A 54,865-nucleotide genomic window follows, 5' to 3' on the forward strand; every position below is an offset into this window, starting at 1 on the left:
CAGGGAAGACCGGGTGCTGGCTGCACCCGCGGTCTCGTGTGCGATTTGCGCAAAAGAAAATGCACACGAGCATACAGGTACAGCGGGAGCATCCCGGCCTTCCCTGCGCAATGGCTTTACGGCTTACTTCGTACTCTTCCCGGAGAACGGCTCTTTTGCCTCCGTCGCTGCGCAAATAGTTTCACGCAGCTTAACGCCAGCACCGCGGCGCCCGAACCACACGACTTCGCCGTACGCTTCCTGCGCCTACGTCTTGCGCCTTCCGCGTCCATCGCATCTCACCGCACGTTCGTGACGTGGCCAACGCCCCTCATCTGCCATGAGACGGGCAGAGTTATGCGACTGATTTGCCCTTCGTGTTAAGCGGAATATTTTTGATTCTTTCCGATTCCTGGACTTGACATGATTTCTGAAAATCAGAAATGATTTGCCCATGGCGCATTCGCGCCTTTGTCCACTCTTGCATGCACAGGCCAAGTATGGCTCAGCGGCCTCACGACGTCGTGCCTGTGTTGGTTTCGAGTACGCTTGGAACGTGCCCCGTAGCCTCACGTTGTACCGCGCCAGCACTAGCTGGTACCGAGGTCGCGCCATGAGCGCCCTCAATAGCGCTGAACAGTGAGTGGCGCGGCCCCTCAATCCAGAAACGGAGGAGGTTACGCCATGGATGCATTGCGCATTTCCCGCCGGCAATCGATCGCCGGCCTATCCGTCGCAGGACTCGCGGGACTGCTTATTCCATCTGCCTATGCCCAGCAGAAGCGCGAGACCACGGGCGTTGGGATCGGCAAGAAGGGAGCAGCGATCGACGACGAGGACATTTTCACCTTCGCGCTGAACCTCGAATATATGGAAGCCGAATTCTATCTGCGTGCAACGACCGGCAAGGGCATCAGCGAGACCGATGCCGGTATGGATGCCGGCAGGGTCGTGGGCGGCCACGAGGCCCAATTCAAGGAGAAAGCGATCCGCGAATTCATTGAAGAGACGGCAGAGAACGAACTGGCCCACGTTCGCTTCTATCGCAAGACGCTTGGCCGAAGCGCCATTTCAAGACCTGCGATCGACTTCGATGCCGGCTTCAAGGCTGCTGCTGAGGCTGCCGGACTGCCAGCCGATTTCGATCCCTTTGCCGACGACATGTCGGTGCTGCTCGGCGGCATGCTGTTCGAGGACGTCGGCGTGACCGCCTATGCAGGTGCGGCTCCCCTGCTCAAGAAAAAGGAATTCGTGGAGGCGGCAGCGGGGATACTTGCTGTTGAGGCCTACCACATGGGAATGGCGCGCTCCCAGCTCTACATGATGGGCGAGAAGGCATGGGATGCCGCCAACGCCATCTCGGATGCACGGGATAAGATTGACGGGACGCCTGAAAAAGAAGACGAAGGCATCAGGGTCAATGGCAAAGCCAACTTCGTGCCTTCAACGCCCGACGCGATCGCGTTCACGCGTACGCCGCAAGAGGTGCTGCGTATCGTCTATCTGACCGACAAGGCCGGCGTCAGCAAAGGCGGGTTCTACCCGAACGGAATGAACGGAGAGCTCAGGAGCACCTGACTGCAATACGCACTCCGCCGCATGAAACGGCATCCGCCGCGCTGGCTGTTCGGACGGGCATACAAGCTAGCGTGGCGCCTCCGTACTGCCATCAGGCTTGCCTGTACGGTTCTCAGGCCCTGTGTAAGCGATGCGCCAGATGGTGCCGCCGGTGTCGTCGGCAACGAGCAACGAACCGTCCTTGGCGATCGCAAGCGCGGCAGGTCGGCCCCAGATCTCCGCCCGATGCATGCCGGAGACCCAGAAGCCGACGGCGAAATTCTGGTACCAGCCTTGCGGACGGCCATCCTTGAACGGCACGAACACGATCTTGTAACCGGTCGGTTCGGATCGATTCCACGATCCTTTGAGGGCAACAAAGGCGCCGCCGCGGAATTCGGGCGGAAACTGTTCGCCATTGTAGAACACCAGATCCATCGCCGAGGAATGCGCTTCGAACAGAAGGTCGGGCTTGATTGAAGCCTTGACCTTGTCTGGTTTCAAATTGGCAAAACCCGGCTGCGGGTGCTGACCGATATATGCGTAAGGCCAGCCGTAGAAGGCGCCCTTCTCGACACGCGTCAGATAATCGGGCGGAAGCCGGTCGCCGAGACCGTCGCGCTCCTGAACCACTGCATAGAGATCGCCCGTTCCAGGTTCGAAGGCGAGCGCCGTCGGATTGCGCAATCCCGAAGCGAACGTGACTTGGTTCGCGCCGTTGGGATCGAAGCGCTGGATCGTCGCCTTGACCTCCGGTTCAACACCAATGTTTCCGGACGAGCCGACGCCGACGAAAAGTTCGCCAGTCTTGGGGTCGATCGCGAGGTGCCGGTTCATATGGCCCTGAACGACGCCGAACACGCCCTTCTTGGTGATCATTTCCTCGCCAACCATGGCGGGCGAAGGTTTGCGCTGATCCGGCGGCACATCGGCAGCCTTCGGCTGCTCGCCACCACGGCCTGCACGCAACGCGCCAAGCCGGTGCGGTACCTTCCAGATCCCATCCTGATCCGCGACCAGGACGTGATCGTCCCGCCAAGCAAGTCCGAACGGTTGGTTGAATCCCTCCGCGTGGCGCTGAATCCAGTCGGCCTTGCCGTCCCCGTCCTCATCGCGCAGCAATGTGAGATGGCCCGCCCTCTGTTCGGCCACGAGCACGTCGCCGTTCGGCAGTACAAGCAGACGCCTCGGATGCTCAAGGCCGGTCATGAAAGCTGTCGTGCTGAAGCCTTCAAGGACGCGGGGCGTTTGGCCCTGGTGGGGAATGACAAGGGAGCGGCTGCTGACGATCGGGCCGGTCTTCGGCGGCGGCAGGTCCTCCGCCTTGACCGTGAACCGGCGTCCAAGTTCCTGGTCAGGCAACAGCGCCGGGTCCGCCGGCTTTTCCGCCGTGGCCTGAGCGGCGGGCGCGCTTTTACGCTGAGCCCAGGCTGGTGCAAGCGCGAAGCCAATAGCAACGAGAGCTGCCGTGGGGGTCACGAGGCGGGAAGAAGGGAATTTCATTGCGAGCCTCCCATCGAAGTCGAGTCAGGCTTTTCGAGTTCAATACATGTGAGTGCGCCGCCTTCGGGCCGATCGTTGGCCTGCCCTTATCGGTGGTCTGCCCTTAATCGTCTCGCCCAGACGTTCGTTGTCTGCACCGCTATGGTCACAGCACAGCCAATATACCCCTCTGCTAAACGGGCCGTCAGCGCAGACACCGCTTACGGTGCCGTACGCATTGGGCGGTTCTAGTAACTGCTGCCTCCACGCGCACCTCCGCCACCGGGTGCACCCGGCGCTCGGCCTCTGCCAGCGGCTTGGTAGTGGCGACACCAGCCGTTGGCGCTGATGCGTCCCTCGACGATCGCGCAGGTCCCTCCGCGGAAATTGACGCAGCCGGCGCAGCGCTGCGGTCCATTTGGACTATCGCGATACTGGGCCGAGGCTTTGCTGACTTTTGGCCGGCCGCGTATCTCTCGCAGCAGCCCGTCATCGAATGGCAGAGGCGTAATCGACGGAGCTGCCAATGCCGGCAGTGCCGTCCCGGCAAGTGCCGCTCCACAAAGTGTCTTTCCAATAAAATTGCGACGCGAAATGGATTCCCTTTTCGAATGCTCGCTCATGGATGACCTCCGGGTTGTGGAGGGACCATTCGCGGTCTCCCAGACGATCAAAACAATTTACCGAGGAGCGCGTTGTTCCTCGCGTTGCCGGGTTTTCCTTTGTAGCGAGGTCACGCAGATCGCTGCTTAAGGCCGGACAGCGCCAAGCGAGTTGCCTCCCACAAAATCAGGGCAGCCATATTACCTCTTCTTCCCATGTACGCTGTTCGAGGAACGCGCGCGCAATGGCAGGCTTCGCGCGCCCACCATCAGGACATGCGCTCGGGAATGGCGGTGGGCGCGGGATCGGTGATGCCGCGCTCAGGCCGGCACTGTTGTTTCAGGGCAATTGGTCAACCGCGCGGGAACGCCGACGGCGGTGCAGCCGGCCGGCACGTCGTGCTCGATGACCGCGCCTGCGCCGATCTTGGCGAAATCGCCGATGCTGACGTCGCCGAGAATCGTGGCACCGGTGCTGAGCAGGACTCCCCTGCCAATCCTCGGAGCGCGTTCCGGCTGCGAATACTCGCGCCCGACAGTCACGTTTTGTAAAATCGTCACCTCGTCGCCGATCGCCGCAAAGGCGCCGATGATGATGCCGGTGGCGTGATCGAGAAACACCGACGCGCCGATCGAGGCCGAGGGGTGAATGCTGACCTGAAGCTGATCGGACGACAGGCTTTGCAGCAACAGCGCGAGATCGTTGCGGCCTTGATGCCAGAGCCAGTTGGAGACGCGCCAAACCTGCAGCGCGACGTAGCCCTTGAAGTTCAGCAGCGGCGGCAGCAGCGTCATCGTCGCGGGATCGTGAACGGCGATGCTCTGCAGATCGCGGCTCGCCGTGTCGATCAGATCAGGCGAAGACGCGAAGGCGTCACGGGCAAGCTGCGCAAAGAGCGCGCGATCCGCGTGCGTCTTGCCGAGCCGCGCGCCGATCTGGTGCGCCAGTGCATGAGCGAAGTCGGGATGATCGAGAATGGATGAGGAGAGCGCGGCGCCGAATACCGGGTCGCGCGCCACGGCGCTTTCCGCTTCACGCCGGATCGATCGCCAGAGTTGATCGACAGATGCAATTCCGTTCATGGCAGCCGCCTGGGATTAGCGCGTCCGCACAATATAGACCGGCCGCGAAACCGCGCCACCAAACGGTGATGCCTTCATGAACTAACTTTCGCCGATTGCTCCACCTCTCCCGCTTGCGGGGAGGTCGGATCGCATCGAAGATGCGATCCGGTGGGGCTCTCTCCATGCGGGGAGCGTGACTCGTGGAGACACCCCCACCCGGGCTGACCGTCAGGCAGCAGCTTTGTTCTTGATTGCACCGACGAGCGCCGTGAGTATGGCCCCGCCAGCACCACCGGCGATCGCGTGTGAGACAATGCCGCCAATACTCAGATCGCCCGACTGGGCTGCGGCCATGATTGATGGCATCAACAATGTTACGAGCTGGCCGAGCACCCCGCCTCCGACCAAGCCGGCAACAATGTTACCAATCGTACCGAGATCGAAAGTCGGCGATGACTTGCCCGCACCCACGCCGCCAAGCGCTCCTGCAACGAGGTTAGTCAGAATCTGTTCCATGCTGATCTCCGTATGACTCGCGACAAACGGGGTTGATCTCGCGCAGACTATCACTGCACGAGAAGCCGATCCATGAATAAATCTCAGGTTGAGGCGGGCTGGCGGGTCGAGCGGCCTGACTCCGGTTCCTTCTAGTAGACTTCGCCGATTGCTCCACCTCTCCCGCTTGCAGGAGATCGGATCGCATCGTTGGATGCGATCTGGTGGGCGCTCTCTCCATACAACCCGGCCCTCCCCCGCAAGCGGGAGAGGGTGAGCAGTCGCTCCGCGGTCGCAGTTTGGCCGCCTTGTCACTCACGGTACAAAAACAAACCGCCCACCTGCGGGTCGCAGATGGGCGGCTGTATCGCCGTCGGGCGTCATGGGGGCATCACGCCCGCGGCTGAACTCCACTCACTGTTGACGATCAGCCCTGCTGCGGCTGGTCGTTCGGCGGAGTCGGACGCTGGCGGTGCTGCGCCATGAACTGATCGAACTCTTCCTTGTCCTTGGCTTGGCGCAGACGCTCGAGGAAATTCTTGAACTCAACCTGCTCTTCCTCGAGCCGGCGCAGGGTTTCCATGCGGTACTCGTCGAAGGCGCGGTTGCCGCTGGACGGCGGGCCGAAGCCGAAGCCGCCAAAGCCGCGGCGCTCCATGCGGTCGCGCATCCGGTCCATCTTGTACTGCATCCGCTCCATCTTGTTCTGCCAGCGGTCTCCGTTGCTCCAGCAAGCCATTTTTCTGCTCCCTAGTGTGAAAAAGAGAAGGGCAAGCCCGATCGGCCACCAGATGATGAAGCCGAGGATAGTCACCACGATCCAGCCGGGGTGCCAGGGACTTTCAAGCATATGCGGTCGATAGGTCTGTTCCGTCTGACCGCGCCATCGATTGACATCTGCGGTGTAGGCCATTTCCCTCTCCATGACGGCGATCACGCCGTTGTGAATGTAAATAACATTTACATACCTAAACCATCCCGCGTTTTTGTCAAGCGCGCGGCTCGACGCAGCCCGCAAAATTATTTGCGGCCTCCCCAGGGGCCTGAGGGCGCGCCACCTTCCGGCGGCACCGGCGGCGGGCCGGACGGTTTCTGGTCTGACGGCCGGCGGTCGGTCGGGAAGCCGAGGCCGCGCAGATAAATCAGCACTTCCGCTTCCAACAGTTCTTCCGGCGACATCGGCAGTTTGCGTCGCGCGGCGTCGCCGCGGCCGAACAGCGAGGCTATGCCGTGCGACATCGACCAGATGTGCAGCGCCATCATCATCGCGGGAGGCCGCGGCATGCCGGGCGGCGCCAGCGCGGCGAGCCGCTCGGCGGCGGCGCGAATGATCGCGAACGCGCGCTCGCTAGCTGCCATCAATGTCGGGCTCGAATCGACAGGCACCCCGGATTCGAACATCGCCGAATAGAACGCCGGCTCGTTGCGCGCGAAGGCGAGATAGGCCTTGCCGACCCGCTCGAACGCGGTGACGGTGTCGGGGCGGCCGTCGTCCCAGGCCTGCACGAGCATGGCCTCGAACTGCTCGAAGCCACGTTGCGCGATCGAGGACAGCAATTCATCGCGGTCGCGAAAATGGCGGTAGGGCGCGGCCGGACTGACCCCGGCCATGCGTGCGGCGTCCGCAAAGGTGAAGCCGGCCGGGCCCTTTTGCGAAATCAGGTCGAGCGCCGCCTGTAGCAATGCCTCTTTCAGATTGCCGTGATGGTAGCCACGCTCGCCGCGGCGGTCCTTTTGCCAGCTCATGTTAAAGGCTTTTACATGAGCTGGCCGTAAAGGTCACTTAATTTGAACGTTAAAGAAGATTAACGGGGCGGTGCTGCACTCCCTCGCCCCGCTTTTGCGGGGAGAGGGTTGGGGTGAGGGGCTGCTTCCGCGACCCAGCTGCCGGTTGAAAGAGCGACGACCTCTGTCAGAAAGTCCGCATATCTAGGGCGGGCGGGTTCTCTCGGCAAAGTTCACTCGCGGAGAAAGCCCCTCACCCCGACCCTCTCCCCGTGAAAGGACGGGGAGAGGGAGCGGAAACACTCACCGCGCCTTGTGCGCGCTTCCCTTCTGCAGCTCGTCGAAGCCTTTGGCGGCCTGCTGCACTTCCTCCGAGAAATCGCCGATTTCCTGCACCTGGCGGATTTCGATGATCTCGTTCTCGGAGGCCGGGCACTTCTTCGCCCACTCGATCGCCTCCTCGCGCGACTTCACGTTGATCATCCAGTAGCCGCCGAGCACTTCCTTGGCTTCCGTGAAGGGACCGTCGGTCACGATGGGCTTGCCGGTGGCGAAGGAAACCCGCGCGCCCATCGAGGGCGGATGCAACCCGTCGAGCGCGATCAGCACGCCGGCCTCCTTCAGCGCCTCATTGTATTTCATCATCGCCTTGACGCGCTCGGGATCGAGCTGGACGTCCGGCGGCGCGGTCTCATAGCCCAGGGGGATCATCAGCATCATGAATCGCATGGGGTGTCCTTTTTCTTTGGATGGCGTCATTCCGGGATGGTCCGAAGGACCAGACCCGGAATCTCGAGATTCCGGGTTCGCGCTTTGCGCGCCCCGGAATGACGGGGAGAGTCACTTCTTCGCAGTCTGCGCCCGCAGCCGCTCTTCCTGCTCGCGCAGTTCGGGCGTGAGCGCTTCGCCGAAATCTTCCGCAGAAAACACCTGGCGGATTTCGACCTCGTCGCCATCGCTGAACGGCGCGCGCTTCATCCAGTCGATCGCTTCATCGAGCGATTTGGCGTTGATCAGCCAGAAGCCCGCGACGAGATCACCCGAGAGCGGGAACGGACCGCGGCTGGCACTGCCCTGCCCGCCTGCATACTTGATCCGCGCGCCATTCGAGGTCGGGTGCAGGCCTTCGCCCGCTTCCATCATGCCTGCCTGGACCAACTCCTCGTTGAATTTGCCCATCGCCGCCAATTGTTCCGTAGTCGGCATCACGCCGGCTTCCGAATCCTTGTTTGCCTTCACAATCACCATGAATCGCATCGTTATTCTCCGTATTGATCTTCTTCAGCCAGCCACTGCCGCATCGGCCTTCGTCAACAGGACGAGCGGGCTTTTACGCCGCCGACATGTCCTGCAAAATTATTTCGGAAGTAATTTGACCAGCCGGCCGGTCAATCGTCGATCGCCTGATAGGCCGAGGTCCAGAAGTCGGTCATCACCCGCGGCGACTGCGGCGATTCCAGCATCCGCTGGGTCAGCGCGATCCCGGTGAGGCCTTCGCTGGGGTCGGAATACCAGGAGGTGCCGTAGCCGCCGTACCAGCCGAAGCGGCCGGGCGTATGGGCAAGATCGTCACGCCGGGTGAAGACCGAGACGCCAAAACCCCAGCCGCTATTGTCGCCGAAAAACAGTTCGGAGCCCTGCTTTTGCTCGGAGGTGAGCTGGTCGCTCGTCATCAGTTCGACGGACGGACGCGAGAGAATGCGTTCGCTGCCGAGCCGGCCGCCATTCAGCAGCATCTGGGCAAACGCGTTGAAATCGTCCGCAGTCGACACCAGTCCGGCGGCGCCATTCTCGAACACCGGCGGGCTTGCATATTTGCCGGTGGCAGGATCATCGAAGACTTTCAATTCGCCGCTTGCTTGATCGCGCGCATAAGTGGTCGTGAGCCGGGCGCGCTTTTCCGCGGGCACGTGGAAGCCAGTGTCTTTCATGCCGAGCGGCGCGAAGATGCGATCGCCCAGGAATTTTGCAAGGCTCATGCCCGCGACGCGCGCGATCAGCACAGAGAGAATTTCGCTGCCGCTGTTATAGAGCCAGCGCTCGCCGGGCTGATAGATCAGCGGCAGCGTGCCGTAGCGGCGCATCAATTCGTCCGGTGGAAACGAGGGAAATACCGGCCCGGGCGCAAAGCCCGCTTCCGCAATCGCCTTCTGGATCGGATAGCGATCGGGAAATATCGGGATCATGCCAAGGCCGAGCCGGAAGGTCAGAAGATCGCGCAGCGTGATGGCGCGCTTCGCCGGCACCGTATCGTCGATGGCCGCGTCGATCGCACGCAGCACCTTGCGGTCGGCCAGTTCCGGCAGAAAGCCGTCGACGGGATCATCGAGCCGCAGTCTGCATTCCTCGACCAGGATCATCGCGGCCACCGCCGTCACCGGCTTGGTCATGGAAGCGATGCGAAAGATGCTGTCGCGCTGCATCGGCGTGCCGCCGATTGCCATGCTTCCCATGGCATCGACATGAATTTCGCCGCGGCGGCTGACCAGCGCCACCAGGCCGGGAACACCGCCGTGCTCGACATGCCCCGAGAGAATCTCATGCATGCGGCCGAGCCGCGATCTCGACAGTCCACCGGCATTTGAATTTGTCGGCATGGCTTGTTCCCCTCTCGAAATTGCAACTGCCTCTCCACCACGACGATCCGGCCTGCTTCTTGCCGACGTGGCAGATGACGCGCCGCGTGATTTCTATGACTGCTGCCTGACGAACTTGCCGTCCTGGTAGTTCGCGCCGAAATAGACGTCGATGCGCTTCACCTTGTCGCCATCGAAGACAACGAACTCGGTATTGCGAAAGCTCTTTCCGTCCTTGGCCGTGCAGCGGTAGGTCACAAAGGCTTGATCGCCGTCGACGAGAATCCGCTCCAGCTCGTGCCGTTCGATCCAGTCGCTGGACTGCCAGCAGCGCGCGAAATAGGTCGCTTTATCGATGTTGTCATCGAACGGACTGGTGAAGCGGAAATCCTCGCTGAAGGCATTTTCGACGAATTGGCGATCGTTGGACAGATAAGCTGCGAAGATCTTGCGGATCGTCTCCGCCTTGCTTGCTTCGGCCATTCAGCGCTCCTTTAGGGCTCCTTGGGCACCATCTGGAAATACGGTTCGGCTTCCTTCAACACGCGCGCGACGGAGGGACGCGCCTTGAGCCGTTCGAGATAGGCGCTGAGGTTTTTCTGCGCTTCACCGAACGGCACCGCCATGTTGCCGTAGAACAATGACGGCACTGCCGCGCAATCGGCGAGGCTGAAATCCTCGCCCATCGCCCAGCCGCCGTTTTTCATTTGCTGGTCGGCCATGGCATAGGAAGTGTGCAACTGCGCCCGCGCCTCCTCGACGCCGTACGGATCCCGCTTGCCCTCGGGCCGCAACCGGTCCGTTACGATCTTCTGCATCGGCAGATGCACATAGAGATCGTAGAAGCGGTCGCGCAGCCGGGTCTGCAAGGCGCGGGCGGGATCCTCGGGAATAAGTCGGACGCGGCCGCGATAGTATGAATCGAGATATTCGACGATGATGCTGGATTCCGGCACGGTCTGATCCCGTGCATCGTCGCGCAGCACCGGGAACTTACCGATCCCCCACAGCTTCAGCAGCGCGGCGCGCTCGGCCGGATTGCCGAGATCGACGAGATTCGGCCGGAACGGAATGTCGTTCTCGTAGAGCGCGATCAGCGCCTTCCAGCAGAACGAGGCCAGCGGGTGGAAGTGCAGCGTCAGAGACATGGAAACTCCCGGTTTGCCGTTTGCAAGACGATCTGCGTCTGGTGATGCCGACATTTATGGCGCCGGCACGTAGCGCAGGATCATGATGCCGGTCGACAACGGCCGGCTGTCGAGCAGCTTCAGCTTGCGCTTTTCGCCCGGCTTGAACAGCGGCGTGCCGCCGCCGAGGATGACGGGGCTTACCGCGATACGAAACTCGTCGATCAGCCCGTGCGGGATCAGGCTGCTGGCGAGATCGGCGCTGCCGAACAGAAAGATGTCCTTGGCGCTGTCGCGCTTCAGCCGCGCGACGGTCTCCGGCACATCGGCGCTGAACATCTGGGTGTTGTTCCAATCCGATTTCTTCACCGTGCGCGAGAAAACGTATTTCGGCGCGGCATTCATGAAGTCGGCGACCTCGCCGGTCGCGCTTGGCCAGTGGCCCGCCATCAGGTCATAGGTGACGCGGCCGAACAGCAATCCGCCGGCAGCGGTCATCTGCTCGATCGACAATTGCTCCAGCTCCTCGCCCCAGACGTCGGAATGCCAGGAAATGTCGCGGTTGGGGCCTTCAACGAAGCCGTCCAGCGTCATCAGGTTCCACATTATCAATTTCGCCATGGCGATCTCCCTAAACTGATTGCGAATTGCAACCGGTTGCAGGATGATCGAACTGGTGCGATATTGCAAGCAGTTTTTTGAGGGCGCCTTGACGCCCGCCCTGGAGACGACCATGACCGATGCCCAGCGCTCCGGCTGCCCGATCAACCTTTCGCTGGAAGTGCTCGGCGACAAATGGAGCCTTTTGATCATCCGCGACATGATGTTCGGCAATCGGCGGCATTTTCGCGAGCTATTGACCAAATCGGAGGAAGGCATCTCCTCCAACATCCTCGCCGACCGGCTAAAGACCCTGCTCGAGCAGGGCGTCATCACCCGCGAGGACGATCCCACGCACAAGCAGAAGGGAATCTATTCGCTGACAGAGCAAGGCATCGAGCTCTTGCCCGTTCTCGCGCAGATGGCGGCCTGGGGTTACAAATATCTACCCGTCACCGAGGAACTCGGCATCCGGGCGCGGCTGCTCAGCGAGGGCGGACCGAAGATGTGGGCCGAATTCATGGACGAGCTGCGCGAGAGCCATCTTGGCGCAAAGCGGCGCAGGCGTAGCGGTCCATCGGTCGGTGAGCGACTGCAAGCAGCGTATGAAAGCGTCGTGAACGGAAGATAGCCCCCGAGTCCGCGGCCGCATGCTCGTTTGGCGGGCGTCGCGCGCGGGGACATCCTTAAGATCAGCATTACGTCGCGATGCTATCCGTCATCTTACGGAGAATATCGTTAACGCATTCTTTTTTCATTTGATCAAACCTGCCTCGGAAGGGGGCTCGGCGGCGTTAACCAGCAGCCTCGTCATTTACCCGCGCAATGAGGCCTACGGTGTTTCAATTTCTCAAGAGCTCCTCGACAGATAAAGCGCTTGCCGACGCTCTCGGCCGCTCGCAGGCCGTTATCGAGTTCGGCATGGACGGCACGATTCTCACCGCGAACAACAATTTCCTTAAAGCCCTCGGCTACTCGCTCGGCGAAATCAAGGGCAAGCATCACAGCATGTTCGTCGATCCGTCGCAGCGCGACAGCCAAGCGTATCGCGACTTCTGGACGGCGCTCAAGCGCGGCGAATACCAGGCTGCCGAATACAGGCGGATCGGCAAGGGCGGCAAGGAAGTCTGGATCCAGGCGACCTACAACCCCGTGCTCGACGGCAGCGGCAAACCCTGCAAGGTCGTGAAATTCGCGACCGACATCACCGCCCGCAAGATCAAGAGCATGGAGGATGCCAGCCAGATCGCCGCGATCAACCGTACGCAGGCGGTCATTGCGTTCGAGATGGACGGCACCGTCATCACCGCCAATGACAACTTCCTGAAAGCGATGGGCTACACGCTCGCCGAAATCCAGGGCAAACATCACAGCATGTTCGTCGCTCCGTCGGAGCGCGACAGCGCCGCCTACCGGCAGCTCTGGGCGAGCCTCAACCGCGGCGAAAGCCAACAGGCCGAGTACAAGCGGATCGGCAAGGGCGGGAAGGAAGTCTGGATTCTCGCCTCCTACAACCCCGTGCTCGACGAGAAGGGCAGGCCGTTCCGGGTGGTGAAATTCGCCACCGATATCACCAGCCAGAAACTTTCGACCGCCGATCTCGCCGGCCAGATTGCCGCCATCGGCAAGTCACAGGCCGTGATCGAGTTCAAGATGGACGGCACCATCATCGGTGCCAACCAGAACTTCCTCCGCACGGTCGGTTACGCGCTGGACGAGATCCGCGGCCGGCACCACAGCATGTTCGTCGAACAGACGGAGCGCGACAGCGCGGCCTATCGTGAATTCTGGGCGGCGCTCAACCGCGGGGAATATCAGGCGGCCGAATACAAGCGAATCGGCAAGAACGGCAAGGAGGTCTGGATCCAGGCGTCCTACAATCCGATCCTCGACCTCAACGGCAAGCCATTGAAGGTGGTGAAATACGCCACCGACACCACCGCGCAAGCGCTGGTCCGCATGGGTAACGAGCGCGTCCGCGGCATGATGGAATCGGTGGCGGCAGGCGCTGAGGAACTGAACGCTTCGGTCCGGGAAATCTCCGAAGCCATGACCAAGTCGCGCGAGACGGCGGCGACCGCGGTCGGGCGGGTCGAGGCGGCCGACGCCCAGGCGCAGCGGCTGAACGAAGCGGCGCAGGCGATGAGCGGCATCGTGGAGCTGATCGGCAATATCACCGGCCAGATCAACCTCCTGGCGCTCAATGCGACGATCGAATCAGCGCGCGCCGGCGAGGCCGGACGCGGCTTTGCCGTGGTGGCTTCCGAGGTCAAGAACCTCGCCACCCAGGCCAAACAGGCGACGGACAAGATCGGCCAGGAGATCGGCAACCTCAACGGCATCTCCGGCGACGTCGTCGGCGCGCTCGACAGCATCAAGAGTGCGATCCAGAGCGTCAGCGAATATGTCACCGCCACCGCGGCCGCGGTCGAGGAGCAGAGCACAGTGACGGGCGAGATGTCCTCCAACATGCAGCGCGCCGCCGCGGAGGCGAAGGCGATCGCGCAGCGCGCGAGCGGTTAGTTCTTCAGCGTCATCGCTGCGCAACCCCCTCATCTCAGGAATAAGCGCACTTGCGCTTATTCCGAAGGAGCCCGCGAGAAGCGGGCGTCTCGAAGGATGTAGGCCACAGACGGGGCCTCATGGTTCTCCCGGCGATGCGAAGCATCGTCCGGAGACGCGCAGAGCCTGCCATCGGGCCGAGCTACTCGCGTTCCGCGCTCCTCACCATGAGGGGCTTATGCCGGGACATGCGACGGGGCCTGGGCTATAGGGGCGGGAAATCTTCTCTCTCGCAAACGGACCCGCCCATGCCCCCTTCCCCGCAAAAGATCGCTCTCATCACCGGCGCCGCGCGCGGCATCGGGCTTGCGACGGCCAAACGCTTTCTCGCCGAGGGCTGGCAGGTGGCGCTGCTCGACATCGAAGGCGAATTGCTGCGCGGCGCGGTCACCGGCCTCGCCGACCCCGACAATACGCTGGCGCTGCATTGCGACGTCTCCGACACCCAGGCGGTGACGAACGCCGTGGCGGCCGTGAGCGAGCGTTTCGGCCGGCTCGACGCGCTGGTCAACAATGCCGGGATCGCGGTGTTCGCGCCGCTGCTCGACACCTCGGATGACGACTGGAACCGCATCCTGCAGGTCAACCTCACCGGCCCGTTTCTGTGCGTCAAGGCGGCGGCGCCATTGATGCGGGAACATGGCGGTGGCGCGATCGTCAACGTCACGTCGATCTCGGCGGTACGCGCCTCCACGCTGCGTTCGGCCTACGGCACCAGCAAGGCCGGGCTCGCGCATCTGACCAAACAGCTCGCGGTCGAATTGGCCTCGCTCGGCATTCGCGTCAACGCCGTGGCGCCCGGCCCGGTCGAGACCGCGATGGCAAAACAGGTCCACACGCCGGAAATCCGCGCCGACTATCACGACGCCATTCCGCTCAACCGCTATGGCCTCGAGGAGGAACTGGCGGAAGCGATCTTCTTCTTGTGCAGCGATCGCGCGAGCTACATCACCGGCCAGATCCTCGCCGTCGACGGCGGTTTTGATGCTGCCGGCATCGGTCTACCGACGCTGCGCGGCCAGCGGCGGAACGGGTAGTTCCTCCGTGGCTGTGTTGCTTGGAGTGCGGATCAGAGCCCAGTACGAATGACCTTGGCTGGCGGCCCGTCATTGCTGGATCGAGGAGGCAGGTCATTGTTCAGCGCGCCGCGATGCAGCAACACTGTCCTTTCCAGTGGAACATCCGCTCGCATACTCGGCGTTCCCAGTGCGAACGCCGTCACGAGCAATAAAATGCCCGCACAGATAATGCTGAGGAAAAAATGATCCATGTGGTCCACAACGATGGGCTGCACTGTTCGTTCCGCTGGGCTGCGGCAATTTCGATAGAGCAGCGCTGCGCTTCTCGGCGACCGTAAGTTGGTAGAGGTGAAGGCCCGGTTCCGCGTTCGCCACGGTGGACACCGTCGCTTTGGATACTGCTGGCGCGCGCCGCACTCGCCTGCCACGCCGGGATGGGCAACCTTCACCGGGGCCGGGGTCTCTGACGCGGACGCTTGACCAAACCTTGCCACATGTCCCTGCGTAACTGGGCCGGGGGCAGTGCTGACGGAGGAGCTGCACATGGGAATGGCGGTCATCAAGCTCATCGTTGTCGCCGCCGCGCTGTTGGCGGCAATCATGCCGGTGCGGGCCGAGATTCGCATTCTCGCCAGTCCCGGCGGACAGGTCGGGCCGTTTCTCGAACTGTTCGATCGCGTGCGCGAGTCCGGGGAGCGGGTGGTGATCGACGGGCCATGCCTGTCGGCCTGCACGCTGGTGCTGATGACGATACCGGCCGAGCGCATCTGCGTGACGCGCCGGGCAGTGCTCGGATTCCACGCCGCGCGCTCGATCGACGGCCGCGGCCGGATCTATGCCGAGCCGGAAGCCTCGCGCGCGGTACAGGCAGCCTATCCCGACCGGGTGCGGGACTGGATCAGCAGGCACGGTGGACTGACGTCGCGGCTGTTGCTGCTGCGCGGGCGTGACCTGGCGGCGATCTATCCAAGGTGCAGATGATTCTGTAGATTTTGTGGGGTGGGCAAAGGCGCTCTTGCGCCGTGCCCACCATCTTCGTTGTGCGCGAATGGTGGGCACGCTGACGCTTTGCCCACCCTACGGCGCCGTTGCCAGACCTCATCCTGAGGAGCGCGCATCGCGCGCGTCTCGAAGGATGAATGGCACCAGCGGGGCCGCATGGTTCGAGACGGCGCTGGCGCGCCTCCTCACCATGAGGGTCAGTTACATATCTTCCTTCGGGCAGTTGACCATCCAGGGAATGCCGAACCTGTCGACGCACATGCCGAAACCGTTGGAGAAGAAGGTCTTGCCGAACGGCATCCTGATCGTGCCGCCTTCAGCGAGCGCATTGAAGCGGCGTTCGGCGTCGGCGGGATCTTCGACCGCCAGCGCAACCGACATGCCCTGCGGCTGATGGTAATCGCCGGGCGTCGCGTCGGAGGCCATCAGCACTTCGCCGTCGATGGTGATGCGGGCATGCATGATCTTGGTTTTCCAGTCCGCTGGGACCGGCATGTCGGCGGGCCCCTCGCCATACGGCATCTTCGCTTCGATCTGGGCGCCCAATACCTTCTGATAATGGTTCAGCGCCTCTTCGCAATTACCGTTGTAGAACAGATAGGGATTGACCTGCATGTGGGCCTCCTTGGGTTGTCGATCAGTCTTGACGTCGGTGGCGTTCCCCGGATGCGGTGCAGCGCGTTAGCGATGCGCTGCTGATCCGGGGTCCATCGCTGGGTCCCGGCTCTGCGTCGCATCACCATAGCGTGTCGAAGACGCGCGTAAACGCGCTTCTGCGTGCTGCGCCGCGTCCGGGACACGATAGTGTCGTGACAGTGTCGTCACACTCATTTCTCGGTGAGCGTTTTCAGATTGGCGAGACCAGCTTCGAAATCCCTGCCGATCATGCGATCCAGGTTCATGAAAACTTGGATCAACCTGGACATGAAGTTCGCCGGACCATGCATCAGCCATGTGACATGGGTGCCATCGCCCTGCGGCAGCATTGTGAACTCGGCGGTGTTGTGGCCTTCGAACGGCTTGAAGAAATCGAGCTTGATGACGATTTTCGACGGCGCCGCGGCCTCGAGAATTTCCATGCGGCCGGAACCGACATTCTTGTCGCCGTCCCAGGCATAGACGGCGCCCTTGCCGCGCTCCGCACCGCTATAGGTTCGCTTCATCGCCGGGTCCTTCTCTTCGTAGGGCGACCAGCTCCGCCACTGCTGAAAGTCGGAGATCAGCGGAAATATCCTTTCCGCCGGCGCCTTGATGCTGATCGCGCGCTGTACCCGTAACGTATTCGCCTTGGTCGCGGCGAGAATGAGCACGATGGCGACGGCAGTCGCCAATATGGCGGCGATAACGGTAATGACTTCCAGCATGTCGAGCTCCGTGAACAATCGGTTGAAGCTAATCAGCGGCGAAGGGGGATCAAGCTGCGCAGATTCTTGTCGCGCAGCCACAGCCCGCCCCACAGCATCAGGCCGAGATAGAGCCCGAACAGCGTGTGCGTAAGCAGGGGGCTATCGATCCGCACATGCGAGGCGATCGCGCCGCCGAGATAGCCGGTGAGCAGGATCGCCCCGAGAATCGAGGTCGGCGGAATAGCGTAGAGCACGGTGCAGATGATGGTAATGGCGCCGAGACCGCGCATCAGCGCGTCGCTCGAACCGTAACCCATTCGGTCCATGGTTTCCGTGACGACCGGCCACGGCACCAGCTTGATGGCGCCGTCGATCATCAGGAACAGGATGACGAGGCCGGAGAGAATGCGGCCCATCCAGCGTGCCGGATTTGAGACAGGCGCGGTCTCGGCGATGACGGTCATGATCGGTCCCCGTTGTCTTGAATGGCTGCTCGGATTCAAGACGAATGAGGAAGGTGGAAACCGACAGGTCGGGTGAAATTTTTTGCGACAGCTTCCCTTCTCCCCTTGTGGGAGAAGGTGGCGCGAAGCGCCGGATGAGGGGTTCTCTCCGCGGAGGCAGACCCCTCATCCGGCTCGCTGTCGCTTCGCGCCAGCGATCCACCTTCTCCCACAAGGGGAGAAGGCAAGAGCCTACTTCCCGGCCTTCTTGCCGCGGGGCTGGCTGTCGCGCTGGAGGCGGTCGAGGTGCATGCGGATGTGGGCGGCTTCGGCCGAGGTGTTGGCGAGCGCAATGGCGCGGTCGAAGGCCACGCGGGCCTCGTCGTTGCGGCCGAGTTGCATCAGGAAGGCGCCGCGCACGCCGAAGAAATGAAAATAGTTCGACAGCCGTGCCGATAAGGGCTCGATCATGTCGAGCGCGGCTTCCGGCCCTTTCACCTTGGACACCGCGACTGCGCGGTTCAAGGTCACCACCGGCGACGGCTGCATGATCTCCAGCGCGCCATAGAGCAGGTCGATCTGGGTCCAGTCGGTATCCTCGGGCTTCTCGGCGCGGGCATGCAGCGCCGCGATCGCGGCCTGGACCTGATAGGACCCGCTGCGGCGATGGCGCATCGCCTTGTCGATCAAGGCCAGCCCCTCGGCGATCAGAGCCTTATTCCATTTCGAACGGTCCTGGTCATCGAGCAGAATCACGGCGCCATCGGCATCGAACCGCGCATCAGCCCGCGCATGCTGCAGCAGCAACAGCGCGGTCAGCCCCATGATCTCGGGCTCGCTCTGGAACAGCCGCAGCAGCAGCCGCGCCAGGCGAATGGCCTCCTCGCACAAGGGCGCGCGAATCTCGGCGGTGTCGCCAGAGGCCGAGTAGCCCTCGTTAAAGATCAGGTAGATCATGGCGGCGACGGAGGCGAGGCGCTCGGAGCGCTCCGCTGCGCCCGGCGTTTCGAACGGCACGTTGGCATCGGCGACGCGCGCCTTCGCGCGGGTGATGCGCTGCTCCATCGCGGCTTCCGAGACCAGGAAAGCGCGCGCGATCTGTTTCACAGTGAGACCCGAGACGATGCGCAGCGCAAGCGCGATCTGCTGCGTCGCCGGTAGATCCGGATGGCAGCAGATGAACAACAGCCGCAGGATGTCGTCGCGGTAATGCGAGCCGTCGAGCCGCTCGGCAAGCTCCTCCTCGGCGTCGTCGAGGTCGGAGATCGCCTCATCCTCGGGCAGCGCCGTCTGCTTCTTGCCGCGCCTGATGTCGTCGATCGCTACATTGCGCCCGACCATGATCAGCCACGCCGCCGGATCGCGCGGCGGGCCGTTTTGCGGCCAGCTCTTCAGCGCGCGCAGACAGGCGTTCTGAAAGGCTTCCTCGGCGGTATCGAGGTTACGGAAATAGCGCAGCAACGCGCCGACCGCCTGGGGGCGAGCCGAAGTCAGTGCGGCATCGATCCAGGCGGTATCGGTCATGGCTGCACGCTCCCCGCCGTAAAGTGGCCGACGGGCCGGATCTCGTAGGCGCCGCCGGGATTGGCCGCGCCGAGATCGCGGGCGACGCCGAGCGCCTCGTCGAGGTCCTTGCAGTCGACGAGATAGAAGCCGAGCAATTGTTCCTTGGTTTCGGCATAGGGGCCGTCCAACACCAGCGGCGGATCGTCCTTGCGCAGCGTGGTCGCCGCCGTGGTCGGCAACAGCCGCGCGACAGGACCGAGCCGGCCCTGTTTGGTCAGTTTGTCCTGCACAACGGACAATTTCTTCATGACCGCGGCGTCCTGTTCCTTGGTCCAGGAACCGACGGTGTCTTCATCGTGATAGCAAAGAATGGCGTACAGCATGAGGCTCAGGCATCTCCGTTGTCTTGATGACGAACGATTATGCCCGGAGCCGACAGGCGCGTCGAAGAAATTTTGAAAAATGCCCTGCCTGCCGTCAGGGACCTACAATCGGCGGCGGTGGTGGATTGAAATGCCTGTAGGCGTGAATGGCCGCCGTGGAACAAAGGCTGCACACTCCGAGAATGACAACGATGCACCTGAGCATTTTCATCTGGCGGTCTCGACCCTGATTGACCATGCAAGGTCTCCCCTGTCGGATGAAAGGAGGCTAGAGAAACACCTCGGTCCGCGATGTGAGGCGGGTCACGCCAGGTTGGCGACGCGAAAGGGATGGCAATGACGAAGGGTGCGCTTGCGCTGCTGGTGCATGGCGGGACCGAAAACTGGTCGCCGCCGCGCTGGAAGAGCCGGTTCGATGAGGTTTGCGAGGGGCGCTCCGTGCTGCTGTTGCCGGATGCGTCGTTCGATCCGGCGGAGGTGCATTACGCCGCGGTGTGGAAGCCGCATCCAGGCGAGCTCGCCGCCTTCCCCAACTTGCGCGTCATCTTCAATCTCGGCGCGGGCGTCGACGCGCTGATGGCCGACCGCTCATTGCCCGAGGTGCCGCTGGTGCGCGTCGCGGTCGACGATCTCACCGCGCGGATGACCGAATATGCCGTGCTGCATGTCCTAATGCACCACCGGCAGGAGCCATATTTGCGCGAGTCGCAGCGCGAAAAGCGCTGGGCGCCGAAATCGCAATGGGCCGCGAGCGCAATCTCCGTCGGCGTCTTGGGGCTCGGCACGCTCGGTGCTGACGCGGCCGATGTGCTCAAGCGCCTGGGCTTTCGTGTCGCAGGCTGGAGCCGCAGCCCGCGAACGATCGAGGGCATCGAATGCTTTCACGGCGCAGCGCAGCTCGAGACATTCCTGCGGCGGACCGACATTCTGGTATGCCTCCTGCCGCTGACGCCGGAGACGCGGCACATTCTCAATCGCGGGCTGTTTGAGAAACTGAATCGCACGAGCCCGCTAGGCGCGCCGGTCGTGATCAACGCCGGCCGCGGCGGCCTGCAGAACGAGGCCGACATCCTGCAATGTCTCGATGACGGCACGCTCGGCGGCGCCTCGCTCGACGTCTACGCCACCGAGCCATTGCCCGCGGACAGCCGGTTCTGGACCCACCCGAAAGTGGTTCTTACTCCGCACAACGCCGCCGATACCGATCCCGACGAGATATCGAAATATGTCGCGCAGCAGATCGCGCGGTTTGAGGAAGGCGGCGCGCTGGAGAATGTGGTGGACCGTAAGCGGGGATATTGACGCCCTATCGTCGTCCCTGCGAACGCAGAGACCCATACGCCGCGGCCCGCGGAAGTGGCACAAGGCGAGACGGCTTTGCTTCAACAACGAAGCGCAGTGGTTAAGGGCCCCTGCGTCCGCAGGGGCGACGGATAGAGTGTCGGCCCGATCCCGATCAATCAGGTCGCTAAGATCCCGCCACTCAAAGTCCCTGCGTTCGCAGGGGCGACGGAGAGTTATTTCGCCGCCCCGACCATCACGTCGATCGCACCGTTGACGATCGCCTCCAGTTCCTTGCGCGGCACCTGAGCGCGGGCGCGGATGGCGATGGTATGAATGGTGGCGGAGGCAAGTTGCGCCAGCACGGTCGCGTCGGCGCGCACCGGTAGCTCGCCCTTTTCCTGGGCGAGCCGGAAACAGGCGGCAAAAGCCTTGTCGAGCTCGGCAAGACCTTCCAGCACCATCGCGCGGATATCGGGGTCATGCACCGCCTCGGAGGCTGCGGTCATCACCGTGAAGCAGCCGCGCGGACCGGATTCGCCGGACAGATAGATGTCGAGCGCCACCGCGTAGATGCGTTCGAGGCGTGTTCGGATCGGCAGCTCATTCCGGAAGATGTCCCCCATCGCGACCCGCGCGTCGTCGCGATAGCGCCGGTAGCTCTTGATGAAGAGTTCGCGCTTGTCGCCGAACGCGCCATAGAGGCTCGGCCGGTTCATGCCGGTGGCGGCGGAGAGGTCGTCGAGCGAGGTGGCCGCAAAACCGTCCTTGCGAAACAGGTCAAGCGCCTTGCCTAGCGCCACGCCTGGCTCATAGGCGCGCGGGCGGCCCCGCCGCTTGGGCTGGACGGGGGCGTCGATCCGGGGGACAGGGGGCCTCTTCCTTTTTTGTACCATTTCGCAAATAATTCCTTGACCACGCCTATATTATGCGGAACAGTATAAAAATCAATCCTGCCCGCCTTGAACGCCGGCTGATTGATCAACCGCCAAGGAGGCAAATCATGGACCTGTATTTCTCGCCGCTCGCCTGCTCACTGGCAACCCGGATCGCGCTGTACGAAGCCGGCGCTGAGGCCAATTATCTCGAAGTCGATCCCAAGACTAAGGTGGTGCAGAAGGACGGCTCGGATTTTCGCACCGTCAACCCGCTCGGGCTGGTGCCGACGCTACGCACCGACGACGGGACCGTGCTGACGGAGAACGCGGCGATCCTGCAATATGTCGCCGACCGCTTTCCGGGCGCCGGCATCTCGGCCAACTCCGCTGAGGAGCGCAGCCGCCTGCATCAATGGCTGTGCTTCATCGGCACCGAACTGCACAAGGCGCTGTTCGTGCCGCTCCTCGACAAGACGGCGCCGCAGGACGCAAAGACTTATGCACTGAACAAGAATATGTCGCGGCTCGACTATCTCGAGAACTACCTGAAGGGCCGCGAATTCCTGCTCGATCACTTCAGCGTCGCGGATGCCTATCTTGTCACCATCATCAACTGGACGATGGCGACGCCGCCGATCGAACTGGCGAAGTGGCCGGCAGTGAAGGCCTATCACGAGCGGCTGCGCGCCCGCCCGAGCATTGCGAAGGCGGTCGCCGAAGAGTTCGAACTCTACAAGGCCGAACTCGCGCGGCATAAGGCGGCGGCGTAAGACGCCCTCTCTCAACACGTCGTCCCCGCCTTGTGCGCAATTGCGCACTTGGCGCGGGGACCCATAACCACCGGAGTCAGTGAGGGCATCGTCTCTCACCGCGAACAACTCGAAAGGCCGCGGCGTATGGGTCCCAGCTTTCGCAGGGACGACCTCGTTCTGGCAGCCGTCACGCCGGCGGCGCCAGCAACCGCGCCGTCAGATCGCTCAACGCACGACGAAAAATCTTGGCGTCGCCGCGCGCCCGTGCCAGCACCAGCGCGCCCTGAATGGTGAGGAGCGCATCCTCGGCGCGCCGCTGCGCCTGGCTGTTCGTGAGCCCGGATCGCCGCAACAGCGACGCCAGCGCCGTTTGCCAGCGCGCGAAATAGCCATCGACCGCTTCGGCAAAACTGTCGCGCGCCGAGCCGAGCGCCACCATCCCGACCAGGCAGACGCGATCGCCCGAGTGGAAATATTGATCGACGCCAGCGATCATCGCAGCGATGGCGCGCGCGGGATCGTCGGCGGTGCGCAAGGGCGCGAAGATATGGCGTTCGAACCAGCCGTCGATCTCGGCCAGCACCTCGGCGGCCATCTGCTCCTTGCCGCCGGGGAACAGATGATAGAGGCTGCCCTTGCCGAGGCCTGTGGCCTCCGTGATCAGCGTCAGCGAGGCGCCCTCGTAGCCATGCGCGCGAAACACCTCGCCGAGTGCGCGCAGGACCTCTCCACGTTCGAGACCTCTTTTCAGCATCTGATCATAGCGGGTTCTCGCTTAGCCCCGCGACATCCGCCGGGCGCGGACCTGGCGCCGGCCAATGGAAGCGACGCTCGCTTTCCTTGATGGCGATATCGTTGATGCTGGCCTCGCGCCGCCGCATCAGGCCATGTTCGTCGAACTCCCACTGCTCGTTGCCGTAGGAGCGATGCCACTGCCCGGCACCGTCGTGCCACTCATACTGGAAGCGCACGGCAATACGGTTCTGATCGAACGCCCAGAGATCCTTGATCAGGCGGTAGTCATGCTCCTTCGCCCATTTGCGGGTGAGGAATTCGACGATCGACTCGCGGCCTTCAAAGAACTCGGCGCGGTTCCGCCAGCGGCTGTCCTCGGTATAGGCCAGCGATACCCGGACCGGATCGCGCGAATTCCAGGCGTCTTCGGCCATGCGCGCCTTTTGGGCTGCGGTTTCGCGGGTGAAGGGCGGCAGCGGCGGACGCGACATGAGGTTTCTCCAGGTTAGCGCCGGAAGATTGTACCGATCGGTACAGAGAGTCAATCGGAAAAGATTATTCCGGCGCCAGATCGGCCTTCATCAACAGCCGCAGCGATTTCGGGATCGGCTGCGCCCGTCCCTCGCTGATGAAGGCAACGCGCACCTGCGCCTTGACGAGGACATCCTCGCCTCGCCGCACCTCCTGTGCGAGCGTGATGGAAGCGCCCTTTACCGCGATAGGCCATGTCACGACGTCGAGCAGGTCGTCCATCCGCGCCGGCCGCAGAAAATCGAGCTGCATCGAGCGCACCACGAAGGCAAAGCCCGGCGTCTCCTCCTGCGCCTGCTCGAACAGCGCATGCTGCGACGCGCCCATCAGCCGCAGATGATTGGTGCGGCCGCGCTCCATGAAACGCAGGTAGTTGGCGTGGTAGACGATACCGGAGAAATCGGTGTCCTCGTAATAGACACGGACCTGCATATGATGGCGGCCGTCGCGGATCTCGCCGTCGAGGGGTAATGTCACTTGCGGTTCCTGATCGCGCTGGAAAGCCTGCTTTTGCGCAAAATCGGCGCGGCGCGCAAGCGCTGCGAGGAACGCTACGCCACCGCCGGCCGCCCCGCCCCTAGCGTCACCAGCACGATTTCCGGCGGCACCCCGAGCCGGAACGGCATGATGCTGCAGCCGAGGCCGCCGGAGACGACGACGTTGCAGTTCATCTTGACGTGGCCGTAGGCGAGCTGTTGGCCGGACGGCGAGATCGGTGACCAGCCCAGCATTCGCACCTGGCCGCCATGGGTGTGCCCGGAGAGCTGCAGCGCAACGCGCGCTGGCACGCGCCGCGCGACATCAGGCTCGTGCGCCATCAGAACCACGGGCGCGTCGTCGGTGATCTTCGCCAGCGTCGCGCCGAGATCGTCGACGCCGATCCGCTTGAGCGGTCTGAAGCGGCGCGCCGGCACATAGGCGAGTTGGTCACCGAGACCGGCGAGCCAGAACGAGTGACCATTTTTGCTGAGCTTCTTTGCGTCGTTTTCGTACACCGGGATACCGACCGCTTCCAGCGCACGTCCCGCGCTCGGTAGCCCCTGCCCGTTGCGCTGCACTTCCTTGTCTTCCCACCAGTCGTGATTGCCGAGCACCGCATGCACGCCGAGCGGCGCCTTCAATCCGGCCAACGCTCCCGCCCATTCGGCGTCGGGAATGAAGCGCGTCACCTTGCGATGCCCGGCCACGTAGTCGCCGAGCATGACGACGATGTCAGGCTTCAGCGCATTGGTGCGTTCGACGATCTCACCGATATGATCGAGCGACATCCAGGGATCGCAGGCGTGGAGGTCGGCGATGGCGGCGATCCTGAGATTGAGACCGGCCGGCCATTGCGGCGGCGAGATATTGTACCGCTCGACGCGAAGCCGGACGACCGGCGCGCTGAAACCGTAAGCGGTGGTCGAGGCGCCCAGCGCGCCCAGGCCACCCATGGACTTCAAGAAATGACGGCGTGTTAACATGTGATCCAATCGTGATGCAGCGCCAACGTGGTGGCGGATTGGGCCCGAATTGGGGTACGTTTGTGCAGAACGTTAGCAGACCTCCAGCAGCTTCTCACCAGCGATTCTGCCGCACCAGCGCGTCCAGCCGCCGTTAGTGCATTCCCCGAGTGATCGGGTTCGAAGTGATCAGTCGTCGTCGCCGTTGCCGAACAGGCCGAACTGCGCGGGATCGCGGGCGGGCTCGGCGAGGCCGAGGTGGCGGAAGGCGTGCGAGGTGAGCAGCCTTCCGCGCGGGGTGCGCTGCAGATAGCCGCACTGGATCAGATAGGGCTCGATGATGTCCTCGATGGCGTCCCGCGGCTCAGATAGCGCCGCCGCCATGGTCTCGACGCCGACCGGGCCGCCGCCATAGTTCATCGCGATCGTCGTCAGATAACGGCGGTCCATGGCATCGAGGCCGGCGGCATCGACTTCCAGCGCGCTCAGCGCGTGGTCGGCGATGGCGCGGTCGACCGAGCTGGCGTCGGCTGCGGATGCAAAATCGCGTACACGGCGCAGCAGGCGGCCGGCGATACGCGGCGTGCCGCGGGCGCGGCGCGCGATCTCGTTGGCGCCGTCAGGCGTCATGCCGATATTGAGCACGCGGGCGCCGCGGCTGACGATCTTCTCCAGCTCTTCCTCGGTGTAGAAGTTCAGCCGGATCGGAATGCCAAAGCGGTCACGCAGCGGATTGGTCAACAGCCCTGCGCGCGTCGTGGCTCCGACAAGGGTGAACTTTGCGAGATCGATCTTGACCGAACGCGCCGCCGGCCCCTCGCCGATGATGAGGTCGAGCTGGAAATCTTCCATCGCAGGGTACAGCACCTCCTCGACCGCCGGGCTGAGGCGATGGATTTCGTCGATGAACAGCACGTCGCGCTCTTCGAGATTGGTGAGCAGTGCTGCAAGGTCGCCGGCCTTGGCGATGACGGGACCGGACGTGGCGCGAAAGCCGACGCCGAGTTCGCGCGCGACGATCTGCGCCAGCGTGGTCTTGCCGAGGCCGGGAGGCCCGACGAACAGCACGTGGTCCAGCTCCTCGCCCCGCTTACGCGCGGCCTCGATGAAGATCGAGAGATTCTTGCGCGCCTGCGCCTGGCCGACGAACTCCGACAACAATTGCGGGCGCAGCGCGGTGTCGCCGACATCGTCGGAACGGCGCTCGGGGGCGACGATGCGGGAGGGGGTGTTCACCCGTTGCCCCTCCGGTACTTGTTGGGCAAAAGCTCGCCGATGGTGACGACCTTCGGCTCGCGGCCATTGTCGGGAACGATGACCCGCGCCTTTGCATCGTAATCGTGGATCAGCTCGCGACAGATGCCGCAGGGCGATACCACGGCGATACTGCCGGGCTCGTCCGGCTTGGGATGGCGCACGGCGACGATGGTCTCGATGCCGCGATCGCCGGTTTCGGTGATGGCGCGCCCAATGGCGATCGCCTCGGCGCAGACGGCGATCCGGCCGATATAGGCATCGATATTCACGCCAGTGACGATGCGGCCGTCGCGGGTGCGCATCGCAGCGCCGACCTCCTGCCACTTGTTGCGGTAACGCGGCCTGATCGCGTCAATCGCGGCGGCAATTAGTTCCTGGTCTTTCTTGCTCAACATGGCAGCAACGCATTCCTTCGACAGTCAGTGGCGAACATAGTCTATTTCGCCAGTTCCTTCAGGCCCAGCCGGATCAGTTGCGCGGTCTCGGCATTCTCGCCCGCGCTGCGCGAGGCGGCGGCGATGGCGGCGGCGGCCTGCGGCTGGCCGTAGCCGAGATTGACCAAAGCCGAGATCGCGTCGGTGACCGGGCGCGGCGCGCGGTGGCTGTCGATGGCGCCGGCCAGATGCACCACGGCGGGATCGACATTGGCGAAGGCAGGCGCCTTGTCCTTCAATTCAGAGACGATGCGCTCGGCGACCTTTGGCCCGACGCCGGGCGTGCGCGACACCGCGGCCTTGTCGCGCAGCGCAATCGCATTGGCGAGTTCAGCCGGAGGCAGCGTCGACAGCACGGCGAGCGCGACCTTGGCGCCGACGCCCTGCACGGTCTGCAAGAGGCGGAACCATTCGCGCTCGGTATCGGTGCGGAAGCCAAACAGTTTTATCTGATCCTCGCGGACATAAGTCTCGATCGACAGCACCGCGGCCTCGCCGGGCGACGGCAGCGCCTGCAGCGTGCGCGAGGAGCAATGCACCTGATAGCCGACGCCGCCGACGTCGAGGATCACGTAATCCTCGCCGTAGGAATCGATCAGGCCTTTGAGTTTACCGATCATTGGGGCAACTCGCTCGCGATGGTGGACCCAACGTTAGCGAGGGGCGCACGAGCGGACGGGTTCCCTCCCCCCTTGCGGGGGAGGGTTAGGGAGAGGGGTGCCGCTTGCTCAGTTGTCTGAGGCGAAGCACTCGCATCCTCACCCATCATCTTGCGGCGTTCGTTGATAGATTGTCGCCGCGCGACTTTGATCGGAGCCCGGGGCTTACCCCTCTCCCCAACCCTCCCCCGCAAGGGAGGAGGGAGCCTGATGAGTGTGCTCTCCTCACTTGGCATTACATGGCCACGGCTCATCATGCGCTCGCCACTTTCAGCCGCAGCGCCGCGCTTTGGCGGTGGTGGGCGTGGGTGATGGCGATCGCCAGCGCGTCGGCGGCGTCGGCGGATTTCGGTTCGGCCTTCGGCAGCAATATCTTCAGCATCACCGCGATCTGGTTCTTGTCGGCGTGGCCGGCGCCGACCACGGTTTTCTTGACTTGGTTGGGCGCATATTCCGCAACCGATATGCCGAACATCGCGGGCGCCAACATGGCGACGCCGCGGGCCTGGCCGAGTTTCAGGGTGGCGACGCCGTCCTTGTTGACAAAAGTCTGCTCCACCGCGGCTTCCGCCGGCCTGAAATCGCCGAGCACGGCGGCGAGCCCCTCATGGATCGCGAGCAGACGGCTCGCTATCGGCAGGTTGTCCGGCGGCTCCACCGACCCGCAGCCGATGAAGACAAGCCGGTTGCCCTCGGTCTCGATCACGCCCCAGCCGGTGCGGCGCAGGCCTGGATCGATGCCAATAATCCGGATGGGATGGCGAATCGGTGGGGATGTCATGGCGTAGTGATAACGCCAGAGCCGGATGAACGAAACATAAAGAGAACGGAAATCCCCTACCCCGGTCGTCGCCCCTTGCTCCTCTTGTCATCCCCGCCACCGGGTCGCGCGAACGCGCCCGATGACAGGCTCCGGCGGGGATCGAGTACGCCGCGGCTTATCGGCGCAATCACCACGGCCTCTGGATACTGGATCGCCCGGTCAAGCCGGGCGACGAAAGCGGAATATGGAGCGCTCCGGCGACGCGGCGCCCTACCCGCCCATCTTGGCGACCAGCGCGTCGGAGACTTCGAAATTGGCGTAGACGTTCTGCACGTCGTCGTGTTCGTTCAAGAGATCCATCAGCTTCAACAGCTTCTCGCCGGTCTCGTCGTCGACGGAGACCGTGTTCTGCGGCTTCCAGGTCAGCGCTGCCTTGCGGGCTTCGCCGAACTTGGCTTCCAACGCTTTCGCAACCTCGCGAAAGGTTTCCTGCGAGGCGTAGATCTCGTGGCCGCTTTCGCTGGATACGACGTCGTCGGCGCCGGCCTCGATGGCGGCTTCCAGCATCGCATCGTCGGAGGCCTTGCTGGCGTCGTATTCGATGATGCCGGTGCGGTCGAACATGAAGGCTACCGAGCCGGTTTCGCCGAGATTGCCGCCGGACTTGGTGAAGTAGGAGCGGATGTCGGAGGCGGCGCGGTTGCGGTTGTCCGTCAGCGCCTCGACAATGATGGCGACGCCGCCGGGGCCGTAGCCCTCGTAGCGGATCTCGTCATAGCTCTCGCTCTCACCGCCGATCGCCTTCTTGATGGCGCGCTCGATATTGTCCTTCGGCATGTTCTCCTGGCGTGCCGCGATCACGGCCGCACGCAGCCGGGGGTTCATCGCCGGGTCCGGCGTTCCAAGCTTGGCGGCGACCGTGATTTCGCGCGCCAGCTTGCTGAACAGCTTGGACTTCTGGGCATCCTGCCGGCCCTTGCGGTGCATGATGTTCTTGAATTGGGAATGGCCGGCCATGCGGAGTCTCTTGGATTCATCCGGGTGTAGGGGGTGAAGCGCGGCCTTATAGGCCGGCAACCGGCTGAAATCAAAGATTTACGGCCGATTCGACGACTAAAGTAGTGCGTGCCTACGGGAAAAACAGGCACTTGTTAACCATGACTTCATGCTCGGATGAGAGGATTTCGCACGCGCCCTCAACTTTTAAGGGACTCCATGGCCTTCGGTTTGTTCAAAAAGCAGGTGGCGGAACCGGCTTTACCTGCCGTTCAGCCCCAGGGTCAGCCGGCAGCCGCAATGACGGAGGCCGGCTCCGGCGATGGCGAGTCGGCCAGGGCGATCCTCGAACTTCTGGAACTCGAACTCGGCGCGATGATCCGCCAGCTCGAGCGGGCGGCCAATTCGGTCGCTGGCGGCGCCGAGGCGACCGCTGCGACGCTCTCCACCATTCGCCAGCGCACCGACGTCCTGACAAGCCGCACCAGCGCCGCACAGGGCACGGCGACGACGTTTTCGCACGCCGCCGACAAGTTCACCCAATCGGCGCAAGGGATCGGCTCCCAGGTGCGCGACGCCGGCAAGCTCGCCGACCAGGCCAGTGAGGCCGCCCGCGAAGCCGGCGCCAATGTCGACCGCCTGAGGGAATCATCGGCCGCGATCGGCAACGTGGTCAACCTGATCGCGCAGATCGCGCGGCAGACCACGCTCCTGGCGCTCAATTCCACCATCGAGGCCGCACGCGCCGGCGAAGCCGGGCGCGGTTTTGCCGTCGTCGCCATCGAGGTGAAGGCGCTTGCGGTGCAGACCCAGAACGCGACAGAGGAAATCACCAAGAAGATCGAGGCACTGCAGCGGGATGCCGCGGGCTCCGTCGATGCCGTGCATCGCATCACGCAGGCGATCGAGGCGATCCGTCCGGTGTTCGAGAACGTCAACGGCGCGGTCGCCGAGCAGAGTGCAACCACCGGCGAGATGGCCGACAATGCGGCCTCCGCTTCCAGCTTCATCGCTTCCGTCGGCGCCAGCGCCACCGAAATCGACAGCGCCACCAAGGAAGCCGAGGCCCATGGCGAAAGCGTCGCCAAGGCCGGACGGGCCGTCACCACGTTTGCGCAGAAGCTCAAGGCGCGTTGCGCGGTGCTGCTGCGGCAAGGAGAAAAGGAAGGCGAGCGCCCAGAGCGTCGCGAACAGCAAAAACTACCCTGCAGCCTCAAGATCGAAATCCAGACGCCGCGCGGCGCGATATCGGCGCCGGTCTACGAGATTTCGATGGATGGCATCCTGCTCAGCGGGCCGGACGCCGAAAGGCTCGCGCAGGGCCAGAGCTTCGAAGCGACGCTGCAGGATATCGGCGCTTGTCGCATTCGCGTCAGTGAGCGCTTGAAGGCCGGCACGCAGGCCAGGTTCGAGCGGTCCAATGCCGCGCTGATCGAGAAGATCGAAGACAAGCTGTGGTCGATCCAGGACGACAACACCGAAGCGATCACCCGCGCGATGGAAGCCGGCGCAGCGCTGAAGAAGATTTTCGAGAACGGTATCGATAGCGGCGCCATCTCGATGGAGGACATGTTCGACACCAACTATGTCGAGATACCAGGCAGCAACCCGGTGCAATACCGCACCAAAATCCTGGGCTGGGCCGATCGCGCGCTGCCGCCGTTCCAGGAAGCGTTCCTCGCCAAGGATCCGCGGATGGCGTTCTGCGCCATGATCGACACCAACGGCTATTTGCCGGTGCACAACAAAATCTATTCGCACCCGCAGCGCCCGGGCGACGTCACCTGGAATACCGCCAACAGTCGCAACCGCCGTATCTTCAACGATCCGGCCGGCTTAGCCGCCGGGCGCAATCAGCGCGCCTATCTGATCCAGAGCTACGCCCGCGACATGGGCAACGGCAACACCGTGATGATGCGCGAGATCGACGTGCCGATCCGCGTCAAGGGCCGCCACTGGGGCGGCTTCCGCACGGCCTACCGGCTGTAACCACCCTCGCCCTCACTGCGCATATTTCATCAAATTGCATGCGCCGTTTCGCGCGATTGCGCCGATGGCTGCCTGAAAAGCGTACCGTGAAGCGGATGCGCCTATCACGCTTTCGCCCTGAACCTTCCTTGTTCGAACTCGTTGATAGCCAGGCTTGGAACCGCGGCTCACGGCTCCCTCGGCGCCAGGTCAAGCGGGCTGGATCGTCCCCGCGCGGCCCCCTCGCGCACCAGCCAACGCAGGCGGAGATAGGGCAGGCGGAGATCAAGCAGGCGGAGGTCAAAAATGGCCAGATCTGGCGCAGCAAATCGTGTAACGCGGATGGCCACCGCGCCGGAGAAAATTCCGATCAGGCTGACCGTCAATGGCAACCACATGGAACTGACGGTCGCCCCGTGGACGACGTTGCTCGACGCGCTACGCGATCATCTTGACCTGACGGGCACCAAGAAGGGCTGCGACCACGGACAATGCGGCGCGTGCACCGTTCTGGTCGACGGGCGGCGGATCAATTCCTGCCTGACGCTGGCGGTGATGAAGCAAGGCGCCGAAATCATCACCATCGAGGGCCTTGCACACGACGGCGAGCTGCATCCGCTGCAGCAGGCCTTCATCGATCATGATGCATTTCAGTGCGGCTACTGCACGTCGGGGCAGATCTGCTCGGCCGCCGGGCTGATCGCCGAGGGCAAGGCCAAAACGGCCGATGAGATTCGCGAACTCATGAGCGGCAACATTTGTCGCTGCGGCGCCTATCCGAACATCGTGGCGGCGATCCAGCAGGCGAAGGAGCGATCATGATCCCCTTCCAATATGCGCGCGCAAACGACGTCGCCGATGCCATCAAGCAGATTGCCACGGATCCTTCGGCAAAATTCATCGCGGGCGGCACCAACCTGATCGACCTGATCAAATATGATGTCGAGGGTCCGAGCCGGCTGATCGATATTTCGCACCTGCCGCTCAGGAGCGTCGAACCAACCTCCGCCGGCGGCGTTCTGATCGGCGCGATGGTGCCGAACACCGACCTCGCCTACCACCCCCTGATCGAACAGCGCTATCCACTGCTCTCACGCGCGATACTATCAGGCGCGTCGCAGCAGTTGCGCAACATGGCCTCGACCGGCGGCAACCTGCTGCAGCGGACGCGCTGCTTCTATTATTACGACACGGCGACGCCGTGCAACAAACGTGAGCCGGGCAGCGGCTGCTCGGCGATCGATGGCGTCAACCGCATCAATGCGATCCTCGGAACGAGCGAGGCCTGCATCGCTACGCATCCTTCCGACATGTGCGTGGCACTTGCAGCGCTCGAAGCCACCGTGCATGTCGCAGGTCCGGCCGGGGCGCGCACCATCGCGTTTGCCGATTTCCATCGCCTGCCCGGCAACACGCCGCAGCGCGACACCAATCTGGAACCCGATGAGATCATCACGGCCATCGAGCTTCCGCCAAAAGGGTTCAGCGCGAACTATTCCTACCTGAAGATTCGCGATCGTCTGTCGTATGCGTTCGCGCTGGTATCGGTGGCGGCAGCGCTCGAACTCGACGGCGACACGATCAAGGAAGCTCGCCTGGCGCTCGGCGGCGTTGCGCACAAACCATGGCGCAGTACCGCGGCCGAAGCGGCCTTGCTCGGACAACGCACTGACGCGGCCGCATTTGCGAAGGCCGCGGATTGGTTGCTGCACGGCGCAAAAGGCTACGGACACAACAACTTCAAGATCGGCCTGGCGCGGCGCGCCATTATACGAACGCTCGGTCAGGCTGCGCGGGGCACGCCGCAGTCGAACTCCGACAAGAAAATACGGTGAGCGCCATGGCATCCTATATCGGATCAGCGACATCCCGCGTCGACGGCAGGGCCAAGGTCACCGGCGAAGCCAAATATGCCGGCGAGTTCAACGTCCCCGGCCTCGTCCATGGCTATGTCGTCGAATCGACAATTCCGAAGGGGCGGATCGTGCGCATCGACATCAGCGGGGCGCTGGAGGTTGACGGCGTGATCGACGTGCTGACCCATCGGAATCGGCCGCAGATGGCCGATAACGACGACGCCTATAAGGACGAAGTCGCGACGGAAAAAGGTTCACCCTATCGCCCGCTCTACGACGACATAGTCCTTTTCAGCGGACAACCGCTCGCGCTGGTGCTGGCCGAAGATTGGGAGACCGCGCGCGTCGCCGCTTCGCTGGTAAAGGTCGAGTACCAGAAGGCGCCTCACGTCACCGATCTGCACGCGGAGCGCGCCAACGCGTTTGCCATCGATAAGCCGGAGGAGCCGCGCGGCGATGCCGAAAAGGCATTTGCTTCCGCCGCCGTGCGCCACGAGGCCGAATATTTCATTCCGACCGAGCACCACAATCCGATGGAATTGTTCGCCTCGACGGCGATCTGGGATGACGGCAAGCTCACCGTCTACGACAAGACGCAGGGCGTGCAGAACGTCCAGCAATATCTCTGCGGCGTGTTCAAGTTGAAGCCGGACGCGGTTCGCGTCATGTCGCCCTATATGGGCGGCGGTTTCGGCTCCGGCCTGCGCCCACAATATCAGGTTGTTCTGGCTGTGCTGGCGGCGCGCGCGCTCAAACGTCCGGTTCGCGTCATGCTCAGCCGGGCACAGATGTACGCCCTAGGCCACCGGCCGGCGACGATCGAACGCCTCGCGCTCGGCGCCAATAGTGACGGCACGCTCGATGCAATGACGCATGAGGCCATCGCCGTGACCTCGCAGTTCGAGGAATTCGCGCGCAACGACACCGGCTGGGGCAATCTGCTTTACAAGAGTCCCAACGCGAAATTCGAGCACAAGCTGGTGAAGCTCGACGTGCCGACATCCTGCGACATGCGCGCGCCGGGGGCTGCGACCGGCGTCTACGCGCTCGAATGCGCGATGGACGAACTCGCCGTCGCGCTCAAGATGGATCCGGTGCAGTTGCGGCTGCAATGCTATTCCGACCGCGATCAAGGCGCGGATATTCCCTATACCAGCAAGCAACTGCGTGAGTGCTACCGGCAGGGCGCGGCTGCGTTCGGCTGGGACAAGCGCAAAGCGGAGCCGCGCTCCATGCGCGAGGGCAGCGACCTGGTCGGCTGGGGCATGGCATCCGGCGTATGGGAGGCGCTGCAGATGCCCACCACGGTGCGCATCGTGCTGACGGCGAACGGCCATGCGGAAGTGGCGACCGCGGCCTCGGATATCGGCACCGGCACCTACACGATCATGGCGCAAGTCGCGGCCGACATGCTCGGCCTGCCGATCGACAATATCAGCGTCAAGCTCGGCGATTCCACGCTGCCGCAATGTCCGCTCGAAGGCGGCTCGTGGATCGCGTCCTCAGTGTGCAACGCGATTGCCAATACCGCCCGCGCGGTTCGCGGCGACCTGCTGAAGCTTGCAATCGGCATGAAGGATTCGCCGCTGACAGGCACCGGCGTGGACGACGTCGCGCTGATCGACGGCAAGATCATCAGCAGGCGGGATGCGACCCGCGCGGTCTCGATTGCCAGCGCGATGCAGTCCGGCAACGCCGATCGCATCACGCGCGAGGAGGCCAACAAGGTTGCCGAAGACAAGTCGCGCGCGCGCAATGTCCACTCCGCCATCTTTGCGGAGGTCAGGGTGGACGAACAGCTTGGCGTGATCCGCGTGACCCGCGTGGTCAATGCCGTCGCCGCCGGCCGCATCCTCAACCCGAAGACCGCCCACAGCCAGGTCATGGGTGGCGTGGTCTGGGGAATCGGCATGGCGCTGCACGAGGAAACGCTGTTCGACCACCGCTTCGGACGCGTCATGAACGCCAATATCGCCGAATACCATGTGCCCGTGAATGCCGACGTGCACGACATCAAGGTGATCTTCGTCGACGAGCCGGATGAGATCGTCAACCCGCTCGGTATCAAGGGCCTCGGCGAGATCGGCATTGTCGGCGTGGCGGCGGCGATCGCCAACGCGGTCTATCACGCGACAGGAAAGCGCGTGCGCGACCTGCCAATCACGCTCGACAAGATGGTTCAGTTCAATTGAAGCCCGCGCGGCCTCACGCCCAAAACGCCGGCACGGTCGGCTCGAGCCTGCCGCCGGCCCGCACCGGCGCAACACGCAGCGCGAGGCCGGTTAAATCATCGGTCTCGACCGCAACGCCACTGAGTGTCGCGACGCCGGCCGCGGGTTCGAAGCGGGCTGATGGAATACCCGTCGTAAAGCGCCGCAGCGGCTCTTCCTTCTGCATGCCGATGATGGAATCATAGTCGCCGGTCATGCCGGCGTCTGTCATGTAGGCGGTGCCGCCGGCGAGGATCTGATGATCGGCAGTCGGGACATGGGTGTGCGTGCCGACGACGAGGCTGGCGCGGCCGTCGCAGAAATAGCCGATGCCTTGTTTCTCGCTTGTCGCCTCGGCATGGAAATCGACCACGATCGCATCCGCGGCTTCGCCCAGCGGGCAGGCTTCGAGCTCCTGATTGAGCACTGTGAAGGGATCGTCGAACGGCGTCATGAAGACGCGGCCGATCGCGTTGATAACGAGCGCGCGCTTGCCGTTCTTGGTATCGACCAGCGCCGCTCCTCGGCCCGGCGTGCCCTTTGGATAGTTCGCGGGCCGCACCAGTTTTGGCGCGCGCTCGATGAACACCAGCGCCTCGCGCTGATCCCAGGCGTGATTGCCGAGTGTGATGGCATCCGCTCCGGCGTCGAGCAATTCCTGATAGACCGCCTCGGTGATGCCGAACCCGCCGGCGGAGTTCTCGCCATTGACGACGACAAAGTCGAGCGCCCAATCCCTGATCATGCCGGGCAGATATGCCGCGACCGCGGCGCGCCCAGCGCGACCGACCACGTCACCAACGAAGAGAATACGCAAAGTTCAGCTCCGGAAATCGAACACTTTCTTTTCCGTTAGCACATAATCCAGCGCCACGTCGTGCGGCAGCGCGGGAACGGCTTTTATTTCCTGCACGGAAAAAGCGGTGCCGACAGCCGTAATGGCCTTCGCCTTGCGCAAGTGGGCGAGCGTGAAGTCGTAATGTCCGGCGCCATAGCCGATGCGGTGGCCGGCGCGGTCGAACGCCGCCAGCGGCACCAGCATGATATCGGGAACGAGTTCGGCCGCCGCCGGCGACGGTTCGAGAATGCCGAGCGGCCCCATCATCAGCCTGTCGTCAGGCGACCACGCGCGAAACGCCAGCGATTTGCCACGTGACAGCACCGCCGGCAGCGCGAGCTTCGCTCCCTGCTCGGCGAGCTTGCGCATCAGAGGGGCCGGATCGATCTCGCTGCGGATCGGCGAATATCCGGATACGACGAGCCCTGGATCGATTTCGAACGGCAGGCCGCGCTTCGCCATCGCCTGCGCCGCAGCCGCGCGCTGTTCGTCGCTCAACGCATCGCGTTTCGCCAGAGCTGCGGCGCGGAGGTCGGCTTTCGACAGGGTTGCCGTCATGCAGTATCTTTCCGCTGTCATCACCCGCGACCCGTCCGCCGAAGCTCAACGAGCGTAGGCGAAAGGCGGGTGATCCAGTATTCCAGAGACTTCAGTGATTCAACCGAGACGCCGCGGCGTACCGGATACCCCGCATGCGCGGGGTATGACGGGACGTGCGCGGGTAGGACGAGGTCGCAAGCAACAACAAATTAAAGTGCGAGGCCGCGAACGCCGTTGAAGCACTCGATCCCGGAGTTCCCTACGAAAGTAGGTGGGCACCATATGTCCGGATCCACGGACCCGGCCAGGGACAGTTCCCTAAAGGATCGATAAGGCCCCGGGGATATATGGCTCCTGACGCACGACGCAGCTTCGCGGAATGCAATGTAAGCGTTACGAGGCGAGTCCGCCAGCGGTTAGCGGTTGTCCTCCCTAACGCCGAAGAGTGGACGGGCCGGCAAAGGATTGCGCGCTCGCCCTTAGATTGCGCTTCACTTCACCCTCCCCTGGAGGGGGAGGGTGAAGAATTGGCGCGGGCTTCACCCGATCGCGACGCCACTGCCGATGGTGCGGTTGATGACCTGCGTGGTTTTTTCGATGCGGTCGGCGGCGGCGTTGAGTGCGTTGGCGACGGCGACCTGGGTGGCCTTGGCGCGATCGGCGGCGGCGGTGCGGACGTTGCGCAGGGTTTCGAGTTCGCCCTCCAGCGCGCGGATGCGCGCGTTGGCATCCAGCAATTCGTCGCACACGGTGAGCGCGGCCATCACGGTGAGGCGCGCATCGCCGATCTCGCCGAACTTGCCGCGCAACTCTCCGACCCGCGATTCCAGGCTCTCCGCGAGCTTCAGCAGCCGCACCTCCTGCCCTTCCTCGCAGGCCATGCGGTATTGCCGGCCGTTGATGGTGACGTTGATGTGACTCATTCACTCTCTCCGGCGTCGGCATCGAGCACCGCACGGATGGTGCCGATTGCGGCATCCAGCTTTTCCGATATCTCGCGGTTGGTGCGCTCCAGCCGCCGCGTCTTCACCAGCGAACCGTCGAGTTCGTCGGCGAGCCGCGAGCGATCGGCGCCGAGCGCCTGGATCCGGCTCGCCAGCTCGTTCTCGTCGCGGTCGGCGTCGCGCCGCCGCTCGGCCGCGGCCTCGAGCGCATCGAGCGCCATCATCAGGCGCCGCGTGGCGGCATCGATGTCGACTTGGACCGGCTCGGCATTGCCAGCCCCGTTGGTGTGACGATCGCTCATGAGAGACAGCGCGCACCCTCGCGGTAGGCCCGCCGCACGGCAGCAAAATCCGCGGTTCGGCAAGCGGTTAGAGCCCGAAATTTACGTGGCAAGCGAGCCAAGCGCAACGCCCGCGCGAAGCTATGCACCGCTAAGCAACTTTTCGCATCGCAAGGGCGTTTCCACGCCTTGGACTCCCGGGGATTGAGGTGCTATCCAGCCCGCACTTTCCCTCAAACACGCCCGTATTGCGGCCTTCGCCCGGTACATACCCCTAACCAAGCACCTCATTTCAGGCGGATTTTCACATGACGCAGGTCGATCATACCCGTATGGCCAATGCGATTCGCGGGCTTGCCATGGATGCCGTCGAAAAGGCGAAATCCGGCCATCCCGGCCTACCGATGGGCGCCGCCGACATCGCGACCGTGCTGTTCACGCAGTTCCTCAAATTCGATGCGGCGGCTCCGACCTGGCCCGACCGCGACCGCTTCGTGCTCTCGGCCGGCCACGGCTCGATGCTGCTCTATGCCTTGCTGTACCTCACCGGCAACAAGGACATGACGCTCGATCAGATCCGGAATTTCCGTCAGCTCGGCTCCAAGACGCCGGGGCACCCGGAGAATTTCGAGACCAGCGGCGTCGAGACCACCACCGGCCCGCTCGGCCAGGGCATCGCTACCTCGATCGGCATGGCGCTGGCGGAGAAGATGCTGGCCGCCGAGTTCGGCAAGAAGGTGGTCAGCCACCACACCTATGTGCTCGCCTCCGACGGCGACCTGATGGAAGGCGTGTCGCAGGAAGCGATCGCGATGGCCGGGCACTGGAAGCTGAACAAGCTGATCGTGCTGTATGACAACAACGGCATCTCGATCGATGGCCCGACCTCGCTCGCCGATTCGGTCGACCAGGTGAAGCGCTTCAAGTCCGCGGGCTGGGCGGCCGAACTGATCGACGGCCAGGACCCGAAGGCGATTGCCGCCGCGATCGCCCGCGCGCAAAAATCCAACAAGCCGTCGCTGATCTCCTGCAAGACCACGATCGGTTACGGCGCGCCGACGCGGGCCGGCACGGCGAAGGCCCATGGCGAGGCGCTCGGCGCTGACGAGCTCAAGGGCGCCAAGGAAAAGCTCGGCATTTCGCTCGACGCCTTCTCGGTGCCGGACGATGTGCTGAAGGCATGGCGTGCCGCCGGCAGCCGCGGCGCTGCCGCGCGCGAGGAATGGGAAAGCGTTTTCGCCGAGCTCGGCCCGCGCAAGCGCGCCGAGTTCGAGCGGCGGATGCGGCACGAGCGGCCGGCTGCGCTGTCGAAGGCGCTGCGGGCGCACAAGAAGGCGCTATTGGAATCGCCGCTGAATGTTGCCACGCGTAAATCTTCCGAAGCTGCGATCGAGGCGATCGCCGCCGCGATGCCGATGGAATTTTTGGCGGGTTCGGCCGACCTCACCGGCTCCAACAACAACAAGGCGAAGTCGGCAGTGGCGTTCTCGGCCAAGACGCCGAAGGGCCGCTTCATCCACTACGGGATCCGCGAGCACGGCATGGCCGCGGCGCTGAGCGGCATCTTCCTGCATGGCGGCTTCGCGCCGAACGGCGCGACCTTCCTGGTGTTCACGGACTACGCGCGGCCTGCGATGCGGATCGCCGCGCTGATGGGCGCGGGCGTCGTCTACGTGATGACCCATGATTCGATCGGGCTCGGCGAGGACGGGCCGACGCATCAGCCGGTCGAGCATCTCGCGGCACTTCGCGCCATTCCCAACATGCGCGTGTTCCGCCCGTGCGACGCCGTCGAGGTCGCGGAATGCTGGGAACTGGCGCTCAACCGTGTCGACGGCCCGACGGTGCTGGCGCTCACCCGCCAGAACCTGCCGCAGCTTCGCACCAGTGCGCCCAACGATAATCCTTGCGCGCATGGCGCCTATGAGTTGGTCGCGGCGCAGGGCGAGGCAAAAGTGTCGCTGTTCGCCTCGGGCTCCGAGGTCGAGATCGCGGTGGCTGCCCAAAAGCAACTGAGCGAGCGTGGCATCCCGTCGCGGGTGGTCTCGGTGCCCTCGCTCGAGCTCTTGCTGGAACAGCCGCCGGACCGAAAGAAAGCCATTATCGGCAATGCGCCGATCAAGGTCGCCATCGAGGCCGCGGTACGCTGGGGCTGGGACGCCGTGATCGGCCAGGATGGTGAATTCATCGGCATGCACGGTTTCGGGGCTAGCGCTCCCGCCAAGGACCTTTTCAAGCACTTCGGAATTACTGCCGAGGCTGCGGTTAACGCTGTCCTGAAGCGCGTGGGCTGACGGTTGAGGTTGAGGGGAAAAAGGACTACCTAGACCCCTATATTGACCGTTCCCGCCCGGCCGAACCGGGCGTTCCGCCGTCAGCACCTCCGTGGAACGTCTCCGCGGGGCGGGCACCGGCTATCAGAGGAGAAACCAGCATGGCAGTCCGCATCGCGATCAACGGATTTGGCCGCATCGGCCGCAATATCTTGCGCGCCATCGCGGAATCCGGCCGCAAGGATATCGAAGTGGTCGGCATCAACGATCTCGGCCCGGTCGAGACCAACGCCCACCTGCTACGCTTCGATTCCGTGCACGGCCGCTTCCCCGGCACCGTGACCGTTGACGGCGACTCCATCAGCCTCGGCAACGGCAAGATCAAGGTCTCCGCCGAACGCGATCCGTCGAAGTTGCCGTGGAAGGCGCTCGGCGTCGACATTGCGCTGGAATGCACCGGCATCTTCACGGCCAAGGACAAGGCCTCCGCGCATCTGACCGCCGGCGCCAAGCGCGTGCTGGTCTCGGCGCCCGCCGACAACGCTGACGCCACCATCGTCTACGGCGTCAACCACGACACCCTGACCAAGGATCACCTGGTCGTCTCCAACGGCTCCTGCACCACCAACTGCCTGGCGCCGCTCGCCAAGGTCTTGAACGACACCGTCGGCATCGAGACCGGCTTCATGACCACGATCCACGCTTACACTGGCGACCAGCCGACGCTCGACACCCTGCACAAGGATCTCTATCGCGGCCGTGCGGCGGCGATGTCGATGATCCCGACCTCGACCGGTGCGGCGAAGGCGATCGGCCTCGTGCTCCCCGAACTGAAGGGCAAGCTCGACGGCGTCGCGATCCGCGTGCCGACCCCGAACGTGTCGGTGGTCGATCTCAAGATCGTCGCCAAGCGCGCCACCGATACCAAGGAAATCAACGCGGCGATGAAGCGCGCCTCCGAGCAGCAGCTCAAGGGCATCCTCGGCTACACCACCGCGCCGAATGTCTCGATCGACTTCAACCACGATCCCCACTCGTCGACATTCCACGAGGACCAGACCAAGGTGCAGAACGGCACGCTGGTGCGCGTGATGTCGTGGTACGACAATGAATGGGGTTTCTCCAACCGCATGGCGGACACCGCCGTGGCGATGGGGAAGCTGCTGTAAGTCTCGTGTCCCGGAGGCGGCGCGGCACGAAGTGACGCGACGCAGAGCCGGGACCCACTCCAGCGTAGAGGTCCCGGTTCTGCACAGCGGCCTTCGCCGCAGTGCGTCCGGGACAAGAGAGCGCAAATGCCGAAAACATTCCGAACCCTCGATGACGTCGACGTGAAGGGCAAGCGCGTGCTGCTGCGCGTCGACCTCAACGTGCCCATGGAGAACGGCCGGGTCACCGACGCGACCAGGCTCGAGCGCGTCGCGCCGACCATCACCGAAATTTCCGACAAGGGCGGCAAGGTCATCCTGCTCGCCCATTTCGGCCGCCCGAAGGGGCGCGACGCCAAGGATTCGCTGAAGCCCGTCGCGGCAGCGCTCAGCCACGTCATCAAGAAGCCGGTTGCGTTTGCCGACGACTGCATCGGCGAGGCTGCCGCCAGGGCCGTCGGCGCCATGAAGGACGGCGATATCCTCTGCCTGGAAAATACCCGTTTCCATAAAGAGGAAGAGAAAAACGATCCGGCGTTCGTAGCCGAGCTGGCAAAGCTCGGCGACATCTGGGTCAACGACGCCTTTTCGGCGGCGCACCGCGCGCACGCTACGACCGAAGGTCTTGGCCGCAAGCTGCCCGCCTATGCCGGCCGCACCATGCAGGCCGAACTCGACGCGCTGGGCAAAGCGCTGGAAGCGCCGACCAAGCCGGTTATCGCGATCATTGGCGGCGCAAAAGTCTCCACCAAGATCGATCTGCTCGAAAACCTGGTGACCAAGGTCGATGCGCTGGTGATCGGCGGCGGCATGGCCAACACCTTCCTGCACGCGCAGGGCGTCGGCGTCGGCAAGTCGCTGGCGGAAAAAGACCTCGCCGCAACCGCGCTGCGCATCCTAGAAAAGGCCACCGCTGCGAACTGCGCCATCATCCTCCCCGTCGATGCCGTGGTCGCCTATCACTTCGCCGCCAACTCGCCGTCGCATGCCTATGGCCTCGACGCCATCCCGGCCGACGGCATGATCCTCGACGTCGGGCCGCAATCGATCGCGCGGATTCACGCCGCAATCGACGACGCCGCGACGCTGGTCTGGAACGGCCCGCTCGGTGCGTTCGAAATGACGCCGTTCGACCGCGGCACGGTGGTTGCGGCCAAGCACGCAGCGGAGCGCACCAAGGCGAAGAAGCTGATCTCGGTTGCCGGCGGCGGCGATACGGTCGCGGCGCTGAACCAGGCTGGCGTGGCCGATGATTTTTCCTACGTCTCGACGGCCGGCGGCGCGTTTCTCGAATGGATGGAAGGTAAACCGCTTCCTGGCGTGGAAGTTCTCAAACTGCGTTAGACCGGGACCCAATGAAGCGCCAAAGGCGCGGCAGATACAGGAGAATTTGAATGGCTCGCATTACCTTGCGTCAACTGCTCGATCATGCGGCAGAGCACGATTACGGGGTGCCGGCGTTCAACATCAACAACATGGAGCAGGCGCTCGCCATCATGGAGGCTGCCTCCTCGGTCGACGCGCCCGTCATTATCCAGGCTTCGCGCGGCGCGCGCTCCTATGCCAACGACGTGATGCTCAAGCACATGATGGATGCCGTCACCGAAATTTATCCGCAGATTCCGGTCTGCGTGCATCTCGACCACGGTAACGAGCCCGCGACCTGCATGACCGCGATCCAGGCCGGCTTCACCTCGGTCATGATGGACGGCTCGCTCAAGGCCGACGGCAAGACCCCCGGCGATTGGGACTACAATGTCGGCGTGACCAAGACGGTTACCGACATGGCCCATCTCGGCGGCATCTCGGTGGAAGGCGAGCTCGGCGTGCTCGGCTCGCTGGAGACCGGCATGGGCGACAAGGAAGACGGCCACGGCGCCGAGGGCAAGCTGTCGCACGACCAGTTGCTCACCAACCCCGACGAAGCCGTGAAGTTCGTCAAGGAGACCAAGGTCGATGCGCTGGCGATCGCGATGGGCACCTCGCACGGTGCCTACAAGTTCACCCGCAAGCCGGACGGCGACATCCTCGCCATGAACGTGATCGAGGAAATCCATCGCAAGCTGCCGAACACGCATCTGGTGATGCACGGCTCGTCCTCGGTGCCGCAGGATCTGCAGGAAATCATCAATGCCAATGGCGGCAAGATGAAGCCGACCTGGGGTGTGCCGGTGTCCGAGATTCAGCGCGGCATCAAGAACGGCGTGCGCAAGATCAACATCGATACCGACAACCGCATGGCGATGACCGGGCAGATCCGCAAGGTCTTCAAGGAAAATCCGGAAGAGTTCGACCCGCGCAAGTATCTCAAGCCCGCGATGGAAGCGATGGCCAAGCTGTGCAAGCAGCGGCTGCAGGAATTCAATACCGCAGGGCAAGCCAGCAAGATCAAGAAGGTGCTGACGACGGCCGAAATGGCCAAGCGGTACGGCAAGGGTGAGCTGGACCCGCGGGTCGCCTGAGCCGGCGCCCCGCGCCTTGCAAACACCCAGGGTGCGACGAACGTTTTCTAGGCAATTGCCCGAGAACCGCCTATTTTGGTGCGCAAGGGCATGATGTTTCGGAGAACGTTCCCATGAATCTTGCTGACCTCAACAAGGTTGCCCTCGCCATGGTCACCCCAGGCAAGGGCATTCTCGCCGCCGACGAATCCTCGGGCACGATCAAGAAGCGTTTTGACGCCATCAAGGTCGAATCCACGGAGGAGAATCGCCGCGACTACCGTGAAATGTTGTTCCGCTCCACCGAGGCGATGAGCAAGTACGTCTCGGGCGTCATCCTCTACGACGAAACTATCTGGCAGAACGCCAAGGACGGCACGCCGCTGGTCAAGCTGATCGAGCAGTCCGGCGCCATCCCCGGCATCAAGGTCGATGAAGGAACGCAAGCGCTGCCGCAATGTCCGGGCGAACTGGTGACCGTCGGCCTCGACAAGCTCGCCGAGCGCCTGAAAAAATATTACGAGCGCGGCGCGCGCTTCGCCAAGTGGCGTGCAGTGATCGATATCGGCAGCGGCATCCCCACACAGACGGCGATCCACGTCAACGCGCATGCGCTGGCGCGCTACGCCGCACTGTGCCAGGCGGCGCAGATCGTGCCGATCGTCGAACCGGAAGTGCTGATGGACGGCGATCACGATCTCGAGCGCTGCTACGATGTGACCCAGCGTGTGCTGAACAAGACATTCCAGGAACTGCGGGTCCAGCGTGTCGAGCTCGAGGGCATGGTGCTGAAGCCCAACATGGCCATTTCAGGCAAGAAGTGCGGAAAGCAGGCTTCCGTCGAAGAAGTCGCGGAGAAGACCGTTCGTATGCTGAAAGCCTGCGTGCCCGCGGCCGTGCCCGGCATCGCCTTCCTCTCCGGCGGACAATCCGATGAGGAAGCGACCGCGCATCTGAATGCCATGAACCGGATCGGCGGCCTGCCCTGGCGGCTGACCTTCTCCTATGGCCGGGCGCTGCAGGCGGCGCCGCAGAAGGCGTGGTCGGGTAAGGCCGAGAACGTCGCCGCAGGCCAGCGCGCGTTCACACACCGTGCGCGGATGAACGCGCTGGCGAGCAAGGGCGAATGGGACACCGGCCTGGAAAAGAAGGTCGCCTAGACTTGTCCAACAAACCCGTTCCGCCGCGCCCGGCGCCGCGCCTCTATCTCGCGACGCCCGAGGTGGACGATCCATCGCAGCTCGCAAACCAGCTTCCGGAGCTGTTGGCCGCGGCCGACGTCGCGGCGGTGCTGCTGCGGCTGAAGCAGACCGACCAACGCACTATGATCGCGCGCGTGAAAGCACTTGCGCCCGCGATCCAGAATAGCGGCGCGGCGCTGTTGCTCGACGGCCATGTCGAACTGGTGGCGCGCGCCGGCGCCGACGGTGCGCATCTGACCGGCCTCGGCGCGCTGGAAGATGCCTGGCCGTCGCTGAAGCCGGACCGCATCGCCGGCATCGGCGGCCTTGCAACGCGGCACGATTCGATGGCCGCGGGCGAAGCCGGCGCCGACTACGTGCTGTTCGGCGAGCCCGATGCCAAGGGCCAGCGGCCTTCGACTGAAGCGATTGCCGAGCGGCTGCAATGGTGGGATGAACTGTTCGAGCCGCCCTGCGTCGGCTTTGCCGCCTCGCGCGAGGAGCTTTTCGAATTTGCGGCTGCCGGCGCCGATTTCGTGCTGGTCGGCGATTTCATCTGGGCCGACCCGCGCGGCGCCAAGGCGGCGCTGATCGATGCCGCACAGGCAATCGCGCAAGCGTACGAAGCCGCGTTCGGAAAAGCCAAAGCTGGTACCGATAAGCCCGGCACGGATACGGCCGGGCACGGATAACGCCGGACAATGAAACTCCTGCGTCCCATATCGCTGCTTGCGGGCCTCGTGATGACGATGGCCGGCGCCTCCGCGCAGGTCTCGCTGACACCGCCTGCCGCACAGCCGCCTGCCGGGCAGCCGCCCGCCAGCCCGCCGCCGGCGAAAAAGGAAGCGCCGCCCAAGCCAAAAGCGCCGCCCGCTGCGAAGCAGCCTCCCGCCGCGCCGCCGAAGCCGGCGGCAGCGCCCAAACCGGCGGCAACGGCCACGCCGGCCCCCTCGCCGACGACGGCCTTCGAGGATCCCAACGTCGATCTCGTCTACGGCGCCTATCAGCGCGGCATGTACAAGACGGCGTTCGATCTCGCGACGACGCGCGCGCAATATAACGGCGACCCAAAGGCGATGACGATGCTGGGCGAACTCTACGCCAACGGGCTCGGCATCAAGCGCGACTATGCGAAGGCCGCCGATTGGTACCAGCGTGCGGCCGATGCCGGCGACCGCGAGGCCATGTTCGCGCTCGCCATGATGCGGCTGTCCGGCCGCGGCGGGCCGACCAATCGGGAACAGGCCGTCAAGCTCCTGGCCTCCGCGGCCAAGCTCGGCAACCCGAAGGCGGCCTACAATCTGGCGCTGCTCTACCTCGACGGCAACACGCTGCCGCAGGACGTCCGGCGCGCCGCCGAACTGCTGCGCGTCGCAGCCGACGCAGGCAGTCCGGAAGCACAATACGCGTTAGCTACCTTCTACAAGGAAGGGACCGGCGTGCCGAAGGACATCGACAAGGCTGTGCGGCTGCTGCAAGCGGCATCGCTGGCCGACAATGTCGACGCCGAGGTCGAATATGCGATTGCGCTCTACAACGGCACCGGCACGCCGAAGAACCAGGCCGCGGCGGTCGCGCTGCTGCGCAAGGCGGCACGGCAGAACTCGCCGATCGCGCAGAACCGGCTCGCCCGCGTGCTGGTCACCGGACAGGGCGCGCCGATGGACAAGATCGAGGGCTTCAAGTGGCACATTGTCGCCAAGACCGCCGGCAAGGGCGACCCCGAGCTGGACGAAAGGTTCTCCGAGATCAGTCCCGAAGAACGCGCCAAGGCCCAGGAAGCCGCGAAAAAATGGATCGGTACCGCCAGTAAATGACGCCTTGACGGCGGCGGCTCCAGAGGGCACCCATGCCTCTCCCGTCATCCCTAGAGTGCTCGCGACATGCGAGCCTCGAAGGATGAACGACCCGCCGGTGGCCGTTGTCCTTTAAGACGCGCGTCCCGCGCTCCCCAGCAATAACGGCGTAGCCGTTGTGCGGGGATGACGGAACAAGACTCAGTCCGCCACTTACGATCATCGCGCCAACGAAACCTGTTCATCATGCTCTACTCCGCCCTTATCAACGTCATGGTGAAAGCCGCGCGTCGCGCCGGCCGCAGCCTCAAGCGCGACCTCGGCGAGATCGAGCATCTGCAGGTGTCGCTGAAGGGGCCGGCGAACTTCGTCACCAAGGCCGACAAGCGCGCCGAGGAAATGCTGTACGAGGACCTCGCCAAGGCACGCCCCGGCTACGGTTTCATCGGCGAGGAAGGCGGCACGCGCGAAGGCGCCGACAAGACCCACACCTGGATCGTCGATCCGCTCGACGGCACCACCAACTTCCTGCACGGCATTCCGCAATTCGCGATCTCGATCGGGCTGGCGCGCGAGGGCACCATCATTGCCGGCGTGATCTATAATCCCGCCAATGACGAGCTCTACATCGCCGAGCGCGGCAAGGGCGCGTTCCTCAACGACCAGCGGCTGCGCGTCGCCGGCCGCCGCCAGCTCAACGAATGCGTGGTCGCCTGCGGCCTGCCGCATATCGGCCGTGGCGACCATGCGCTGGCGCTGAAGGAAATGGCCGCGCTGCAAAACAAGGTCGCCGGCTTCCGCCGCTTCGGCGCCGCCTCGCTCGACCTCGCCTTCGTCGCTGCCGGCCGCCTCGACGGCTACTGGGAACGTAACCTGTCGCCGTGGGATATCGCAGCGGGGCAGATCATGGTGCGGGAAGCAGGCGGCACGATCTCAGGGATCGAGGGCAATGACGACGCGCTGAAGACCGGGCACGTGGTCTGCGGCAACGAGTTCGTGCACGGAGAACTGGTGAAGATACTGAAGCCGCTGGGAAAATAGGGCGACGGTTCCAAGCCACGCGCGTCGCTTCATCCGCGATCGGGTGATGCAGCCTTCCAGAGGCGGCGGAAGCACTCGGACGAGCCTCGGCGCCCCCAGCCAAAATATTGAAAACAACCCCATGCACAGTAGCCGGCACTCGTCGAGTGCCGAAGTAGACATTTGACACGTCGGGCAAATCAGCGAGACAAGACCATCATCCACCGAAGGTAGCGATTGTAACAAGTCGTGCGGGGACAATAGGTCGCGGGCAGGTCGCGCCATGGCGCACCTGAACGCAGGACCCAAACGAGGCCATCGAGCACGCGGCGGTCATCTACTCGCCGAACGCCGCGCGGCTTGTTCGGTAACATCGGCTTAATGGCGGTCCACTCATGTTCGCTGAATTCGTAGCGCATGATTCGAGGCTTCGGTTTCGAAGCTTGAATGACGTCCAGGGTAGCGCCATCAATCCGCACCGGTCCCTAGCGACTCCGCCAATGCTCTGAATTTACTTCCGCTTTCGGAGGCATAGCCGACATGGCCGGACTTGCCGCTGGGTTGCCCGTGTAGCGATTGACCCAACCCGGAACTTGGCTCGGTCCCCTCCTTGCGCCGCATCATCTCTTCGCCGGTAGTTGACTGTTCCGGTCTTGGTGGCGTTCAACGATTTTCGGCAAGCTGCGCGATCAACCGGCAGGCAGCTTCAATAAGTTCGTGGACCACATCTGCCGCAGGCTTCATCGCCTGCACCAAGCCGACGCTCTGTCCCGCAAGAAAGTCCATCGACTCGAGGTCGCCGGAAGCGTCTGGCGTTGGCGGAAATCCCATGAAACGCAAGAGGGGGACCGGCTGACCTCCGATCTTAGTCTCTCCAATGCGCGGTTCATCGGAGCGCTGCTCGCTGCCACGGGTTTCCTCCGGCAGCCAGCGTTCCACGAAGGGCGTGCGCAATGTTCGATGTGGCGCGTTCGGCCAGCCATAGCCGAAAAGCGTGGTACGGACCGTCTGATCTTCGGTCGCGTCGAGGATCTTCTGTTTGTAAACAGGATGGGCATACGCTTCAGGTGTTGCGATCAGCCGGGTGCCGATCATCACGCCCTGCGCGCCGAGCGCTAGGGCGGCCACCAGTCCCCGCGCATCGCCAATGCCGCCGGCCGCGACCACTGGAAGAGGTGCCACGGCGTCAACAACACGCGGCACAAGCGCCATAGTGGTGACCTCGCCGGCGACGTGTCCACCTGCTTCTACGCCCTGCGCAACGATGGCATCGACCCCAGCACGTACCGCCCTTTTCGCATCGGCCACGGACCCGACCTGATCGATGACTTTCACGCCGGCCGCGTGTGCTTGCGAGACATAAGGCGTTGGATCGCCCCAGAAGGTCTCGAGCACCGGGACGCGCTCCTCCAGACAAACCTCAACCACAGCCTGCACCGGGAATGATAAATGCGGCCCGCTGAGGAGCACGCCGACCCCGAACGGCCTGCTTGTGAGCGAGCGGAGGCGGCGAATCTCCTTGCGGAGCACGGGCGGCGGACTGCCACTGAACGAGATAATGCCGAGTCCACCAGAATTGCTGATTGCTGCGGCGAGCTCGGGACCGGTGATGAAGCCCATTGGTGCGGCGAGGATGGGTGCTTCGATGCCGAGCACCTGACAAAGTGGCGTGCGAAGCATGTCTCACTCCTGCATACCCTTTCGCGCCGCCCCCCGCTTCAGACAACTACCGAGGGAGGAGGTCAGCACTATGTTGGTTGCGGGTTCGGGCGCTGCAAAACCCCATCCCTCTCAGTGGGAAGAGGCATTCAGCAACGGGCCAAGGGACCACGCTGCCGTTGAAGTTCATTGCAGTATCCCGGCAGAGGCTAGGGTTCAAACCGTCCTGAGCGAAGTGGCCAGGCAAGGAGAAGTGCATTAACGGCCCATGGTTGCAATGCACAAGTCGGATGCCGCACATCGCGTCATTCGCTGCGATGCAAGCCGGTGCGACGTGACGCTTCCCCGAGGCTGATCAGCGAACCGGTCGCCGCGATCGTCTCGAGCACCTGCAATCCACGCTCAAGTGACTGATGAGTTCCCCCCGGCGGCGGCTCTTCGGCCGCGGACAATACTCTGGTCCGTATCTTTCTCGGAGCATTGACCAGCCGTGGAACGGACTTCGCATTGGCGGAATTTACCCTCGCGATGGTCACCGCGCTGTTTCACTGTATGAGAAAGCAAAGGTCAACCTGGTTTCATTTGGTTTAGCATCGGCCTCGGCGGCAAACCATCGTCAGAATGGCCGCCGCAAGAAAAAGACGGGAGGCACGGGGCGGCACGCCGGCACGAAGCCGCAGGGAGGATGTGATGAAGAATTTGGCTGTAATCACGTGTGCTGCGCTCGGCCTATGGGCGCTCGACTGTTCGAATGTTTTGGCTCAGGCACCAAAAACATTCACGCTAAAATTCAATCACGTGCTTGGCCCGAAGGAGCCATACCACGACGGCTTCCTGAAGTGGGCCAAAGCCGTCGAGCAGCGCACCAATGGCGGTCTCAAGATCGATGTCTTCCATTCCGCGCAACTGGGTCTCGAGGAAGACATCATCGAGCAGATCAGGCAGGGAGCCAATATCGGCCAGAATACCGACGCCGCGCGGATGGGAAACTACGTTCCCGGCATCGCCGTGATGAACGGACCTTATTTCGTCGAGACGCTGGAAGAGGTTGCCAAGCTGCGCAAAGCGCCGACCGTCGCAAAATGGCAGGAAGAACTCGCGACCAAGTTCGGGCTCAAGGTGGTGTCTTTCAACTGGGTGCAAGGCTATCGACATTTCTTTACGAACAAGCCGATAAAGACGCCGGAAGATCTGAAGGGCCTGCGCATCCGGACGCCGCCGGCGCCAATTTGGCAAGAGTCGATACGCGCGCTTGGCGCCGTGCCGGTAGCGATGGCATTCGGCGAGATGTACCCGGGACTGCAGCAGCGGGCGATCGATGGTGTCGAGCTGGTTTACAATAACATTCCGGGTGGCCGCTTCTACGAGGTGCTTAAAGTCGCGAATGAGACAAGGCACATCATGCTGGTCAACTTCGAAGTCGTCAGCGCCAAGTGGTTCAACAGCCTGCCGAAGGAGTATCAGGACGCGCTGGTGGAAGAGGCCGATCGAGCCGGAGAGGAGACATCGCGTCAGATCTTGAGGCTGGAGGCCGAAGTCGAGCAGCAATTGAAGTCTCGCGGCATGACGATCAACAAGGATGTCGATCTCGCCGCTTTCCGGAAGGCCGGCGACAAAGCGTTCGAGGTCCTGAAGATCACCGACGCCAAGAACGCGGTGCATAAGGAAATCGGCAAGTAGGTTCCGCTGAATGCAGAAAATCTACCAGCGTGTATGCGCCGCCGAGGCATGGATCGCCTCCGTGTTTCTCGTCGTGATGGTAATCCTTATCTTTCTTGGCGGCGTCATGCGGATGCTGGGCCATCCGATCAACTGGTCGACGGATGTTTCGACCGCCCTGTTCGCCTGGGCCTGCTTTCTGTGCGCCGACATTGCCTGGCGGAAGAATAGCATGATGGCCATCGAAGTTTTCGCCAATCGCCTGCCGGACAAGCTCCAGACGGCCCTCCGTATGGTGAACTACGCGTTGATCACCGCGTTCCTGTCTTACCTCCTCGTGATGGGCGCCTATTTATCGTGGATCAGTCGGGTACGCAGCTTCCAGGGCATTCCGGAAGTCAGTTACTCCTGGGTCACAATGAGCTTGCCGGTTGGCGCGGCGCTGCTGATCGTGACAACCGCGCTCAAGGTCCGCGGAGAACTCCGGGGCGAGCGCGGCGAATATCGCGCCGTCGACGTCATATGATCCGACGCGCATAGCCATGTTGATCGTAATCATTGCGTTCACGGTACTGATGCTGATCGGAATGCCAGTTGCCTTCGCGATTGGAATTGCCGGCGCGCTGTTCTTCATCCAGCATCCGGAACTGCCGGCAACAATCCCGATACAGGTAACGGTAACCGAGACGCAGAATTTCGCGCTGCTTGCGGTTCCGCTGTTTATCCTCGCCGGCAATTTTCTCAACAACTCCGGCATCACGACCAACCTGCTCAAGCTGGCCACGGTACTGACAGGAAGAATGCACGGCAGTCTGGCGCAGACCTCTATTGCACTCTCAACGCTGATGAGCGGGGTGACGGGATCCTCGATTGCCGACGCCGCCATGAATGCCCGCATCATCGGTTTGCAGATGCTCAAGCGCGGCTATGCCCGCGGCTATGCGGCCGGCGCGATTTCGTACGGTTCTCTGCTGGCGCCAATCATTCCCCCCGGGATTGGTTTCATACTGTATGGCACAGTCGGCCAGGTCTCGATCGGACGGCTGTTTGCCGCCGGCATTATTCCGGGCCTCATGCTGTGGGCAGCTCTCGCCGTTGCGATAGCCATCACCGCCCGCCGCCGCGGCTACGGGCCGGAACGCGAGACGCGGGCGACTGCGCGTGAAATCCTGCTGGCGTCGTGGGGTGGCATCTGGGCGATCCTGTTTCCCATCATGCTGTTGGCGGGATTGCGTTACGGCATCTTCACGCCATCGGAGATTGGAGCCTTCGCGGTCATCTATGCGGTGGCGGTGGGGTTCTTCGCTTACCGGATGCTGACGTTCGCGGGTTTCCGTGAAGCCATCGAAGGCAGCCTGGTCGATGTCGGGGCCGTGATGTTCCTGCTCGCGCTCTCGGCGATCTTTGGTTACGGCATCGTGTTTGAGCGAATACCCGAGGTGATTTCGGATTGGATGCTGGGTATGACGGAAAACGCGCACGTTGTAATGATGCTCATCGTGCTCTTTATCCTGATCGCCGGCACCTTCATGGAAGGCTCGGTGCTCATCATCATGCTGACGCCCATCTTCCTTCCGCTGGTGACGAAGTACGGGATTGATCCGGTCCATTTCGGGCTCGTGTTCATTATCGCTGCCACGATCGGAAACTACACGCCGCCCGTCGGCGCCGCCATGTTCGTCGCCTGCCAGGTGCTGCGTTGTCCTATCAGCGAGTACACCCGGGACTCGACGCCGTTCTTGATCGCCGTCACCGTGGTGACCTTGATACTGATCTTTGTCCCCTCAGTGGTCTTGCTGGTCCCTGATATGATCTTCGGTGCCGATTTGCGATGAGATCGAACGGACGGCCGCTTCTGGCCCTTTTCGGACCTGACGGGCCAGACTGGCGAAGTCTGTTTATGAGGGCAAAGCAGGCCTCGCCGATGCGGGCGTCGACTTCCGAAAATGACCCAACTCGGAAGTCGACGTTGCCGCTAGGCGGCCGAATTTCGCGTCGCAAAATGCTCAACGTCGCAAAACATATAATGCACTAAACCGCTGCGCGGTAATGAGCGTGTGCATGGTGTCAGAGACCTTGGTTATCAGCCGTCGATCAAGGCGGGGTCGGCACCAGTAACTGTGACTGGTCTCGTCGCGCGTCCCATGTTAGCGGGCCGCAGAAGGCCGCCCATGCGCGCGGCGAGCGCTGGGGTAGAGTGGCTGCCGGGCCAAGGGTATCCTGCTAACGCAGCAAGGGTGCTGCGTGGGTCGTGCCGGCTGCCGCAGCCCATTTTCGCGCCACATTAGGAGCACGCCGATGACCCCACTCGATGTATTCGGAGGCGTCATGTACCTCCTCTTCTTCGCACCGTTCCTCTTTCCGCTGGCGCCGTGGTTCGCCAAAAGGCCGCGCGGAGCCTGGCTAGTCTGTTGCGCGGCCGTTTCCGTACTTGTCCTCCTTTTCCCGGCCATGTTTTGGTGGGGGTGTGACTGGTCAAACTGCGGCCAAGGAGCCGTTGCAATTTTCATCGTCGCTCCAGTTTGGCTGCTCTTTGCCGTGATCACGCCGCTTTCCGCCTGGGCGGCGGCGCGCAAACTTGCACGCACGCCGACATCCGACCCGTCCCGGTCCGTTCCCTGACAGGCCGACGGTGCGAGGTGTCGGCGTCAGCGCCGCTGATCTGTCGCGCGTCAGCCGTCACAAACAGCTCGCACCTCACCCTCAATTGAGAATGCTCATTGTCCACTACTAAACGTCTGAAAGATTCAAAATGCGCTCCGAGATATCAATCCGTTCATGCGCGACAAGACCGGTTACACGACGCATTGTGCCGCGAAACAGATATACGATGTCGACAAAAGTCTGTTTGCAAACAACCAGCGCTATATTGCTGCGGTGCATGAGTCTGCAGTTGGCACCTTTCGGAAGTGGTTGTCCCGATGCGTGATGTTCGCAGTTGGGGGAAGGCCGGAAGTAGTCGGCCGACACCAAGATGACGCGATCTACCCACATGAGACAGTTTTTCCGCGCTCGCTCAGCGCTAGACCGTCACCCCTTATCGCCCCGCATATCCAGCGAAAATAATTTATCACGAACATGTCGTCTTGGTGGTCACCCGTTCGACTGGATGTCGGCGATCCGGCCAAACAACAGGAGTTACCAATGACTCAAAATGCAGCAATGAGGGGCGAGAAGATTTACGACATGGAACTCAACATCACTGGAGTCACCGACTACGGCGTGAGCATGGACGCAATCCTTTCCGGCGAGGAAGCGATTCCACTACACGGAGCTCGATTTGACCTTGCGGTCGATGGGCAGTACGAGGGCCGCCTCGCGGGACACGCGCACGGCGTCGACTATCTGCGGGTACGCGCCGATGGTCGCATCGAGCTGGACCTGCACGTCATCATCGATACTGAGGACGGCCACCGGATCGCGTTGTCCGGTGACGGCCAGGCCGCGGCGCGATCCGGCGAGCCGGTGCTCGACATCTTCGCAAACGTCCGCCTCTCCACCGCGTCCAAAAAGTATGCCTGGGTCAATGAGCGACAGATCTGGGGCGTGGGGACCGCGAGCCTGGCGACCGGGAAGGTCCTCGCCGAAGGCTTCATGCAGTGAAAGCAAGGGGGACGGCAGGATGACTGTCCGGTCCAGCAGCCTGCGAAGTCGCGTTGGTCCTCAATCTCAAAGCTGCCAAAGCGCTCAGTCTCACTGTGCCGGCATCTCCGCTTGCGCAGATCGACGAAGTGATCGAATAGGGCCGACCGACTTCCGCCTTTGGCACTTTTCGGACCTGACAGGCCAGGCTGATGATGTTCTTGAGGGTAAAGCGGACTGCCGAGTTACAAGCTCGGACTTCCGAATCTGAC

At 63.1% G+C, this 54,865-nt stretch carries 58 protein-coding genes, 1 other RNA gene and 1 pseudogene; 24 read left to right on the plus strand and 36 right to left on the minus strand.

What is annotated here, in order from left to right; all coding sequences use genetic code 11:
- The first annotated feature begins 663 nt into the window (after positions 1 to 663).
- Positions 664 to 1,557 (plus strand): ferritin-like domain-containing protein, encoded by an 894-nt coding sequence (locus YUO_RS0121870; RefSeq protein ID WP_051379576.1) that lies wholly within the window; start codon positions 664 to 666, stop codon positions 1,555 to 1,557.
- Positions 1,558 to 1,623: 66 nt separating this feature from the next.
- Here the strand turns inward: YUO_RS0121870 and YUO_RS41355 are convergent, their stop codons facing one another.
- The 12 genes from YUO_RS41355 to YUO_RS0121925 all read right to left on the minus strand — a co-directional run bounded on the left by YUO_RS41355 (position 1,624) and on the right by YUO_RS0121925 (position 11,229).
- Positions 1,624 to 3,039, minus strand: coding sequence for a PQQ-dependent sugar dehydrogenase (locus YUO_RS41355; RefSeq protein ID WP_063830314.1), 1,416 nt, complete (start codon positions 3,037 to 3,039; stop codon positions 1,624 to 1,626).
- 227 nt (positions 3,040 to 3,266) lie between these two features.
- Entirely contained in the window at positions 3,267 to 3,641 is a 375-nt protein-coding gene (locus YUO_RS48955) for a twin-arginine translocation signal domain-containing protein (RefSeq protein WP_083754667.1), read from the minus strand.
- 300 nt (positions 3,642 to 3,941) lie between these two features.
- Complete coding sequence (locus YUO_RS0121880; RefSeq protein WP_028349191.1) at positions 3,942 to 4,703, minus strand: serine acetyltransferase domain-containing protein; 762 nt, start codon at positions 4,701 to 4,703, stop codon at positions 3,942 to 3,944.
- A gap of 210 nt (positions 4,704 to 4,913) precedes the next feature.
- The gene (locus tag YUO_RS0121885) at positions 4,914 to 5,201 is read right to left on the minus strand and encodes a hypothetical protein (RefSeq protein ID WP_028349192.1); all 288 of its coding nucleotides are present in this window, start codon (positions 5,199 to 5,201) and stop codon (positions 4,914 to 4,916) included.
- A 406-nt stretch (positions 5,202 to 5,607) separates the two neighbouring features.
- Complete coding sequence (locus YUO_RS0121890) at positions 5,608 to 6,093, minus strand: DUF2852 domain-containing protein (RefSeq protein ID WP_028349193.1); 486 nt, start codon at positions 6,091 to 6,093, stop codon at positions 5,608 to 5,610.
- Positions 6,094 to 6,200: 107 nt separating this feature from the next.
- Positions 6,201 to 6,926 (minus strand): TetR/AcrR family transcriptional regulator, encoded by a 726-nt coding sequence (locus YUO_RS0121895; protein ID WP_028349194.1) that lies wholly within the window; start codon positions 6,924 to 6,926, stop codon positions 6,201 to 6,203.
- A gap of 282 nt (positions 6,927 to 7,208) precedes the next feature.
- Positions 7,209 to 7,634 (minus strand): YciI family protein, encoded by a 426-nt coding sequence (locus YUO_RS0121900; RefSeq protein ID WP_028349195.1) that lies wholly within the window; start codon positions 7,632 to 7,634, stop codon positions 7,209 to 7,211.
- Between the two features lie 111 nt (positions 7,635 to 7,745).
- Complete coding sequence (locus YUO_RS0121905) at positions 7,746 to 8,162, minus strand: YciI family protein (protein ID WP_028349196.1); 417 nt, start codon at positions 8,160 to 8,162, stop codon at positions 7,746 to 7,748.
- A 131-nt stretch (positions 8,163 to 8,293) separates the two neighbouring features.
- Positions 8,294 to 9,502, minus strand: coding sequence for a serine hydrolase domain-containing protein (locus YUO_RS0121910; protein ID WP_028349197.1), 1,209 nt, complete (start codon positions 9,500 to 9,502; stop codon positions 8,294 to 8,296).
- 93 nt (positions 9,503 to 9,595) lie between these two features.
- Positions 9,596 to 9,964, minus strand: a complete 369-nt coding sequence (locus tag YUO_RS0121915) for a nuclear transport factor 2 family protein (protein ID WP_028349198.1) — start codon at positions 9,962 to 9,964, stop codon at positions 9,596 to 9,598.
- Positions 9,965 to 9,975: 11 nt separating this feature from the next.
- Entirely contained in the window at positions 9,976 to 10,629 is a 654-nt protein-coding gene (locus tag YUO_RS0121920) for a glutathione S-transferase family protein (protein ID WP_028349199.1), read from the minus strand.
- A 54-nt stretch (positions 10,630 to 10,683) separates the two neighbouring features.
- On the minus strand, positions 10,684 to 11,229 hold the full coding sequence (locus YUO_RS0121925; protein ID WP_028349200.1) for a dihydrofolate reductase family protein: 546 nt from the start codon (positions 11,227 to 11,229) through the stop codon (positions 10,684 to 10,686).
- Positions 11,230 to 11,341: 112 nt separating this feature from the next.
- Here YUO_RS0121925 and YUO_RS0121930 point away from each other — a divergent pair, with 112 nt between their 5' ends.
- The 3 genes from YUO_RS0121930 to YUO_RS0121940 all read left to right on the plus strand — a co-directional run bounded on the left by YUO_RS0121930 (position 11,342) and on the right by YUO_RS0121940 (position 14,807).
- Positions 11,342 to 11,839, plus strand: coding sequence for a winged helix-turn-helix transcriptional regulator (locus YUO_RS0121930; protein WP_035727333.1), 498 nt, complete (start codon positions 11,342 to 11,344; stop codon positions 11,837 to 11,839).
- A 206-nt stretch (positions 11,840 to 12,045) separates the two neighbouring features.
- Positions 12,046 to 13,731, plus strand: coding sequence for a methyl-accepting chemotaxis protein (locus tag YUO_RS0121935; RefSeq protein ID WP_028349202.1), 1,686 nt, complete (start codon positions 12,046 to 12,048; stop codon positions 13,729 to 13,731).
- Positions 13,732 to 14,018: 287 nt separating this feature from the next.
- On the plus strand, positions 14,019 to 14,807 hold the full coding sequence (locus YUO_RS0121940) for an SDR family NAD(P)-dependent oxidoreductase (RefSeq protein ID WP_028349203.1): 789 nt from the start codon (positions 14,019 to 14,021) through the stop codon (positions 14,805 to 14,807).
- 32 nt (positions 14,808 to 14,839) lie between these two features.
- Here the strand turns inward: YUO_RS0121940 and YUO_RS0121945 are convergent, their stop codons facing one another.
- Entirely contained in the window at positions 14,840 to 15,064 is a 225-nt protein-coding gene (locus tag YUO_RS0121945; protein ID WP_028349204.1) for a hypothetical protein, read from the minus strand.
- A gap of 268 nt (positions 15,065 to 15,332) precedes the next feature.
- Here YUO_RS0121945 and YUO_RS0121950 point away from each other — a divergent pair, with 268 nt between their 5' ends.
- On the plus strand, positions 15,333 to 15,770 hold the full coding sequence (locus tag YUO_RS0121950; protein WP_028349205.1) for a hypothetical protein: 438 nt from the start codon (positions 15,333 to 15,335) through the stop codon (positions 15,768 to 15,770).
- A 222-nt stretch (positions 15,771 to 15,992) separates the two neighbouring features.
- Here YUO_RS0121950 and YUO_RS0121955 read toward each other — a convergent pair whose 3' ends face one another.
- The 5 genes from YUO_RS0121955 to YUO_RS0121975 all read right to left on the minus strand — a co-directional run bounded on the left by YUO_RS0121955 (position 15,993) and on the right by YUO_RS0121975 (position 19,469).
- Positions 15,993 to 16,406: a VOC family protein gene (locus YUO_RS0121955; protein WP_028349206.1), complete on the minus strand. Its 414-nt coding sequence runs from the start codon at positions 16,404 to 16,406 to the stop codon at positions 15,993 to 15,995.
- A 212-nt stretch (positions 16,407 to 16,618) separates the two neighbouring features.
- Positions 16,619 to 17,155 carry an SRPBCC family protein gene (locus YUO_RS0121960; protein WP_028349207.1) on the minus strand — a complete coding sequence of 179 codons (537 nt, stop codon included), beginning with the start codon at positions 17,153 to 17,155 and terminating at the stop codon, positions 16,619 to 16,621.
- Positions 17,156 to 17,187: 32 nt separating this feature from the next.
- The gene (locus YUO_RS0121965; protein ID WP_028349208.1) at positions 17,188 to 17,601 is read right to left on the minus strand and encodes a DoxX family protein; all 414 of its coding nucleotides are present in this window, start codon (positions 17,599 to 17,601) and stop codon (positions 17,188 to 17,190) included.
- A gap of 231 nt (positions 17,602 to 17,832) precedes the next feature.
- Positions 17,833 to 19,104 (minus strand): RNA polymerase sigma factor, encoded by a 1,272-nt coding sequence (locus tag YUO_RS0121970; RefSeq protein WP_028349209.1) that lies wholly within the window; start codon positions 19,102 to 19,104, stop codon positions 17,833 to 17,835.
- Positions 19,101 to 19,469: a YciI family protein gene (locus YUO_RS0121975; protein WP_028349210.1), complete on the minus strand. Its 369-nt coding sequence runs from the start codon at positions 19,467 to 19,469 to the stop codon at positions 19,101 to 19,103. The genes YUO_RS0121970 and YUO_RS0121975 overlap by 4 nt, the downstream gene beginning before the upstream one ends.
- A gap of 336 nt (positions 19,470 to 19,805) precedes the next feature.
- On the opposite strand from YUO_RS0121975, the gene YUO_RS0121980 reads away from it, so the two are divergent.
- Entirely contained in the window at positions 19,806 to 20,771 is a 966-nt protein-coding gene (locus YUO_RS0121980; protein ID WP_028349211.1) for a 2-hydroxyacid dehydrogenase, read from the plus strand.
- 215 nt (positions 20,772 to 20,986) lie between these two features.
- On the opposite strand, the gene YUO_RS0121985 is transcribed toward YUO_RS0121980, so the two are convergent.
- Positions 20,987 to 21,646, minus strand: coding sequence for a TetR/AcrR family transcriptional regulator (locus YUO_RS0121985; RefSeq protein WP_028349212.1), 660 nt, complete (start codon positions 21,644 to 21,646; stop codon positions 20,987 to 20,989).
- Positions 21,647 to 21,753: 107 nt separating this feature from the next.
- On the opposite strand from YUO_RS0121985, the gene YUO_RS0121990 reads away from it, so the two are divergent.
- A complete protein-coding gene (locus YUO_RS0121990; RefSeq protein ID WP_028349213.1) occupies positions 21,754 to 22,398 on the plus strand; it encodes a glutathione binding-like protein in 645 nt (214 codons plus the stop codon).
- A gap of 169 nt (positions 22,399 to 22,567) precedes the next feature.
- Here the strand turns inward: YUO_RS0121990 and YUO_RS0121995 are convergent, their stop codons facing one another.
- The 9 genes from YUO_RS0121995 to YUO_RS0122035 all read right to left on the minus strand — a co-directional run bounded on the left by YUO_RS0121995 (position 22,568) and on the right by YUO_RS0122035 (position 29,218).
- A complete protein-coding gene (locus YUO_RS0121995) occupies positions 22,568 to 23,134 on the minus strand; it encodes a TetR/AcrR family transcriptional regulator (RefSeq protein ID WP_028349214.1) in 567 nt (188 codons plus the stop codon).
- A 4-nt stretch (positions 23,135 to 23,138) separates the two neighbouring features.
- Positions 23,139 to 23,606 (minus strand): nuclear transport factor 2 family protein, encoded by a 468-nt coding sequence (locus YUO_RS0122000; RefSeq protein WP_028349215.1) that lies wholly within the window; start codon positions 23,604 to 23,606, stop codon positions 23,139 to 23,141.
- Between the two features lie 64 nt (positions 23,607 to 23,670).
- Positions 23,671 to 24,078, minus strand: a complete 408-nt coding sequence (gene ybgC / locus YUO_RS0122005) for a tol-pal system-associated acyl-CoA thioesterase (RefSeq protein ID WP_051379592.1) — start codon at positions 24,076 to 24,078, stop codon at positions 23,671 to 23,673.
- Positions 24,079 to 24,197: 119 nt separating this feature from the next.
- The gene (locus YUO_RS0122010) at positions 24,198 to 25,109 is read right to left on the minus strand and encodes a metallophosphoesterase (RefSeq protein ID WP_028349217.1); all 912 of its coding nucleotides are present in this window, start codon (positions 25,107 to 25,109) and stop codon (positions 24,198 to 24,200) included.
- Between the two features lie 168 nt (positions 25,110 to 25,277).
- The gene (gene ruvB / locus YUO_RS0122015) at positions 25,278 to 26,324 is read right to left on the minus strand and encodes a Holliday junction branch migration DNA helicase RuvB (protein WP_028349218.1); all 1,047 of its coding nucleotides are present in this window, start codon (positions 26,322 to 26,324) and stop codon (positions 25,278 to 25,280) included.
- The gene (locus tag YUO_RS0122020; RefSeq protein ID WP_028349219.1) at positions 26,321 to 26,740 is read right to left on the minus strand and encodes a cytidine deaminase; all 420 of its coding nucleotides are present in this window, start codon (positions 26,738 to 26,740) and stop codon (positions 26,321 to 26,323) included. The genes ruvB and YUO_RS0122020 overlap by 4 nt, the downstream gene beginning before the upstream one ends.
- 41 nt (positions 26,741 to 26,781) lie before the next feature.
- Positions 26,782 to 27,399 (minus strand): Holliday junction branch migration protein RuvA, encoded by a 618-nt coding sequence (ruvA, locus tag YUO_RS0122025; protein WP_028349220.1) that lies wholly within the window; start codon positions 27,397 to 27,399, stop codon positions 26,782 to 26,784.
- Positions 27,400 to 27,691: 292 nt separating this feature from the next.
- On the minus strand, positions 27,692 to 28,219 hold the full coding sequence (gene ruvC / locus YUO_RS0122030; protein WP_028349221.1) for a crossover junction endodeoxyribonuclease RuvC: 528 nt from the start codon (positions 28,217 to 28,219) through the stop codon (positions 27,692 to 27,694).
- Between the two features lie 252 nt (positions 28,220 to 28,471).
- The gene (locus YUO_RS0122035; RefSeq protein WP_028349222.1) at positions 28,472 to 29,218 is read right to left on the minus strand and encodes a YebC/PmpR family DNA-binding transcriptional regulator; all 747 of its coding nucleotides are present in this window, start codon (positions 29,216 to 29,218) and stop codon (positions 28,472 to 28,474) included.
- A 198-nt stretch (positions 29,219 to 29,416) separates the two neighbouring features.
- Between YUO_RS0122035 and YUO_RS0122040 the strand changes: the two genes are divergently transcribed.
- The 4 genes from YUO_RS0122040 to YUO_RS0122055 all read left to right on the plus strand — a co-directional run bounded on the left by YUO_RS0122040 (position 29,417) and on the right by YUO_RS0122055 (position 35,213).
- Positions 29,417 to 31,186, plus strand: coding sequence for a methyl-accepting chemotaxis protein (locus YUO_RS0122040; protein ID WP_028349223.1), 1,770 nt, complete (start codon positions 29,417 to 29,419; stop codon positions 31,184 to 31,186).
- A 321-nt stretch (positions 31,187 to 31,507) separates the two neighbouring features.
- Positions 31,508 to 31,987, plus strand: coding sequence for a (2Fe-2S)-binding protein (locus tag YUO_RS0122045; protein ID WP_028349224.1), 480 nt, complete (start codon positions 31,508 to 31,510; stop codon positions 31,985 to 31,987).
- A complete protein-coding gene (locus YUO_RS0122050) occupies positions 31,984 to 33,000 on the plus strand; it encodes an FAD binding domain-containing protein (protein ID WP_028349225.1) in 1,017 nt (338 codons plus the stop codon). The genes YUO_RS0122045 and YUO_RS0122050 overlap by 4 nt, the downstream gene beginning before the upstream one ends.
- Positions 33,001 to 33,005: 5 nt before the next feature.
- Entirely contained in the window at positions 33,006 to 35,213 is a 2,208-nt protein-coding gene (locus YUO_RS0122055; protein WP_028349226.1) for a xanthine dehydrogenase family protein molybdopterin-binding subunit, read from the plus strand.
- Between the two features lie 13 nt (positions 35,214 to 35,226).
- Here YUO_RS0122055 and YUO_RS0122060 read toward each other — a convergent pair whose 3' ends face one another.
- The 5 genes from YUO_RS0122060 to YUO_RS0122075 form a co-directional block, all read right to left on the minus strand.
- The gene (locus YUO_RS0122060) at positions 35,227 to 36,048 is read right to left on the minus strand and encodes a TIGR00282 family metallophosphoesterase (protein WP_028349227.1); all 822 of its coding nucleotides are present in this window, start codon (positions 36,046 to 36,048) and stop codon (positions 35,227 to 35,229) included.
- 3 nt (positions 36,049 to 36,051) lie between these two features.
- Positions 36,052 to 36,627 carry a 5-formyltetrahydrofolate cyclo-ligase gene (locus tag YUO_RS0122065; RefSeq protein WP_028349228.1) on the minus strand — a complete coding sequence of 192 codons (576 nt, stop codon included), beginning with the start codon at positions 36,625 to 36,627 and terminating at the stop codon, positions 36,052 to 36,054.
- Between the two features lie 197 nt (positions 36,628 to 36,824).
- Positions 36,825 to 36,985: non-coding RNA, 6S RNA (gene ssrS, locus YUO_RS44320), on the minus strand.
- A 163-nt stretch (positions 36,986 to 37,148) separates the two neighbouring features.
- A complete protein-coding gene (locus YUO_RS0122070; protein WP_028349229.1) occupies positions 37,149 to 37,532 on the minus strand; it encodes a cell division protein ZapA in 384 nt (127 codons plus the stop codon).
- Positions 37,529 to 37,855, minus strand: coding sequence for a DUF4164 domain-containing protein (locus YUO_RS0122075; RefSeq protein WP_028349230.1), 327 nt, complete (start codon positions 37,853 to 37,855; stop codon positions 37,529 to 37,531). The genes YUO_RS0122070 and YUO_RS0122075 overlap by 4 nt, the downstream gene beginning before the upstream one ends.
- Before the next feature lie 287 nt (positions 37,856 to 38,142).
- On the opposite strand from YUO_RS0122075, the gene tkt reads away from it, so the two are divergent.
- The 8 genes from tkt (at position 38,143) to YUO_RS0122115 (ending at position 47,714) form a co-directional block, all read left to right on the plus strand.
- On the plus strand, positions 38,143 to 40,128 hold the full coding sequence (tkt, locus tag YUO_RS0122080) for a transketolase (RefSeq protein WP_028349231.1): 1,986 nt from the start codon (positions 38,143 to 38,145) through the stop codon (positions 40,126 to 40,128).
- A 140-nt stretch (positions 40,129 to 40,268) separates the two neighbouring features.
- The gene (gene gap, locus YUO_RS0122085) at positions 40,269 to 41,276 is read left to right on the plus strand and encodes a type I glyceraldehyde-3-phosphate dehydrogenase (RefSeq protein ID WP_028349232.1); all 1,008 of its coding nucleotides are present in this window, start codon (positions 40,269 to 40,271) and stop codon (positions 41,274 to 41,276) included.
- Between the two features lie 126 nt (positions 41,277 to 41,402).
- Positions 41,403 to 42,599: a phosphoglycerate kinase gene (locus YUO_RS0122090; protein ID WP_028349233.1), complete on the plus strand. Its 1,197-nt coding sequence runs from the start codon at positions 41,403 to 41,405 to the stop codon at positions 42,597 to 42,599.
- A 50-nt stretch (positions 42,600 to 42,649) separates the two neighbouring features.
- Positions 42,650 to 43,717: a class II fructose-bisphosphate aldolase gene (gene fba, locus YUO_RS0122095; protein WP_028349234.1), complete on the plus strand. Its 1,068-nt coding sequence runs from the start codon at positions 42,650 to 42,652 to the stop codon at positions 43,715 to 43,717.
- Positions 43,718 to 43,830: 113 nt separating this feature from the next.
- Positions 43,831 to 44,856, plus strand: coding sequence for a class I fructose-bisphosphate aldolase (locus YUO_RS0122100; RefSeq protein WP_028349235.1), 1,026 nt, complete (start codon positions 43,831 to 43,833; stop codon positions 44,854 to 44,856).
- Positions 44,857 to 44,858: 2 nt separating this feature from the next.
- Positions 44,859 to 45,569 (plus strand): thiamine phosphate synthase, encoded by a 711-nt coding sequence (locus YUO_RS0122105; RefSeq protein WP_028349236.1) that lies wholly within the window; start codon positions 44,859 to 44,861, stop codon positions 45,567 to 45,569.
- Between the two features lie 9 nt (positions 45,570 to 45,578).
- Positions 45,579 to 46,694, plus strand: coding sequence for a tetratricopeptide repeat protein (locus tag YUO_RS0122110; RefSeq protein ID WP_028349237.1), 1,116 nt, complete (start codon positions 45,579 to 45,581; stop codon positions 46,692 to 46,694).
- A gap of 225 nt (positions 46,695 to 46,919) precedes the next feature.
- On the plus strand, positions 46,920 to 47,714 hold the full coding sequence (locus YUO_RS0122115; protein WP_028349238.1) for an inositol monophosphatase family protein: 795 nt from the start codon (positions 46,920 to 46,922) through the stop codon (positions 47,712 to 47,714).
- 200 nt (positions 47,715 to 47,914) lie between these two features.
- Here the strand turns inward: YUO_RS0122115 and YUO_RS44895 are convergent.
- The 3 genes and pseudogenes from YUO_RS44895 to YUO_RS48960 all read right to left on the minus strand — a co-directional run.
- Positions 47,915 to 48,112: pseudogene (locus YUO_RS44895) on the minus strand (transposase); the annotation flags it as partial.
- A 244-nt stretch (positions 48,113 to 48,356) separates the two neighbouring features.
- A complete protein-coding gene (locus tag YUO_RS0122120; RefSeq protein WP_028349239.1) occupies positions 48,357 to 49,373 on the minus strand; it encodes an NAD(P)H-dependent flavin oxidoreductase in 1,017 nt (338 codons plus the stop codon).
- A gap of 284 nt (positions 49,374 to 49,657) precedes the next feature.
- Entirely contained in the window at positions 49,658 to 49,888 is a 231-nt protein-coding gene (locus YUO_RS48960) for a helix-turn-helix domain-containing protein (RefSeq protein WP_083754668.1), read from the minus strand.
- 154 nt (positions 49,889 to 50,042) lie between these two features.
- Here YUO_RS48960 and YUO_RS0122130 point away from each other — a divergent pair, with 154 nt between their 5' ends.
- From YUO_RS0122130 to YUO_RS44905, 5 genes are all read left to right on the plus strand, one after another.
- A complete protein-coding gene (locus YUO_RS0122130; RefSeq protein ID WP_028349240.1) occupies positions 50,043 to 51,032 on the plus strand; it encodes a C4-dicarboxylate TRAP transporter substrate-binding protein in 990 nt (329 codons plus the stop codon).
- Positions 51,033 to 51,042: 10 nt separating this feature from the next.
- Positions 51,043 to 51,537, plus strand: a complete 495-nt coding sequence (locus YUO_RS0122135; protein ID WP_028349241.1) for a TRAP transporter small permease — start codon at positions 51,043 to 51,045, stop codon at positions 51,535 to 51,537.
- 16 nt (positions 51,538 to 51,553) lie between these two features.
- Entirely contained in the window at positions 51,554 to 52,846 is a 1,293-nt protein-coding gene (locus tag YUO_RS0122140) for a TRAP transporter large permease (RefSeq protein ID WP_028349242.1), read from the plus strand.
- Positions 52,847 to 53,309: 463 nt separating this feature from the next.
- Entirely contained in the window at positions 53,310 to 53,633 is a 324-nt protein-coding gene (locus YUO_RS0122145) for a hypothetical protein (RefSeq protein WP_028349243.1), read from the plus strand.
- 564 nt (positions 53,634 to 54,197) lie between these two features.
- Positions 54,198 to 54,614: a DUF3237 family protein gene (locus YUO_RS44905; protein WP_235782787.1), complete on the plus strand. Its 417-nt coding sequence runs from the start codon at positions 54,198 to 54,200 to the stop codon at positions 54,612 to 54,614.
- The last annotated feature ends 251 nt before the right edge of the window (positions 54,615 to 54,865 follow it).

The organism is Bradyrhizobium murdochi, assembly GCF_000472965.1.
GTDB lineage: Bacteria > Pseudomonadota > Alphaproteobacteria > Rhizobiales > Xanthobacteraceae > Bradyrhizobium > Bradyrhizobium murdochi.

What these genes read in the sequence shown, in the direction of transcription:
- YUO_RS0121890 (WP_028349193.1), bottom strand. Translation starts at nt 6,093, where the DNA reads ATGGCCTACACCGCAGATGTCAATCGATGGCGCGGTCAGACGGAACAG.
- YUO_RS0122035 (WP_028349222.1), bottom strand. Translation starts at nt 29,218, where the DNA reads ATGGCCGGCCATTCCCAATTCAAGAACATCATGCACCGCAAGGGCCGG.
- YUO_RS0122070 (WP_028349229.1), bottom strand. Translation starts at nt 37,532, where the DNA reads ATGAGTCACATCAACGTCACCATCAACGGCCGGCAATACCGCATGGCC.
- YUO_RS0122065 (WP_028349228.1), bottom strand. Translation starts at nt 36,627, where the DNA reads ATGACGGCAACCCTGTCGAAAGCCGACCTCCGCGCCGCAGCTCTGGCG.
- YUO_RS0122075 (WP_028349230.1), bottom strand. Translation starts at nt 37,855, where the DNA reads ATGAGCGATCGTCACACCAACGGGGCTGGCAATGCCGAGCCGGTCCAA.
- YUO_RS0121905 (WP_028349196.1), bottom strand. Translation starts at nt 8,162, where the DNA reads ATGCGATTCATGGTGATTGTGAAGGCAAACAAGGATTCGGAAGCCGGC.
- YUO_RS44905 (WP_235782787.1), top strand. Translation starts at nt 54,198, where the DNA reads ATGGAACTCAACATCACTGGAGTCACCGACTACGGCGTGAGCATGGAC.
- YUO_RS0122145 (WP_028349243.1), top strand. Translation starts at nt 53,310, where the DNA reads ATGACCCCACTCGATGTATTCGGAGGCGTCATGTACCTCCTCTTCTTC.
- tkt (WP_028349231.1), top strand. Translation starts at nt 38,143, where the DNA reads ATGACGCAGGTCGATCATACCCGTATGGCCAATGCGATTCGCGGGCTT.
- YUO_RS0121990 (WP_028349213.1), top strand. Translation starts at nt 21,754, where the DNA reads ATGGACCTGTATTTCTCGCCGCTCGCCTGCTCACTGGCAACCCGGATC.
- YUO_RS0122020 (WP_028349219.1), bottom strand. Translation starts at nt 26,740, where the DNA reads ATGTTGAGCAAGAAAGACCAGGAACTAATTGCCGCCGCGATTGACGCG.
- YUO_RS48955 (WP_083754667.1), bottom strand. Translation starts at nt 3,641, where the DNA reads ATGAGCGAGCATTCGAAAAGGGAATCCATTTCGCGTCGCAATTTTATT.
- YUO_RS0121930 (WP_035727333.1), top strand. Translation starts at nt 11,342, where the DNA reads ATGACCGATGCCCAGCGCTCCGGCTGCCCGATCAACCTTTCGCTGGAA.
- YUO_RS0121955 (WP_028349206.1), bottom strand. Translation starts at nt 16,406, where the DNA reads ATGCAGGTCAATCCCTATCTGTTCTACAACGGTAATTGCGAAGAGGCG.
- YUO_RS0122100 (WP_028349235.1), top strand. Translation starts at nt 43,831, where the DNA reads ATGAATCTTGCTGACCTCAACAAGGTTGCCCTCGCCATGGTCACCCCA.
- YUO_RS0121950 (WP_028349205.1), top strand. Translation starts at nt 15,333, where the DNA reads ATGGGAATGGCGGTCATCAAGCTCATCGTTGTCGCCGCCGCGCTGTTG.
- YUO_RS0121995 (WP_028349214.1), bottom strand. Translation starts at nt 23,134, where the DNA reads ATGCTGAAAAGAGGTCTCGAACGTGGAGAGGTCCTGCGCGCACTCGGC.
- YUO_RS0121900 (WP_028349195.1), bottom strand. Translation starts at nt 7,634, where the DNA reads ATGCGATTCATGATGCTGATGATCCCCCTGGGCTATGAGACCGCGCCG.
- YUO_RS0121985 (WP_028349212.1), bottom strand. Translation starts at nt 21,646, where the DNA reads ATGGTACAAAAAAGGAAGAGGCCCCCTGTCCCCCGGATCGACGCCCCC.
- fba (WP_028349234.1), top strand. Translation starts at nt 42,650, where the DNA reads ATGGCTCGCATTACCTTGCGTCAACTGCTCGATCATGCGGCAGAGCAC.
- YUO_RS0121880 (WP_028349191.1), bottom strand. Translation starts at nt 4,703, where the DNA reads ATGAACGGAATTGCATCTGTCGATCAACTCTGGCGATCGATCCGGCGT.
- YUO_RS0122130 (WP_028349240.1), top strand. Translation starts at nt 50,043, where the DNA reads ATGAAGAATTTGGCTGTAATCACGTGTGCTGCGCTCGGCCTATGGGCG.
- YUO_RS0122135 (WP_028349241.1), top strand. Translation starts at nt 51,043, where the DNA reads ATGCAGAAAATCTACCAGCGTGTATGCGCCGCCGAGGCATGGATCGCC.
- YUO_RS0122010 (WP_028349217.1), bottom strand. Translation starts at nt 25,109, where the DNA reads ATGTTAACACGCCGTCATTTCTTGAAGTCCATGGGTGGCCTGGGCGCG.
- YUO_RS0121915 (WP_028349198.1), bottom strand. Translation starts at nt 9,964, where the DNA reads ATGGCCGAAGCAAGCAAGGCGGAGACGATCCGCAAGATCTTCGCAGCT.
- YUO_RS0121885 (WP_028349192.1), bottom strand. Translation starts at nt 5,201, where the DNA reads ATGGAACAGATTCTGACTAACCTCGTTGCAGGAGCGCTTGGCGGCGTG.
- YUO_RS0121870 (WP_051379576.1), top strand. Translation starts at nt 664, where the DNA reads ATGGATGCATTGCGCATTTCCCGCCGGCAATCGATCGCCGGCCTATCC.
- YUO_RS0121970 (WP_028349209.1), bottom strand. Translation starts at nt 19,104, where the DNA reads ATGACCGATACCGCCTGGATCGATGCCGCACTGACTTCGGCTCGCCCC.
- YUO_RS0121965 (WP_028349208.1), bottom strand. Translation starts at nt 17,601, where the DNA reads ATGACCGTCATCGCCGAGACCGCGCCTGTCTCAAATCCGGCACGCTGG.
- YUO_RS0122120 (WP_028349239.1), bottom strand. Translation starts at nt 49,373, where the DNA reads ATGCTTCGCACGCCACTTTGTCAGGTGCTCGGCATCGAAGCACCCATC.
- YUO_RS0122140 (WP_028349242.1), top strand. Translation starts at nt 51,554, where the DNA reads ATGTTGATCGTAATCATTGCGTTCACGGTACTGATGCTGATCGGAATG.
- YUO_RS0121975 (WP_028349210.1), bottom strand. Translation starts at nt 19,469, where the DNA reads ATGCTGTACGCCATTCTTTGCTATCACGATGAAGACACCGTCGGTTCC.
- YUO_RS0122115 (WP_028349238.1), top strand. Translation starts at nt 46,920, where the DNA reads ATGCTCTACTCCGCCCTTATCAACGTCATGGTGAAAGCCGCGCGTCGC.
- YUO_RS0121920 (WP_028349199.1), bottom strand. Translation starts at nt 10,629, where the DNA reads ATGTCTCTGACGCTGCACTTCCACCCGCTGGCCTCGTTCTGCTGGAAG.
- YUO_RS0121940 (WP_028349203.1), top strand. Translation starts at nt 14,019, where the DNA reads ATGCCCCCTTCCCCGCAAAAGATCGCTCTCATCACCGGCGCCGCGCGC.
- YUO_RS0121910 (WP_028349197.1), bottom strand. Translation starts at nt 9,502, where the DNA reads ATGCCGACAAATTCAAATGCCGGTGGACTGTCGAGATCGCGGCTCGGC.
- YUO_RS0122050 (WP_028349225.1), top strand. Translation starts at nt 31,984, where the DNA reads ATGATCCCCTTCCAATATGCGCGCGCAAACGACGTCGCCGATGCCATC.
- YUO_RS0122000 (WP_028349215.1), bottom strand. Translation starts at nt 23,606, where the DNA reads ATGTCGCGTCCGCCGCTGCCGCCCTTCACCCGCGAAACCGCAGCCCAA.
- ruvC (WP_028349221.1), bottom strand. Translation starts at nt 28,219, where the DNA reads ATGACATCCCCACCGATTCGCCATCCCATCCGGATTATTGGCATCGAT.
- gap (WP_028349232.1), top strand. Translation starts at nt 40,269, where the DNA reads ATGGCAGTCCGCATCGCGATCAACGGATTTGGCCGCATCGGCCGCAAT.
- ruvA (WP_028349220.1), bottom strand. Translation starts at nt 27,399, where the DNA reads ATGATCGGTAAACTCAAAGGCCTGATCGATTCCTACGGCGAGGATTAC.
- YUO_RS0122045 (WP_028349224.1), top strand. Translation starts at nt 31,508, where the DNA reads ATGGCCACCGCGCCGGAGAAAATTCCGATCAGGCTGACCGTCAATGGC.
- YUO_RS0121980 (WP_028349211.1), top strand. Translation starts at nt 19,806, where the DNA reads ATGACGAAGGGTGCGCTTGCGCTGCTGGTGCATGGCGGGACCGAAAAC.
- YUO_RS0122055 (WP_028349226.1), top strand. Translation starts at nt 33,006, where the DNA reads ATGGCATCCTATATCGGATCAGCGACATCCCGCGTCGACGGCAGGGCC.
- ybgC (WP_051379592.1), bottom strand. Translation starts at nt 24,078, where the DNA reads ATGCAGGTCCGTGTCTATTACGAGGACACCGATTTCTCCGGTATCGTC.
- YUO_RS0121960 (WP_028349207.1), bottom strand. Translation starts at nt 17,155, where the DNA reads ATGCTGGAAGTCATTACCGTTATCGCCGCCATATTGGCGACTGCCGTC.
- YUO_RS0122040 (WP_028349223.1), top strand. Translation starts at nt 29,417, where the DNA reads ATGGCCTTCGGTTTGTTCAAAAAGCAGGTGGCGGAACCGGCTTTACCT.
- YUO_RS41355 (WP_063830314.1), bottom strand. Translation starts at nt 3,039, where the DNA reads ATGAAATTCCCTTCTTCCCGCCTCGTGACCCCCACGGCAGCTCTCGTT.
- YUO_RS0121895 (WP_028349194.1), bottom strand. Translation starts at nt 6,926, where the DNA reads ATGAGCTGGCAAAAGGACCGCCGCGGCGAGCGTGGCTACCATCACGGC.
- YUO_RS0121925 (WP_028349200.1), bottom strand. Translation starts at nt 11,229, where the DNA reads ATGGCGAAATTGATAATGTGGAACCTGATGACGCTGGACGGCTTCGTT.
- YUO_RS0122090 (WP_028349233.1), top strand. Translation starts at nt 41,403, where the DNA reads ATGCCGAAAACATTCCGAACCCTCGATGACGTCGACGTGAAGGGCAAG.
- YUO_RS0122110 (WP_028349237.1), top strand. Translation starts at nt 45,579, where the DNA reads ATGAAACTCCTGCGTCCCATATCGCTGCTTGCGGGCCTCGTGATGACG.